Annotated in this window: 44 protein-coding genes, 2 tRNA genes, 1 riboswitch and 3 other annotated features; of the genes, 38 read left to right on the plus strand and 8 right to left on the minus strand. The window is 35.7% G+C overall.

The features are described 5' to 3' along the window. The first annotated feature begins 81 nt into the window (after nt 1–81). From K332_RS0113835 to K332_RS0113870, 8 genes are all read left to right on the plus strand, one after another. Nucleotides 82–158 (plus strand) — tRNA-Met (locus K332_RS0113835). A gap of 122 nt (nt 159–280) precedes the next feature. Next, a tRNA-Asp gene (locus K332_RS0113840) sits at nt 281–357 on the plus strand. Nucleotides 358–481: 124 nt separating this feature from the next. Continuing rightward, nucleotides 482–1,465: a thiamine-phosphate kinase gene (gene thiL / locus K332_RS0113845; RefSeq protein ID WP_342665463.1), complete on the plus strand. Its 984-nt coding sequence runs from the start codon at nt 482–484 to the stop codon at nt 1,463–1,465. A gap of 4 nt (nt 1,466–1,469) precedes the next feature. Continuing rightward, nucleotides 1,470–1,925, plus strand: a complete 456-nt coding sequence (gene tsaE, locus K332_RS0113850; RefSeq protein WP_026907995.1) for a tRNA (adenosine(37)-N6)-threonylcarbamoyltransferase complex ATPase subunit type 1 TsaE — start codon at nt 1,470–1,472, stop codon at nt 1,923–1,925. A gap of 16 nt (nt 1,926–1,941) precedes the next feature. Further along, nucleotides 1,942–2,646, plus strand: coding sequence for a tRNA (adenosine(37)-N6)-threonylcarbamoyltransferase complex dimerization subunit type 1 TsaB (gene tsaB / locus K332_RS0113855; protein WP_026907996.1), 705 nt, complete (start codon nt 1,942–1,944; stop codon nt 2,644–2,646). Next, entirely contained in the window at nt 2,639–3,088 is a 450-nt protein-coding gene (rimI, locus tag K332_RS0113860; protein WP_026907997.1) for a ribosomal protein S18-alanine N-acetyltransferase, read from the plus strand. Before tsaB ends, rimI begins: the two co-directional genes overlap by 8 nt. After that, nucleotides 3,082–4,089: a tRNA (adenosine(37)-N6)-threonylcarbamoyltransferase complex transferase subunit TsaD gene (gene tsaD, locus K332_RS0113865; protein WP_156914212.1), complete on the plus strand. Its 1,008-nt coding sequence runs from the start codon at nt 3,082–3,084 to the stop codon at nt 4,087–4,089. The genes rimI and tsaD overlap by 7 nt, the downstream gene beginning before the upstream one ends. Before the next feature lie 262 nt (nt 4,090–4,351). Then, on the plus strand, nt 4,352–4,786 hold the full coding sequence (locus tag K332_RS0113870; protein WP_026907999.1) for a hypothetical protein: 435 nt from the start codon (nt 4,352–4,354) through the stop codon (nt 4,784–4,786). A 39-nt stretch (nt 4,787–4,825) separates the two neighbouring features. Here K332_RS0113870 and K332_RS0113875 read toward each other — a convergent pair whose 3' ends face one another. Next, nucleotides 4,826–6,748: an ABC-F family ATP-binding cassette domain-containing protein gene (locus tag K332_RS0113875; protein ID WP_026908000.1), complete on the minus strand. Its 1,923-nt coding sequence runs from the start codon at nt 6,746–6,748 to the stop codon at nt 4,826–4,828. Nucleotides 6,749–6,935: 187 nt separating this feature from the next. On the opposite strand from K332_RS0113875, the gene K332_RS0113880 reads away from it, so the two are divergent. After that, nucleotides 6,936–7,583 (plus strand): redox-sensing transcriptional repressor Rex, encoded by a 648-nt coding sequence (locus tag K332_RS0113880; RefSeq protein ID WP_026908001.1) that lies wholly within the window; start codon nt 6,936–6,938, stop codon nt 7,581–7,583. Nucleotides 7,584–7,616: 33 nt separating this feature from the next. Here K332_RS0113880 and K332_RS0113885 read toward each other — a convergent pair whose 3' ends face one another. Both K332_RS0113885 and K332_RS0113890 read right to left on the minus strand, forming a co-directional pair. Next, entirely contained in the window at nt 7,617–7,832 is a 216-nt protein-coding gene (locus K332_RS0113885) for a YdiK family protein (protein ID WP_026908002.1), read from the minus strand. Between the two features lie 6 nt (nt 7,833–7,838). Further along, nucleotides 7,839–8,552, minus strand: a complete 714-nt coding sequence (locus tag K332_RS0113890; protein WP_026908003.1) for a CPBP family intramembrane glutamic endopeptidase — start codon at nt 8,550–8,552, stop codon at nt 7,839–7,841. Between the two features lie 245 nt (nt 8,553–8,797). On the opposite strand from K332_RS0113890, the gene groES reads away from it, so the two are divergent. The 8 genes from groES to K332_RS0113925 all read left to right on the plus strand — a co-directional run bounded on the left by groES (nt 8,798) and on the right by K332_RS0113925 (nt 17,357). Further along, nucleotides 8,798–9,082, plus strand: a complete 285-nt coding sequence (gene groES / locus K332_RS0113895) for a co-chaperone GroES (protein WP_026908004.1) — start codon at nt 8,798–8,800, stop codon at nt 9,080–9,082. Between the two features lie 41 nt (nt 9,083–9,123). After that, nucleotides 9,124–10,752 carry a chaperonin GroEL gene (groL, locus tag K332_RS0113900; RefSeq protein WP_026908005.1) on the plus strand — a complete coding sequence of 543 codons (1,629 nt, stop codon included), beginning with the start codon at nt 9,124–9,126 and terminating at the stop codon, nt 10,750–10,752. Between the two features lie 319 nt (nt 10,753–11,071). After that, nucleotides 11,072–12,301: a beta-ketoacyl-ACP synthase II gene (gene fabF, locus K332_RS0113905; RefSeq protein WP_026908006.1), complete on the plus strand. Its 1,230-nt coding sequence runs from the start codon at nt 11,072–11,074 to the stop codon at nt 12,299–12,301. 39 nt (nt 12,302–12,340) lie between these two features. Next, on the plus strand, nt 12,341–14,089 hold the full coding sequence (locus K332_RS0113910) for a class I adenylate-forming enzyme family protein (protein ID WP_051359471.1): 1,749 nt from the start codon (nt 12,341–12,343) through the stop codon (nt 14,087–14,089). A gap of 28 nt (nt 14,090–14,117) precedes the next feature. Then, nucleotides 14,118–14,585 carry an acyl-CoA thioesterase gene (locus tag K332_RS0113915; protein WP_026908008.1) on the plus strand — a complete coding sequence of 156 codons (468 nt, stop codon included), beginning with the start codon at nt 14,118–14,120 and terminating at the stop codon, nt 14,583–14,585. A 259-nt stretch (nt 14,586–14,844) separates the two neighbouring features. After that, entirely contained in the window at nt 14,845–15,000 is a 156-nt protein-coding gene (locus K332_RS24875; protein ID WP_084288030.1) for a helix-turn-helix domain-containing protein, read from the plus strand. A gap of 683 nt (nt 15,001–15,683) precedes the next feature. Then, entirely contained in the window at nt 15,684–16,472 is a 789-nt protein-coding gene (locus K332_RS0113920; RefSeq protein WP_156914203.1) for a hypothetical protein, read from the plus strand. A 108-nt stretch (nt 16,473–16,580) separates the two neighbouring features. Further along, a complete protein-coding gene (locus tag K332_RS0113925) occupies nt 16,581–17,357 on the plus strand; it encodes an alpha/beta fold hydrolase (RefSeq protein WP_026908010.1) in 777 nt (258 codons plus the stop codon). Nucleotides 17,358–17,581: 224 nt separating this feature from the next. Here the strand turns inward: K332_RS0113925 and K332_RS0113930 are convergent, their stop codons facing one another. Then, nucleotides 17,582–18,127, minus strand: a complete 546-nt coding sequence (locus tag K332_RS0113930) for a TetR/AcrR family transcriptional regulator (RefSeq protein WP_051359472.1) — start codon at nt 18,125–18,127, stop codon at nt 17,582–17,584. Between the two features lie 170 nt (nt 18,128–18,297). On the opposite strand from K332_RS0113930, the gene K332_RS0113935 reads away from it, so the two are divergent. From K332_RS0113935 to K332_RS0113970, 8 genes are all read left to right on the plus strand, one after another. After that, nucleotides 18,298–19,734 carry a DHA2 family efflux MFS transporter permease subunit gene (locus K332_RS0113935; protein ID WP_026908012.1) on the plus strand — a complete coding sequence of 479 codons (1,437 nt, stop codon included), beginning with the start codon at nt 18,298–18,300 and terminating at the stop codon, nt 19,732–19,734. A 246-nt stretch (nt 19,735–19,980) separates the two neighbouring features. Then, a riboswitch (Lysine riboswitch) is annotated at nt 19,981–20,159 on the plus strand. Between the two features lie 148 nt (nt 20,160–20,307). Continuing rightward, nucleotides 20,308–21,510 carry an aspartate kinase gene (locus K332_RS0113940; protein ID WP_026908013.1) on the plus strand — a complete coding sequence of 401 codons (1,203 nt, stop codon included), beginning with the start codon at nt 20,308–20,310 and terminating at the stop codon, nt 21,508–21,510. 129 nt (nt 21,511–21,639) lie between these two features. Beyond that, nucleotides 21,640–21,908: a binding site (T-box leader), on the plus strand. A 60-nt stretch (nt 21,909–21,968) separates the two neighbouring features. Further along, nucleotides 21,969–22,829: an SAM hydrolase/SAM-dependent halogenase family protein gene (locus K332_RS0113945; RefSeq protein WP_026908014.1), complete on the plus strand. Its 861-nt coding sequence runs from the start codon at nt 21,969–21,971 to the stop codon at nt 22,827–22,829. A 47-nt stretch (nt 22,830–22,876) separates the two neighbouring features. After that, nucleotides 22,877–23,425, plus strand: coding sequence for an ECF-type riboflavin transporter substrate-binding protein (locus K332_RS0113950; RefSeq protein ID WP_026908015.1), 549 nt, complete (start codon nt 22,877–22,879; stop codon nt 23,423–23,425). A 24-nt stretch (nt 23,426–23,449) separates the two neighbouring features. Beyond that, nucleotides 23,450–25,171 (plus strand): ABC transporter ATP-binding protein, encoded by a 1,722-nt coding sequence (locus tag K332_RS0113955; RefSeq protein ID WP_026908016.1) that lies wholly within the window; start codon nt 23,450–23,452, stop codon nt 25,169–25,171. Further along, nucleotides 25,153–25,983, plus strand: coding sequence for an energy-coupling factor transporter transmembrane component T family protein (locus K332_RS0113960; protein ID WP_026908017.1), 831 nt, complete (start codon nt 25,153–25,155; stop codon nt 25,981–25,983). The genes K332_RS0113955 and K332_RS0113960 overlap by 19 nt, the downstream gene beginning before the upstream one ends. Before the next feature lie 191 nt (nt 25,984–26,174). After that, nucleotides 26,175–28,223, plus strand: a complete 2,049-nt coding sequence (locus K332_RS0113965) for a catalase (protein ID WP_026908018.1) — start codon at nt 26,175–26,177, stop codon at nt 28,221–28,223. 370 nt (nt 28,224–28,593) lie between these two features. Then, on the plus strand, nt 28,594–29,928 hold the full coding sequence (locus K332_RS0113970) for an FAD-dependent oxidoreductase (RefSeq protein ID WP_026908019.1): 1,335 nt from the start codon (nt 28,594–28,596) through the stop codon (nt 29,926–29,928). A gap of 118 nt (nt 29,929–30,046) precedes the next feature. Here K332_RS0113970 and sstT read toward each other — a convergent pair whose 3' ends face one another. Beyond that, nucleotides 30,047–31,267: a serine/threonine transporter SstT gene (sstT, locus tag K332_RS0113975; protein ID WP_026908020.1), complete on the minus strand. Its 1,221-nt coding sequence runs from the start codon at nt 31,265–31,267 to the stop codon at nt 30,047–30,049. 124 nt (nt 31,268–31,391) lie between these two features. Next, nucleotides 31,392–31,611: a binding site (T-box leader), on the minus strand. A gap of 34 nt (nt 31,612–31,645) precedes the next feature. Continuing rightward, nucleotides 31,646–31,863 (minus strand) — a binding site (T-box leader). Between the two features lie 175 nt (nt 31,864–32,038). Here sstT and K332_RS22555 point away from each other — a divergent pair. The 4 genes from K332_RS22555 to K332_RS22560 all read left to right on the plus strand — a co-directional run bounded on the left by K332_RS22555 (nt 32,039) and on the right by K332_RS22560 (nt 36,582). Then, on the plus strand, nt 32,039–33,595 hold the full coding sequence (locus K332_RS22555) for a spore germination protein (protein ID WP_036689015.1): 1,557 nt from the start codon (nt 32,039–32,041) through the stop codon (nt 33,593–33,595). Further along, nucleotides 33,592–34,710: a GerAB/ArcD/ProY family transporter gene (locus K332_RS0113985; RefSeq protein ID WP_026908021.1), complete on the plus strand. Its 1,119-nt coding sequence runs from the start codon at nt 33,592–33,594 to the stop codon at nt 34,708–34,710. The genes K332_RS22555 and K332_RS0113985 overlap by 4 nt, the downstream gene beginning before the upstream one ends. Then, entirely contained in the window at nt 34,691–35,866 is a 1,176-nt protein-coding gene (locus K332_RS0113990) for a Ger(x)C family spore germination protein (RefSeq protein ID WP_026908022.1), read from the plus strand. The genes K332_RS0113985 and K332_RS0113990 overlap by 20 nt, the downstream gene beginning before the upstream one ends. 452 nt (nt 35,867–36,318) lie before the next feature. Continuing rightward, the gene (locus tag K332_RS22560) at nt 36,319–36,582 is read left to right on the plus strand and encodes a PepSY domain-containing protein (RefSeq protein ID WP_084288008.1); all 264 of its coding nucleotides are present in this window, start codon (nt 36,319–36,321) and stop codon (nt 36,580–36,582) included. Nucleotides 36,583–36,803: 221 nt separating this feature from the next. On the opposite strand, the gene K332_RS0114005 is transcribed toward K332_RS22560, so the two are convergent. Next, nucleotides 36,804–38,312, minus strand: coding sequence for an MDR family MFS transporter (locus K332_RS0114005; RefSeq protein WP_026908023.1), 1,509 nt, complete (start codon nt 38,310–38,312; stop codon nt 36,804–36,806). A 294-nt stretch (nt 38,313–38,606) separates the two neighbouring features. Here K332_RS0114005 and K332_RS0114010 point away from each other — a divergent pair, with 294 nt between their 5' ends. From K332_RS0114010 to K332_RS0114030, 5 genes are all read left to right on the plus strand, one after another. Next, nucleotides 38,607–39,479 carry a TetR/AcrR family transcriptional regulator gene (locus tag K332_RS0114010; protein WP_026908024.1) on the plus strand — a complete coding sequence of 291 codons (873 nt, stop codon included), beginning with the start codon at nt 38,607–38,609 and terminating at the stop codon, nt 39,477–39,479. Between the two features lie 231 nt (nt 39,480–39,710). Then, on the plus strand, nt 39,711–40,373 hold the full coding sequence (locus tag K332_RS0114015) for a PspA/IM30 family protein (protein WP_026908025.1): 663 nt from the start codon (nt 39,711–39,713) through the stop codon (nt 40,371–40,373). A 39-nt stretch (nt 40,374–40,412) separates the two neighbouring features. Next, a complete protein-coding gene (locus K332_RS0114020; RefSeq protein WP_026908026.1) occupies nt 40,413–41,441 on the plus strand; it encodes a TFIIB-type zinc ribbon-containing protein in 1,029 nt (342 codons plus the stop codon). Continuing rightward, a complete protein-coding gene (locus K332_RS0114025) occupies nt 41,438–42,211 on the plus strand; it encodes a TPM domain-containing protein (protein ID WP_026908027.1) in 774 nt (257 codons plus the stop codon). Before K332_RS0114020 ends, K332_RS0114025 begins: the two co-directional genes overlap by 4 nt. Nucleotides 42,212–42,288: 77 nt before the next feature. Further along, on the plus strand, nt 42,289–43,293 hold the full coding sequence (locus K332_RS0114030) for an SPFH domain-containing protein (RefSeq protein ID WP_026908028.1): 1,005 nt from the start codon (nt 42,289–42,291) through the stop codon (nt 43,291–43,293). Between the two features lie 158 nt (nt 43,294–43,451). Here the strand turns inward: K332_RS0114030 and K332_RS23975 are convergent, their stop codons facing one another. Both K332_RS23975 and K332_RS0114040 read right to left on the minus strand, forming a co-directional pair. Next, nucleotides 43,452–43,589 (minus strand): hypothetical protein, encoded by a 138-nt coding sequence (locus tag K332_RS23975; RefSeq protein ID WP_156914204.1) that lies wholly within the window; start codon nt 43,587–43,589, stop codon nt 43,452–43,454. Nucleotides 43,590–43,622: 33 nt separating this feature from the next. Then, on the minus strand, nt 43,623–44,957 hold the full coding sequence (locus K332_RS0114040) for a nucleotide sugar dehydrogenase (RefSeq protein ID WP_245604702.1): 1,335 nt from the start codon (nt 44,955–44,957) through the stop codon (nt 43,623–43,625). Nucleotides 44,958–45,155: 198 nt separating this feature from the next. On the opposite strand from K332_RS0114040, the gene K332_RS0114045 reads away from it, so the two are divergent. The 4 genes from K332_RS0114045 to K332_RS23980 form a co-directional block, all read left to right on the plus strand. Beyond that, a complete protein-coding gene (locus K332_RS0114045; RefSeq protein WP_026908030.1) occupies nt 45,156–46,262 on the plus strand; it encodes a DegT/DnrJ/EryC1/StrS family aminotransferase in 1,107 nt (368 codons plus the stop codon). Then, complete coding sequence (locus K332_RS0114050; RefSeq protein WP_026908031.1) at nt 46,259–47,335, plus strand: Gfo/Idh/MocA family protein; 1,077 nt, start codon at nt 46,259–46,261, stop codon at nt 47,333–47,335. The genes K332_RS0114045 and K332_RS0114050 overlap by 4 nt, the downstream gene beginning before the upstream one ends. Continuing rightward, entirely contained in the window at nt 47,332–48,030 is a 699-nt protein-coding gene (locus K332_RS0114055) for an N-acetyltransferase (RefSeq protein WP_026908032.1), read from the plus strand. The genes K332_RS0114050 and K332_RS0114055 overlap by 4 nt, the downstream gene beginning before the upstream one ends. A gap of 253 nt (nt 48,031–48,283) precedes the next feature. Beyond that, nucleotides 48,284–48,882 (plus strand): NTTRR-F1 domain (locus K332_RS23980; protein WP_036689070.1); only part of this gene is annotated, 599 nt, incomplete at its 3' end.

Here is a 48,882-nt window from a genome sequence, read left to right on the forward strand (position 1 = left end):
AAGCTTTTAGATGCAGGGGTCAGAAACAAAAATATTGCGCTACAAAATAGTGCATGAACCAAATTAAATACTTTTTATTATCGCGGGGTGGAGCAGTCTGGTAGCTCGTCGGGCTCATAACCCGAAGGTCGTAGGTTCAAATCCTGCCCCCGCAACCAATTTACTCCAACTCACTACGTTGATTAATCTTCTTAGCTAGTTGGAAATTAGTAGTACTGTAAAGTGCAAAAAGTAATTAGTTACATAGTAAATAAGAACATAACCCAAAATACTTAATTTTGGTCCGGTAGTTCAGTTGGTTAGAATGCCTGCCTGTCACGCAGGAGGTCGCGGGTTCGAGTCCCGTCCGGACCGCCACTTAATTCAATATTACATAATCAGACATGATTTCTACTGGAAATCATGTTTTTTGTTTTTTAAAGGTGTGTAGAATAGTATCTAATCCTTCTTTTTGCTATCATTAATATACAGTAAAGAAAGCATGGTGATTGAAATAGATGAATTTTCGTTTATAGACTCAATTCAACAATCACATTATAGGCAATCCTCACTTATAAAAGGGATCGGTGACGATGCAGCAGTATTTCGACCTGATTATCAAGATGTTGTAACGGCTAAAGATATGTTTGTTGAAAAGGTTCATTTTGCAAGACATACGATGATGCCATTTCAAATTGGTTACAAGGCACTTGCTGCAAATTTATGTGATATGGCAGCAATGGGGGCGAAGCCAGCTTTTTACTTAGTCGGAATTTCTATTTCAGAAGAATGGTCATTAGATGAAATCAGTGAAATTTTTAACGGGATGAAAAGTATAGCGGATACACATAAAGTAGATCTTATTGGTGGAGACACTGTTTCTGGAAATGAGTTGGTAATTTCTATAACGGTGATAGGATTTACAGATAAGAGTAGTGCTCGATATCGAAGTGAGGCGCGAGAAGGGGATATAGTCTTTGCTACAGGGACTATTGGAGATTCACAAGCAGGTTTTCATATATTAAATAACCCTGGTACGTATGAAGGTGAAGAGTATTTTATTAAAAGACATCAAATGCCCAGTCCAAGAATCGAATTTGCTCAGGATTTGCAGAAATTAACAAGACTTGCCTTGAATGATATTAGTGATGGGATTGCTAGTGAAGCACATGAAATTGCTGATGCCTCACAGGTAACCATTGTGATTAATGAGGAAAGAATACCAATTCACTCCTTATTTAATCAATTTAGTACTGATTTACAATACAGGTGGAAGCTTTTTGGTGGGGAAGACTATGAATTACTTGGTACAGTACCTATTAAGGACTGGAATATGGTGATGGAGGCTGCTAGTCAGCAAAATATATGTGTAACTGAAATTGGCTATGTAACATCAAAGCGGTTGGATGGTCAAGTTTTTCTACAGCGTAAAAATGGTCATATAGAACGATTAGAGAAAAGGGGATATAACCACTTAAGTAGGTGACATTATGAGTAAGTATAAGGTAGAAACACATTCTGCAGAAGATACAATAGAATTAGCAAATAGACTGGCTACCCTCATTTCACCAGGCGATGTAATAACATTAGAAGGTGATTTAGGTGCAGGAAAAACGACATTTACAAAAGGAATTGCCACTGGTCTTGGTATTACTAGGACTTTGAGTAGTCCAACCTTTACAATAGTTAAGGAGTATGAAGGCAAAGTACCTCTTTACCATATGGATGTTTATCGTTTAGAAGGATCGGATGAGGATATTGGTTTTGATGAGTACTTTCATGGTAATGGAGTTGCTGTAGTGGAGTGGGCACAGTTTATTGAGGATTATTTACCTCAGAATCGTTTAAATATCATCATAAAATATTTAAACGAGGATTCAAGAATGATTATGTTTGAACCAGTAGGTGAACATTTTGAAGAAGTTGTAAAGGAAATTTTAGCGTAAAGAAGGAGTTACATAGATGCAGATACTTGCAATTGACACGTCTAATCAATCATTAGGTGTCGCATTAGTAAGGGATAATGAAATAGTAGGAGAAATTGTAACCAATATAGCTAAGAATCACTCTGTAAGGTTAATGCCTGCCATTGATTACCTGATGAAGGAATTAACAATTACACCAGAACAGTTAGATATGATAGCAGTTGCGAAGGGGCCAGGGTCCTACACAGGGGTTAGAATCGGACTTACAACTGCAAAGACATTAGCATGGTCTTTAAATATTCCTATTGTAGGGGTATCAAGTCTTGAAATCTTAGCGTATCGTGCTAGGTTTTCTAATTCGTTAATATGCCCATTCTTTGATGCAAGAAGAGGATTAGTATATACAGGACTATATGAAGCTAAGGAAGATAAATTAATGCTTGTAGAAGAAGAACAAAATACCCTTCTCTCTGATTGGCTTGAACATCTTATAGCTACCAAGAAAAAAGTTATTTTCCTTAGTCCCGATATAGAGAAGCACGCGGAAATTATCAAAGAAAAAATGGGTGAGTATGCTGAAATTCCAGAGATAGCTTATCATATTGCAAAACCTTCTGATTTGGCAATTGCAGCTTTTGATAAAGAGATTGATGATACACATACATTAACACCAAATTACTTGCGATTAGCTGAGGCAGAGGTAAATTGGCTAAAGGCTCAAAAGGAAAAACAGAATGGCTGAATTAACAATTAGAAAAATGGAGTTAGAAGATATAAATCAAGTAATGTTTGTGGAGTTATCTTCATTTACCTCTCCATGGACGGAAGAGATTTTTATACAGGAATTAAAAGAAAACCAACATGCTCATTATTATATAATAACTATTGATGAGAAAGTAATTGGATATGTTGGAATGTGGATTGTTTTAGATGATGCACAGATAACAAATATTGCAATACTCCCCGGGTACAGAGGACAAAAGTTAGGAGAAAAGCTATTTCGCTTTGCAATGCAGAGGGCAATTAGTTTGGGTGTAACTAAATTATCATTAGAAGTAAGGATAACAAATATAGTTGCACAGAAGATGTATCGTAAGTTTGGACTTGTTCCCGGAGGTATTCGGAAAAATTATTATACGGACAATCAGGAAGATGCGATTGTAATGTGGGTGAATTTATTATGAGTGATACTTATATACTTGGAATCGAAACAAGTTGTGATGAAACGGCTGTTGCTATTATAAAAAATGGCAGAGAGATCATCTCCAATGTAGTTGCTTCACAAATTGATAGTCATAAACGTTTTGGAGGGGTTGTTCCAGAGATTGCTTCAAGGCATCATGTGGAACAAATTACGTTAGTGTTAGAAGAGGCTTTCAATGAATCAGGGTTAAATTGGAATGATATCGATGCTATCGCAGTAACAGAGGGCCCAGGTTTAGTTGGAGCCTTATTAATCGGTGTTAATGCGGCTAAGGCACTAGCCTATGCAAAAAACAAGCCACTTGTTGGTGTACATCATATTGCAGGGCACATTTATGCAAATCGTCTGGAAGAGGAATTTCAATTTCCACTACTTGCTTTAATTGTTTCTGGTGGGCATACAGAGCTCGTTTTGATGAGGGAACATGGACATTATGAAGTAATTGGTGAGACACGTGATGATGCGGCTGGTGAAGCATATGACAAGGTTGCTAGAATGTTACATCTTCCTTATCCAGGTGGGCCTCATATTGATCGTCTAGCTGCTCGAGGTGAAGTAAGTATTGATTTTCCTCGTGCATGGTTAGAAGAGGATAGTTTTGATTTTAGTTTTAGTGGATTAAAGTCAGCGGTTATTAACAAAATCCACAATGCTAAACAAAAAGGTGAATCATTAAAAGAGGAAGATATTGCTGCAAGCTTCCAAGCAAGTGTCATTGATGTGCTTGCAACTAAAACCGTAAAAGCAGCAAAACAATACCAAGTAAAGCAAGTAATTGTGGCCGGTGGTGTAGCTGCGAATAAAGGCTTACGAGAAGAGCTAGAAGCTAAGTTTACTGAGACAGATATTCCACTGTTAATACCACCGTTAAAGCTATGTACGGACAATGCAGCAATGATTGCCGCTGCAGGTACAATCAATTATCAACAAGGGAAGCGTTCTGGACTTGAGTTAAATGCAAATCCATCATTGCAATTATAAAAATATCCACACGTGTGTGGATATTTTTTTGTTATCATTGTTATTTAGCAATTCATGCTGTTGACAATAATTGTGTATAACTTTTAATTTGCCTGTGGATATTGTGCATAACTTTGTTGATAACCGGTGTAATAGGTATTGTTCAGTGGATAACTTCTGTGGATATATAGAGTTGATGATTTTGAAAGAATTAATGGTTATAATTACCATTTGTATATATAATATAGTGAGAGGTAAATAGTAATAAAGGAGAGGAGAAAGGATGAAGAAGATATTCATGTCTATATTTCTTTTAAGTATTATATTATTAGTGGCATGTAGTGATAATCAGGAAGCAGATTTAGATGCTACTTTTGAGGGGACCCAGAAGATTGATGTCACTTATCCCCAAAATAATGAGATACTAATAACAATTGCAGATGAAAAAGAAATTGCGGACTTTGTGAAGCAACTTCGCTTAGATAATTGGAAAGTCGAAAAAACTCCTGCTGATGCTGCTGTAGAAAAGGAATTCAAATTATATCAGACTGAGACTGTGAAACTTGATAAATCGAGTTCAGATAAAAAAGAATTAAAAGAGATTGGTCAGTTCATTACTTATAAAGATATTCCATATGTTGACCTTCAAATAAATAAAATAACGTTTAGTTTCAAAGTTCCAGAAGAAGTAAGAAATTATCTTTCGGATTATAAATAAAAAAACTGGCAGGCTGAAAATTTCTCAACCTGCCAGTTCTTATTCCTCCTGAAGTATGGTCCATTCTTCCATTAACTTCTCAATTTCCTGTTTGACTTCATTCGTTTTGTTCGTATATTCCAGTGCTTTTTCATGATTTTCATAAACTTCGGGCTCTGTCATTTTTTCTTCTAGTATTACCAAATCTTCCTCTAATTTCTCAATATCTTCTTCTAATTTAGTGATTTGTCGTTCACGTTTACGATGTTCACTTTGACGTTTCTTTTCTTCCTTGAAATCTAGCTTTTTATCAATTGTTTCATTAGAAGCTTTTTCTACAGCTTCCAATCGTTCCAGTTCAGCTTCTTCTTGCTTTTTTTCCAAATAGTAATCATAGTCCCCTAAATAGACTGTTGCACTATTACGTTGCATTTCCACTACTTTGTCAGCAATCTTATTTATAAAGTAACGGTCATGAGACACAAATACAATCGTTCCAGGAAAATCGATTAGTGCAGCTTCTAGAATTTCTTTACTGTCAATATCTAGGTGGTTAGTTGGTTCATCAAGAATTAATAAGTTTGCTTTTTGCATTCTAAGTTTGGCAAGTGCCACACGAGCCTTTTCCCCACCACTAAGGGATTGGACAGGCTTTAATACATCGTCTCCAGAAAATAAAAAGTTACCAAGAACGGTGCGAATATCTTTTTCATTCACATGAGGGTATTCATCCCAGAGTTCATTTAACACTGTTTTGTGAGAACTTAGATTGGCTTGCTCTTGGTCATAGTAACCAATTTGAACATTGGTACCAAGTTGGATTGTTCCTTCAGTCGATTTTAGTCTTCCTAAAATATTTTTAAGTAAGGTAGTTTTTCCAACACCATTAGGACCAACTAAAGCAATACTTTCCCCACGAGAAACATGAATGGATATGTCTTTAAAAATCGGTTCTGCTTCATCTTCATAGCGGAAAGAGAGATCATCAATCTTTAACACATCATTACCAGTGCGTTTTGTAATTTCAAATGTAATGGATGCGGAAGATTCGTCACCTAATGGTTTATCTATCCGGTCCATCTTCTCCAGTTGTTTTCTCCTACTTTGTGCCCGTTTTGTTGTGGAAGCTCGTACAATATTTTTCTGAACAAATTCTTCTAATTTTTTAATCTCTGTTTGTTGTTTTTCAAATTCCTTCATTTCTTGTTCAAAGTTAAGAGCTTTTTGTTCAAGAAAATTACTATAAGAACCATGGTATTTCTTTGTCCGATGTCTGGAAACCTCATAAACAATGGATACTGTCTTATCAAGAAAGTATCGATCATGTGAAACGATTACCACTGCACCTGGATAACTAGATAAATATTTTTCTAGCCAAGATAACGTTTCGATATCTAAGTGGTTTGTAGGTTCATCTAAAATTAGTAAATTTGGCTTCTTAAGTAATAGTTTACCTAATGCAAGGCGAGTCTTTTGACCACCACTTAATTCGTTAATGGGAGTTTGGCTGTCAAAGTCTAAAAAGTTTAATCCAGATAGAACGGCTTTTATTTCGGACTCATAGCTGTATCCTCCATGTAAATCAAATTCTTGTTGCAAACGATCGTAATCCGTTAAGAGCTTCGTTTGTTCTAAGGGTTCTAATTGATTAACTTTCGCCATTTGTGCTTCCATTATTCGGAGTTTTTTCTCTTGCTGTATTAATTCATCAAAGACTTCTAACATTTCATTCCAAATCGTGTTATTAGATTCTAAGCCTGTATGTTGTGAAAGATAGCCTAAAGTAAGATCTTTAGGTTTTATTAATTCTCCAGAATCATAAGTCATTTCACCAGCCATAATCTTTAGTAATGTAGATTTTCCTGCACCATTACGACCAACAATAGCAACTCTATCTTTATTTTTAATTTCTATTTTAATATTCGCCAGTATCTCTTCTGCACCGAATGATTTCGAAATATCATTTAATTGCATGATTATCATAATTGTCACCTCTAGTAGTTTCAGTTTATCCAAACTTTAGGATTCGGGCAATATAATTGTGAATATGTGAAAAATATCACGACTTATCTTGAAAAATTTGTTAATATAGAATTAATGAAGAAAATGTACCGTACATGAGATGTTTCTTCTTAGACATACTAGGACTGATAGTAAGGAGGAAAATCAGTTGGAACAAAATAAAATTCCACAAGCTACTGCAAAAAGACTCCCGTTATATTATCGATTTTTAAACAACTTACAAATACAGGGAAAAACACGTGTTTCTTCAAAGGAATTAAGTGAGGCTGTTAAAGTAGATTCAGCTACTATACGAAGAGATTTCTCTTATTTCGGTGCCCTTGGTAAGAAGGGTTATGGGTACAATGTCGAATATTTACTAGGATTTTTCAGAAAAACATTAGATCAGGATGAACTTACCGATGTGGCATTAATTGGTGTAGGTAATCTAGGAACAGCATTTTTAAACTATAACTTTACTAAAAACAATAATACGAAGATCGTATGTGCATTTGATGCAGATCCAAATAAGTCTGGTACAGAAATTGGTGGAGTACCGATTTACCATATTGATGAACTAGAAGAAAGATTAGGAAATGTAAAGGTTGCGATTCTAACTATTCCTGCGATGGAAGCGGATCGTATAACGGAACGATTAGTTTCAAAAGGGGTAAAAGGAATTCTAAACTTTACTCCAGCACGTATATCGGTTCCTGATGATGTTCGGGTGCATCATATTGATTTAGCAATAGAATTACAAGCCTTAGTTTATTTCCTGAAACATTATCCTTTAGAAATGAAAGAAGAAATTCTTTAAACCAAAAAAATAAGAAGGAAAGCACTTTACGTGCTATTCCTTCTTATTTTTTTGGTTCTTAATTTTTTTTACCTTGTAATGTAATCGCATGTATCGAATTCCAGCTCCGAAGTCTAAAGTTGCAATTAGGGCTAGGAGAACCGTAATAAAGTTCCAAACGGTTTCATCGGCACTCTGAATAGCTGCGTATATAAATAGAATTCCCATGGCAAAATAGATGAGGGCCATGGTTCTAGCGGTAATTCTCATAAAATGTTAACCTCCGATTAGAATCATTTGTACTTGATTCAATTGCTCTTGGATTTTTTCTATTTTTTCGGGAGTTAAGAAAAACTGGACAATGACAGATATAGAGTTTAATGTCATGTGCACAATGATCGGAACAATGATTTTTTTCGTTTTTACGTATAAAAAGGCAAAGACAAATCCCATTGATGCATAGATTAAAATGTGCTCAGGTTCACCATGAATAATCCCGAATATTAAAGCGGATAGTAATGCTGCAATAAAGAAATTGGTTCGCTTATATAAAGAACCAAAAATAATCTTCCGGAAAATAACTTCTTCTAAAATTGGTGCAACGATTGCTGGAATGATTGCAAATAATGGTATAGTACGTGTTATGTTCATGATACCTTCCGTATTCTCAGAACCTATTTCAATACCAAATACTTCAGTTTCAAGAATAGATGCAATGGCTTGTGCAAAGTAAGCCATGAATACTCCTAGTATAGACCATATCACGATATCACTCGTAAACCAACTGCTTCTAGTTTGTTCCATTTTCATATCTGGTTTCATAATAAGTAGGACAATGACTAAACCAACAATAAAGCTAAAGATGGAATAATAAATTAAAGATTCGGCTTTATGGTTTGGGAAAATTTGAAATAGAATTGGACGTAAAGCAGGTCCAGAAAGTTGCATGATTACATAGGTCAGGATTACCCACCAATATCGTTTTGGCAAGAATTTTCAGCTCCTTAAAGGCGATGTGGTTTGTAATAATATAGAAAAAAACAATTCCTGTGTATTTTATCATATTCAAGCCGTACATTATAATAGAATCAACTTGGACAAGAAAAATAAAAAAACATAACACTATACTTGCAAAACGCAGAAAAATTATTTATTATAATAATTGGAATTAGCACTCAGGGAAAGAGAGTGCTAACAAATAAAAATTATGGAAAAGAATTAAGGAGGTTTTCTTCATGATTAAACCACTAGGAGATCGTGTAGTTATCGAGCTTGTTGAACTAGAAGAAAAAACAGCAAGCGGAATTGTACTTCCAGACTCTGCAAAAGAAAAGCCACAAGAAGGACGAATTGTTGCGGTTGGTACTGGCCGTGTAACAGATAGTGGAGAAAGAGTTGCACTTGAGGTTTCAGAAGGAGATCGTATTATCTTCTCAAAATTTGCTGGAACTGAAGTAAAGTATGACGGAAATGAATACTTAATTCTACGTGAAAGTGATATTTTAGCTGTAGTTCAATAATAAATTTTTCGAATAAAAATCTTTAGAGGAGGGCATTTCAAATGGCTAAAGAAATTAAATTTAGTGAAGACGCTCGTAGCGCTATGCTTCGTGGAGTAGATACATTAGCAAATGCTGTAAAAGTTACATTAGGACCAAAGGGACGTAATGTTGTATTAGATAAGAAATTTGGTTCACCTTTAATTACTAACGATGGTGTTACCATTGCTAAAGAAATTGAATTAGAAGATCAATTCGAAAATATGGGTGCTAAACTGGTATCTGAAGTTGCTTCTAAGACCAATGATGTTGCTGGGGACGGTACAACAACTGCTACTGTTCTTGCACAAGCAATGATTCGTGAAGGATTAAAAAACGTTACTGCTGGTGCAAATCCAGTTGGTATCCGTCGTGGAATTGAAAAAGCTGTAGCAACTGCTGTGGAAGAGTTACACGCTATTTCAAAACCAATTGAAAATAAAGAATCAATTGCACAAGTTGCTGCTATTTCTGCTGGTGATGACGAGGTTGGTAAATTAATCGCAGAAGCAATGGAGCGTGTAGGTAACGATGGTGTTATCACAATCGAAGAATCAAAAGGATTCACAACAGAACTTGAAGTGGTTGAAGGTATGCAATTTGACCGTGGATATGCTTCTCCATATATGGTTACAGACCAAGACAAGATGGAAGCTGTTCTAGATAATCCATACATTCTAATTACGGATAAGAAGATCGCAAGCATTCAAGAAATCTTACCAGTTTTAGAACAAGTTGTTCAACAAGGTAAGTCTCTTCTATTAATCGCTGAGGATGTGGAAGGTGAAGCACTTGCTACACTAGTACTTAACAAACTTCGTGGTTCATTCAATGCAGTAGCTGTTAAAGCTCCAGGATTTGGTGACCGTCGTAAAGCAATGCTTGAAGACATCGCAGTATTAACTGGTGGTCAAGTAATTACAGAAGATCTTGGTTTAGAGCTTAAGAGTACTACGATTGAACAATTAGGTACTGCATCTAAAGTAGTTGTTACAAAAGAACATACTACAGTTGTTGAAGGTGCAGGTAATCCGGAAGCTATATCTAGCCGTGTATCTCAAATTCGTGCACAAGCAGAAGAAACTACTTCTGAATTCGATAAAGAAAAATTACAAGAACGTCTTGCTAAATTAGCTGGCGGTGTAGCAGTAATTAAAGTTGGTGCTGCAACTGAAACAGAGTTAAAAGAACGTAAACTACGTATTGAAGACGCACTAAACTCTACTCGTGCTGCAGTGGAAGAAGGTATCGTTGCTGGTGGTGGTACAGCATTAGTTAACGTATACAGTAAAGTTTCTGGCCTTGCACTTGAAGGTGACGAAGCAACTGGTGCAAGAATTGTTCTTCGTGCACTAGAAGAGCCAGTACGTCAAATTGCTGAAAATGCTGGTTTAGAAGGCTCTGTAGTAGTTGAACGTCTAAAAGGCGAAGCGGCAGGACTTGGCTTTAACGCTGCAACTGGAGAATGGGTAAACATGGTTGAATCTGGTATTACAGATCCAGTTAAAGTTACTCGTTCTGCATTACAAAACGCTGCATCTGTAGCGGCTATGTTCCTAACTACTGAAGCAGTAGTTGCTGACATTCCTGAAGAGGGTGGCGGCGGAATGCCTGACATGGGCGGTATGGGTGGAATGGGCGGCATGATGTAATAAGCCGTCTGAACCCTTGAAGGATAAGGGTTTTGATGTAAGATGAGAGTGAAATGCTAACATTGAGTTTTTAGCGGAGGCTTCTCAAAAGTTTAAGTAAACTTTTGAGAAGCCTCTTTTTTATACTTCGATAATAAAGGATGCAATAATCATTTGGGGACATTTTGACAAAATCCAAGCTTAAATGCAGCGACACTTTATGGGAAATTTTAAATCGAAAATATACACATTAATACACCAACCCGATAAACTAATCGAATTCTATGATAAAATCAAGTTATTATGATAATTTAAAAACCTACAGAGAGGAAGCATTGCATTGAACCGTAGAGTAGTGGTGACTGGAATGGGTTCGATAACTTCACTTGGTGAGGACGTTCTTACATTATGGAAAAATATAAAAGCAGGAGAGTCCGGTATTAAAGTATTGGAATCAGAAGCGTTTACTGGAATTCAAACACAAATTGCCGGAAAGATTAATAATTTTAATGAAGAGAAATATTTAGACCGGAAAGAAATAAAACGTTATGACCCTTATATTCAATATGGTTATGTAGCGGCAATGGAAGCGTTAGAGCAAGCCAAACTAGATCTTGATTTAGTGGATAAAGATCGTATGGGAGTTTATGTTGGCTCGGGTGCAGGTGGTATTCAAACACTTTTACAAAATTATGATACTTTACATGAAAAAGGAGCAAGACGTGTCTCGCCTTTTGCTATTCCCTATTCAATTAATAATATGGGAACTGGAATTATTTCGATTAAGACTGGTTTTCGTGGACCAAGTTTAGCGACCGTTTCAGCTTGTGCAACGAGTAACCATGCAATTGGTGAAGCCTACTTAAAAATTAAGCACGGTTACGCAGATGGTATTTTAGCAGGTGGTGCAGAAGCGACGATTACACCACTTTATTTTGCAGGCTTTTCAAAAATGCGGGCAATGTCTGTACGTAATGAGGCTCCAAAAGAAGCTTCAAGACCATTTGATCAGGAGCGTGATGGCTTTGTCATGTCAGAGGGTGCCGGAGTATTATTTTTAGAAGAATATGAGCATGCAAAAAATCGCAATGCAACCATTCTTGGAGAAATTGTTGGGTATGGTAGCACAACCGACGCACATCACATAACAGACCCAAATCCAAAAGGGGCAGTAAAAGCTATGCAACTAGCACTCGAACAGGGCGGATTACATCCAGAAGAAGTCGACTATATTAATGCACACGGAACAAGCACTCTGGCGGGCGATGTTTCTGAAACGAATGCAATTAAAGATGTGTTTGATACCTATTCTCAAAAATTAAAAGTAAGTTCCACAAAATCAATGACAGGACATCTATTCGGAGCGGCAGGAGCAGTAGAATCAATTATTACATTAAAGGCAATGGAAGAAAGTCTTTTCCCACCAACGATTAACTTGCATAACCCAGACCCGGAATGTGATTTAGACTACGTGCCAAACGAAGCGGTAAGTGGAAACATAAACATCGCACTATCCAATGGATTTGGATTTGGTGGTCATAATGCAGTTATTGCGTTTAAAAAAGTATGATGATAAGTAACTATAATTAATGGTTGACAGTACTACATTATGGAAGGGGTAATCATCATAACTACAAAAGAAATAGCATTTAAAGTAAGTATAGAAGCAAGAAGAGAAGCATTGGAAGCAAGGTACCCAATTTGGCGAAGAGATACGGTAGCCGAGCATTTTGAAAAAGCATGTAAAGAATACGTTAATCGTCCTTACATGTATATTCATAATAAAAGTTATACATATGAAGCAATCTGGGATATGGCGGTGACCTATGCTAAAGCATTAATGAATTTAGGTGTGAAGCGAAGAGAACATATCGCGACATATATGGAAAATGACGCTTCATTCCCGGCCCTCATGATTGCCTCTTCTATGGTTGGAGCCGTCTTTATCCCAATTAATTCGATGCTTAAAAAAGATGAATTGAAATATATTATTTCGCAATCAGATACCAACTATTTATTCGTGAAGCAATCAGAAAAAAATAAGAAGCAGTTAGATATCGTGTCCGACTTACTTGATGATAGTGAAATACAAGAATATAGTCGTTTGGAAAAGGTTATTTGTTTACTAAATGAAAAAGAAACAATTACTGACGCACGTTTCTTAGATGGAAATACGTTTCTTACTGATGGGGGCGCTATTTCAATGAGTGAGTTAGATGCCCGTTTTGAAGAATCGCGCTATCCAGACGAAGTAGCAATTATTATGTATACATCTGGTTCAACTGGGAGTCCCAAAGGTGTGATGTTGACCCATGATAATTTATTACGAGCAGGTTATGGTACGACATTAAGCCGTGCGATAGAAGATGCCCGCGTTACCTTTGCACCGCTTCCGTTCTATCATTGTTACGCCATTATCGAAGCAATTTTCTCGTTATCCTTTGTAGGGGGTTCGTTTATTTCTGCACAGGGAATGGCGCCGCTTGAATCCATGCAATTAATGGAAAAGTTTAAAGTGAATGATTACTTATGTGTACCAACCACATTACTCCCAGTGCTTAACCATCCAAAAGTAAAAGAATTTGATTTTTCCAATCTTTTCGCTATGTGGATTGGTGGTGCGGCTGCGCCAATACAGGTTTGGAAACAGGCTGTTGAAATTTTTAAGCTAACGGAGATAATTACTGGCTATGGTCAAACTGAAGTTGCATCTTCCGGAGTAACAACAGAGCTTGGCGATTCCTTGGAAACGATAACAACACGTGTTGGCAGACCCAAAATCCATGGCGTATCAGCGCTATCAGAATTTAATGACAGTGCCGTTCAATATGTAACAGTAGATCCTGAGACAGGTGAAAGTCTTCCAAAAGGGGCTATTGGTGAATTAGTCGTTCGTGGTGCAACTGTGACATGTGGTTATTATAATAAACCAAAAGAGACGGCAAAAACAATTGATAAAGATGGTTGGTTACGAACAGGTGATGTCGGACGAATTGATGAAAAGGGGTATTTACAAATACTTGGGAGAAGTAAAGAAATGTATAAAGTGTCTGGAGAGCTCGTATCACCTCGAGAAATAGAAATTGTCATATCTGAACATCCGGCCGTAAGTCAAGTGAACGTCATCGGTGTACCTGACCTTCGTACTTCAGAAATTGGAGCTGCTTTTATTGAATTAAAAGATGGGCAGACCTTAACAAGAAAAGAAATTATCGATTGGTGCGCACCGAAATTAGCAAAATTTAAAATGCCTCGTCATGTTTGGTTTGTAAAATCTGCAGAATGGCCGATGACAGGAACAGGTAAGGTTCAAAAGTTCCGTTTACAAGAACTTGCCAAGGAAAAATTAACGAGGTAACTAAGAATTTAGAAGTGGAGCGTTTTTAATGAGTGAATCTTGGCAGCAATATCAAATGCGCGTACCTTATAAAGATACAGATCAAATGGGTGTGGTGCATCATGGCAATTATATTTTTTGGTTTGAAGCTGCACGTATTGAATTCATGAGACATTATGGATTTTCTTATTTTGACTTAGAAGAGAGAGGATTTTATCTTCCAGTCATTGATGTCAATATAAATTATAAAAAATCAGCACATTTTGATGATGCGGTTGGGATATTTACGAAAATAAACAGTTTCTCACCAATCCGATTAACATTTTATTATGAAGCACGACGGATAAATAAAGAAGTTTCTAATCAAATAGATAACAATATATCCATTGAAACAAAGGGTGAATTGCTTGCTTATGGAACGACAGAGCATACGTGGATGAATGCGGACTGGAAGCCAGCTCGTATACATAAAACATTACCAGAGGTTTACCAAATATTAAAAAGTTTAACTTCATAAAAAAATGTAAAAGGAACTTAGGTTTGATATGCTCCCCCTACAGTAGACACTTTAAAAATAAAACTACTTTAGGGGGAGATTTTTTGTTACGCAGACGAGGTATGAAGCCGAATACCAAACGATCAAAAAATTCGAAAAAAAAGGTTCAAAATTAGCTTATTGTGTGAAGCTTTAGATGTGAGTCGCTCGGGTTATTATTAAGTGGTTAAATCGCAAACCAACGAAAACAGAGAAGCGTTTAGGACGCTTGATCAACTGAATTCAAAGAGTTTATGAAGAACAAAAAGGGATTTATAGTTATCGCCGAATCACGATTTATCTCAATCATTTCCTTAACGCTCAAGTGAACCATAAATGTGTTCATCGCTTGATGGAAGCCTCTTTTTTCATGTTGTTAATTCATTCAACAAGTTGACAACCTTTAGAGGAAAGTTGGAAAGTTTTTTGGGTTTTATTAGTACTTTTCTACTGCTATTTTCCCAAGTTTTTACAACGTTGTATAAGATAGAATGAAATATGAGGTGGAAAGCTTATATTGCATATTTGCTCCAATAGTAATGAGCCGGTACTAACAACAAAATAGTGTTATTAATTTTTGTCAGTATGTATGCCTAGTTTCTAAAGATTGTTAGCCCTATTTACACTTAATATAGTATATTACAAGCATACTAGTAATTTAGTTGATGTGAGGTTGATTGCAAATGATGGAGAAACATCAAGTTATTTCAGACACGTATCATTTTATTAGCGATATGTTACTGATTTTTATCCTAGGGATCCCAGTAATGCATTTTTTTTTATGGAACAGTTCCGTTTTTTAGTCATTTATTAATCATTCTATTGTCTTGTATTATTTTTACTTTAGTAGAAAGAGTAAATAATAATTATACTACTTTTATTTTTATGTTCCCAATCCTCCATTTACTCTTTTGGACTTTTAATTATCCATTGCTATTGAATCTTGTTTTTTCTGTTCTATTTATATGGAGATATTTAAACATTAGAAACGATTTAGTAACAAATAAAGGATTATCATACATAATATTAACAGGATTTTCTTCCGTATGTATGTATTTAATTACTAAAGAGATTGCAGTTATGATTTATTTAGTATTACAGTTTATAATTCTTGTATTTGGTTTCTTACTTAGCCAAATCGCTGTTGTAGATAAGCAAATTAGATCAAAATTAAATTATTATTTAGGCTTTTATTATATCGCTTTATTATCGTTAGTAGGTTTTGTGTGTTATTGGGTTATATCACAATTTTATCTATTTCAATTTTTGGACAAAATCGTTTATGTGATTTTGTCCTTCGTTGGACGGATAGTATATATCTTTCCATTTACAGAGGAATTTGAGTTTAAGAGAGCCCAAAATATTGCAGGTATGGGTACTGGTGAGGAAGGGGTGGAACATTCGAATTCCGCTCTTACCACGATTGCAAGTATTTTCGGGGTGAATGTTGTGATTGGTTTTTTTATTTCTTTGTTTGGAGTATTGATGTTGATGATGATATTTAGAAAGGATTATAGTCCTCTCGATGTAGCAAACAGTGGGAAAGTAGCAAATATAATAAGTACATCCTATAATTCATTAACCATGAAATCTCTTTTAAAACTTAACGTGAAGAATTTTTCAGTATATAAAAGGCATCCTGTTAGAAAATTGATTTATGATTTTGAGTGTAAAGCAAATAAGGGAAATTACGGGAGAAAGCCATTTGAAACTCTGGAGGATTGGTTACCGAGAATTGGCATACAAGAAAAGAACTTAGAGAGTTATCAAAGAATAAGATATGGCAACATGGATGTGAGTGAAAGAGAAGTTGAAGATTTAAAAAGAGAATTGGATATGATATATCTGTCTATTAAAGAAAAAAGATAATTAAGGGTTGTACGATTTCAGTGCAAACAAAAAATTAGTTAGGTACTCACCTATATTTATAAAAATGAATATCTTATAGTTAAAACTCTTTAATTAGGAGGAAACTTCATGGGATATTTCGTGACGGTAGATTCAGGTGTCAATTTATACGTAGAAGATGTTAACCCTGGAGGAAATAAGACGATTATATTTCTACATGGTTGGCCATTAAATCATAAACAGTTTGAGTATCAGTTCAATGTTCTTCCTGCGAAGGGCTACCGATGTATTGGAGTTGACTGGAGGGGGTTTGGGAAATCAGATAAACCGATGGGCGGCTACACGTTTGATAGGCTTGCAGATGATATCCGCTCCTTAGTTGTTACACTCCAATTAAACAATGTTACACTTCTAGGGCATTCAACTGGTGGGGCTATCGCAATACGATATGTATCTCGTCACAATAGTTTTGGAGTATCCAAACTTGTTCTTGTTGATGCGGCTGCTCCAACAGGATTCACCACAGAAACTGCTAATAACTTTCTTAAGGAAGTCCTAAATGATCGGCCAAAAATGATGCAGGATGTAACAGATGGTTTTTTCTTTCAGTATATAACTAAACCTTTCTCGGACTGGTTTATGCAAATGGGACTACAAGCAGCAAGTTGGTCAACTGCTGCTATTATCGTTACCTTAAGAGATGAAAAATTGTATGAAGATTTGCCGAAAATCAATGTTCCTACTTTAATCATTCATGGCATTCATGATAAAGTGATTCCATTTGAACAAGGACAAGAATTAAATAAAAAAATAACAAACTCTCAACTAGTCCCGTTTCATTATAGTGGTCATGGCGCTTTCTGGGAAGAACGTGATAAGTTTAATCGGCTATTAACTGAGTTTTAATATGGTATAAGTCAACTAATTTTAATTTAAAGTGTTTTTAAGCTATTAATTGAATACAGGAATTGGATGGGCATGATGTAATATTATCCCTTCAGTAAAAGAGCCCCTCTCAATAGTCAATTGACTTTTGAGAGGGGCTTCTTTTATTAATCAAACGTTTGATTAAATATATATAATTGTAAATCGTACATCTCGTAACATGTTTAAAAAGAACCTTGCCACTCTTAATGCCTCCGTGTTATCCATATCGACATTTGCGCGGCTATATATTCAGAACTATACTGTTTTCCATCACGAATCCACCACATTAATATCCCTAGAATAGAGGAGGCGATTATATCTTTTGAAACGGCATCTTCTGTAACTATCTTTTGTAGGTCACGTCTTGTCTGAACAAATTCTACAATAAAGTTATGGAGCTTATTTTGGAAGTCTTTCTCTTCAAATAACACAGACAGGTGCTTTCGATTTTGATAGAAATAATCTAAAAAGGCAAGCAGTTGTTCATCTAATACTATAGGTTCTAGCTGTAAAAAAGATGACAATTTATTAGACAAGTCGTCTAATATATCATAAACCACATGCCTTAATAAATCTTGCATGTCTACATAGTGTAAGTAGAATGTAGCACGATTTAGTTCTGCTTTTGTTGTTACTCCTTTAACGGTTAATTCCTGCAAATTTTGAGATTCATTTAATGATGCTATTACTGCTTCTTTCAATAATTTCCGGGAGCGAATAGCACGTGGATCTTCTTTCCTTGCAGACATCAAATCCCTCCATTATCTATTAAATCAACATATTAACAACGAAAAATATAAAAGTGTTGTATAGTTGACGGTTTACTAAAAATTGTTGGTGGTTTCTTAATATAAAACTTGTTACAATTCATTTTATCGTCATTGTGTTGATAAAGTAAAGAGGAGGATTATTAGTTCCCATGGATCAAAGAATAAATAAGAAAGTATTAGTGTTTGTGTTACTACTTGGAGGTTTTTTGTCAATTTTAAACCAAACACTATTAAACGTTGCACTAAGTAAATTTATGGAAGTGTTTGAAGTTGGTGCGACAACTGTACAATGGTTAGCAACAGGATTCATGCTCGTTAACGGTGTATTAATTCCCGTAACGGCTTTTTTAATGAAGCGTTTTTCAACACGTCAATTATTTATTAGTTCCATGCTATTATTATTAATTGGTTCTGTTTTTTGTGCGATTGCGCCAAATTTCTCCATTCTATTAATAGGGCGTATGATTCAAGCAGCGGGTGCAGGTATTATTATGCCACTTATGATGAGTGTCGTTATGTTTATCTTCCCACCTGAAAAGCGAGGGAGTGCTATGGGCTTATTAGGGTTAGCTATGATTTTTGCCCCGGCGATAGCACCAACATTATCTGGCTTCGTCATTGAATATGTATCATGGCGTTGGTTGTTTATTGGTTTAATCCCACTTGTAGGAATTGTTATATTATTAGCATTCAAATATTTAATTAATATTTCAGAAGGGTCAAAAGCAGAATTGGATGTATTGAGTGTTATCCTATCTACAGCTGGTTTCGGGTTAGTGTTATATGGATTTAGTAATGCTGGAAGTCATGGTTGGGATGATACGATAGTGTTAACATCCATTATTGTAGGTGTATTAGTGTTGGTATTATTTACAACACGTCAATTACGGGCAAGTGATCCTTTCTTAAATGTACGTGTATTCCAAAATAAAATATTTACAATGACATCTCTCATAAACATTATCGTAACAATGATGTTATATGCTGATATGATTTTATTACCAATCTATTTACAAGATGGCAGAGGCTTTACAGCATTTGACGCCGGATTGTTGTTATTACCAGGGGCTATTATTAATGCGATACTGTCTCCAGTTACCGGAAAATGGTATGATCGTTTCGGTGCGAAGCCATTATTCGTTATTGGTCTAATTTTTGTCATTCCATCGATGTGGGTTGTAACGGACTTAACAGAAATGACGTCATTTACTTACTTAATGATTCGTACAATATTTTTACGTATCGGTTTAAGTTTTATAACAATGCCACTGAACACAGCAGGATTAAATGCATTACCAAACAATCTTGTTACACATGGTACTGCCGTAAACAATACAGTTCGTCAAATTGCAGGTGCAATTGGTACAGCGGTAGTTGTAACTATTTATACTTCTAAAGCAACAGACTATGCAGGAGACCTAGCTACTCAAGGTGTGACAGAAGGAATTAAGGAATTAACATCTATTTTTGCCTCAGGTGACGCGTACTACTTTATGATGATTTTAGCGGTTATTGCCCTAGTAATTACAATTATGACACCGCTCAAAGGGCCTATACCACCAAAAAGTGTAGAAGAGGCAAAGTAAATGTATATCATATTCAAACAATATGACTTTAGATGTTTTCGAAACTACTGCTAAACATAGGATTATTTCAATTAGATAAATTGTAGAAGGAATAAATAATTCAGCTCCTCATAAGTAAGATTAACTTTTGGGGGAGCTATTTTATTTTGCTCATTCTCTAGTTTATTAAGTAGTTTGAAGAAATTTCTAGTTGCTTAGGTTTACAATTCTAAGAAAGTTTCGTATACTTACAATATTAATTGAATAATTAATGGATGAGGAGCAAAGGTCATCAGTAACTTATTACGTAAAGCTGCAAATTGTAATAAGCGAAAGGGGACTTTGCCGAAATGGAGTTCTGTATGCAGGCGGTACTCTGTTGGATTGTATATTAAGAGTATACAGTCTGTCATTATTCTTCGTGATAATGGAGTGCTTCCACTTGTATATAGGGCAGATTAAAAAAACAAGTCGGAATTTCCGGCTTGTTTTTTGTTTTATTCGGGGATATCCCTCGACAAAATCTAACAAAATTCGGGAAGTGACAGGCACCCAGAAAAACAGGGACCCAGACACAATGAAAGAGGGAAGTTTATGAAAAGAAATGTGCTTAAGTTTGGTGGAACGAGTGTTAGTAGTTTGGGGAGGATTAAGGATATTGCGGATTATTTGAAGGTCCGTGTGAATGAGGGGGAGCAGTTGATAGTTGTCGTTAGTGCGATGGGGAAAACGACAGATGCACTATTGGCCAATGTGCGTTCAATAACGAATTCGCCAAATGAGCAGGATTTGGCTGTACTGTTAACAACTGGTGAGCAACAAACCATTTCCTATTTATCTATTATCCTGAATGATCTTGGAGTAAGTTCGAAGCCTCTTACGGGTTATCAGGCTGGCATTGAAACGGTAGGACATCATTTGAAAAGTAAAATTTCGAAAATCAATACAAAGCTTTTTGAACAACTCTTTGATACATACGATGTGCTTATTGTTGCAGGCTTTCAAGGTTTTAATACAGAAAATGAAATTACTACACTAGGGCGTGGCGGCTCTGATACAACGGCTGTCGCACTTGCTGCCGCACACAGTTGCCCATGTGAAATTTATACTGACGTTGCTGGGGTTTATAGTACGGATCCTCGAATCTTTCCACAAGCAAAGCGTCTCCAAGTTGTTTCTTATGAGGAAATGATGGAAATGAGTGCACTCGGTTCAGGAGTCCTTGTGTCTCGAAGTGTAGAAATTGCAAAGAACTATAACATTCCAATTTATATAGGTAAAACACTATCGGAGGAGAAAGGAACATGGGTTATGTCAACTATAGAAATGCTAGAAAAAAAGGCGGTTACAGGTGTTGCGATTGATAAAGATATGATTCACGTGACATTGAATTATCCTGTATTCGATACACATCTGCTGGATGAATTATTTATCCAGTTAGAACAAGAAGAAGTCAATGTCGATATGATTTCGCAGATTACGAACAACGAAGGACTGCAACTGTCATTTACGATGAAAGACACGGAGGAACATCAAATTCAGAAAATCTTCTCTCATTTACAACAATATTACCCGGAACTCTATTTCAAAATTGAAAACCAATTTGTTAAAGTATCGGTAATTGGTTCAGGAATGCGTGATATGCCAGGTGTTGCTTCAAAAGTATTTCGTACTCTAATTGAATCAAATATTCCATTTCATCAAGTTACGACTTCGGAAATCAGTATTTCCTATGTAGTAGATGTTAAAAACGGTGAAAAAGCTGTACAACTTTTGTGTAGTCGATTTGAATTATAATTAAATTGATGCAAATATAGAAAAAAACTGCTCAGAGATTTTTTGAAAAATAAATTTACTAAAAACTCTTGCTTATTTTAAATTTATTAACTATAATAAATTCAATATTTAAATTGAATTATTTTACTTTTAAAGACGATGAAAAGGAAAAGTAGGATTTAGTTATTTTACACAGAGAGCTTCGGTAGCTGAAAAGAAGCGAAAATACAAATCTGAACAATGGCCTTGGAGTTTTGTGCTGAACGTATCGATTGATATTAGTAGGTTACAACGAGATTTGGTGCTCGTTATCAACACCACAGTATAAAGAGTTATTACAATTCGAGTACTTGATGAGGCTGTGTGTGTGAGCATGCAGTGAAGTAAGGTGGAACCACGTATCAAACCACGTCCTTACCGATTTTTCGGTAATGGCGTGGTTTTTTTATTTTTATTTACAACTATTGGAGGGGTAATTTATGAGTAAACAACATTTAGTATTACAAACAGATTTTGGACTTAGTGATGGTGCCGTTAGTGCCATGTATGGTGTAGCCCTGAGCGTTAACTCCGATTTAGGGGTTTATAATTTAACACACGAAATCCCGCAACATAATATCTGGGAAGGATCCTATCGACTTTTCCAAACGGTCAATTACTGGCCAAAAGGAACCGTATTTGTATCGGTTGTCGACCCTGGAGTAGGAACAGATCGCCTAAGTGTAGTAGTGAGAACGGCGAACAATCAATATATAGTTACTCCTGATAATGGAACGTTAACACATATTAAAGAAAGCGTTGGTATTGTTGAGGCGAGAATTATTGATGAGGAAGTAAACCGTCTACCAAATTCAGGTGAATCATATACTTTCCATGGTCGCGATGTATATGCCTATACTGGAGCTAGACTTGCTTCGGGGGTAATTACATATGAACAAGTAGGTCCATCATATGATGTAGATAAGCTTATTGAGTTACTACTAACAGAAGCCAGCTATACAGAAGAAGTAGTGACAGGAAATATTGATATACTAGATGTCCGGTTTGGAAACATATGGACGAATATTGGCCGTGATATTTTCAAAGAAATAGGAATTAGATATGGTGATGCCCTAGAGGTAACCATTGAGAATAATCGACGTCATATTTATAAGAATATTATTAAATTTGGTCGGTCCTTTGCCGATAGTAGGTTAGGGGAACCAATCTTGTTCGTCAATTCATTAGATAAAATTGGAGTAGCAATCAACCAGGGGTCATTTGCGAAGGCCTATCACATTGAGACAGGTGCTAACTGGAAAATAAGTATACGTAAAGCACAGGGAATTAATTATAATTAATTTTCATAAATAAATACTATATAAAAAAATAAAAAGGGGAATATAAAATGAAAAGACTTTCTATTAAAACTATTGTGGCAATTGGTATTGGAGCAGCTGTGTTTTTCGTTTTAGCGAAGTTTGTCGCTATACCTACTGGAATACCAAATACAACGATTCAAACATCTTATGCATTTTTAGCTTTAATGGCAGTTGTTTTTGGACCAATTGCTGGGGCACTTATTGGATTTATTGGGCATACGTTAAATGATGCGTTATCTTACGGGTCCGTATGGTGGAGCTGGGTTATTGTTTCATTATTTATTGGACTCTTTATTGGTCTTTTGGCAAGACGAATTGACGTAGGAAATGGAGAATTTGGTAAGAAACAAATTATCTCTTTTAATGTCATTCAAGCAGTTATTCAAGCAATTGGCTGGGGTGTTCTTGCCCCAATATTGGATGTAATTATTTACGCAGAACCTGCTAACAAGGTGTTTGCACAAGGAATTTTCGCAGGTATTTCAAACATTATTACAGTTGGAATTATCGGTACAATATTATTAGCTGCCTATGCAAAAACCCGTACAAAAAGTAATAGTTTAACGAAAGAATAAGCGATTGACCTGAAGGAGTCTACCATGAGAAAACCGATTATTGAGTTTAAGAATTTTTCATTCAAATATAAAAGTCAAATGGAACCAACATTACATCAAGTTAATTTAACGATATATGAAGGTGAAAAGGTAGTCATTGTTGGCCCATCAGGTTCTGGAAAGAGTACACTAGCCCATTGTATTAATGGGCTAGTTCCATTCTCGTACCAAGGTGAAATAGAAGGGAACTTAACCATTAAAGGACAAGTTACGAAATCACTAGATTTATTTTCACTATCAAAAATAGTGGGGACCGTTCTCCAGGATCCTGATGGACAATTTATAGGATTATCTGTTGGCGAGGATATCGCTTTTTCATTAGAGAATGAAGCTGTTCCACAAGAAAAGATGATTAGCCAAGTTGTTGATGTTTCGAAACTAGTGAACATGGAAGACAAGATTCAATCCTCTATTCATGAACTTTCAGGTGGCCAGAAACAACGTGTTTCATTAGCAGGAGTTATCGTTGAAGAAGTGGATATTTTGTTGTTTGATGAACCACTTGCTAATCTAGATCCTGCAACAGGTGAACAAGCAATGGCTCTGATAGATCAAATACAAAAAGAAACGAATACAACCGTTATTATAATTGAGCACCGGTTAGAGGATGTTTTAACACAGGATATTGATAGAGTAATAGTTGTAAACGACGGACGTATAGTTAGTGATAGGAATCCAAATGAATTACTAGCCTCCAATGTCTTGGAATCTTGTAGTCTTAGAGAACCACTATATGTCAAAGCATTGAAATATGCTGGTTGTAAAGTGACACCAGAGATGCATTCAGCAAGTATTGAAACATTGGTGTTGGATGAAAGTAAGGACAAGCTTTTCGAATGGTATGAAGCAACCATTCCAGCAACATATGAGAAAAAGGATTCTCCTATTCTCGAACTGCAAGATATAAATTTTTCCTATCATAAAGGTTTCCCCACTATTCAAAACGTTTCCTTAACTATTCATAAAGGAGAAATGGTTAGTATTGTTGGAACAAATGGTGCTGGAAAATCCACTTTGTCCAAACTAATTTGCGGCTTTGAAAAAATCCAATCGGGAAAAATCCTTTATAAGGGAGAAGACATTACTGAGGATACGATTTATGAGCGTTCCAATCGAATTGGTATGGTTATGCAGAACCCGAACCATATGATTTCTAAGCATATGATTTATGATGAAGTGGCACTAGGCTTGGTGATGCGCGGTGTACCAGAAGATGAGATTAAAAAGCGGGTAGAAGAAACACTTAAGGTCTGTGGGCTATATGGTTTTCGAAACTGGCCAATTTCCGCACTTAGCTTTGGACAAAAGAAGCGGGTAACCATTGCCTCTATATTAGTGCTTCAAACAGAAGTTCTGATTCTCGATGAACCAACGGCAGGTCAAGATTTACGTCACTATACGGAAATTATGGAATTTTTAACAGAACTAAATAGCCAAGGTGTAACTATTTTAATGATTACCCATGATATGCACTTGATGCTAGAGTATACATCGCGGGCTATTGCAATTGCTGATGGACAAGTTATTGCGGATAATTCTGCTGTCAATATTTTGACCAATTCAGAAGTAGTAGAAAAGACAAATTTAAAAGTAACATCCCTTTTTGAGTTAGCTGTGAAAGCTGGAATTAATAAACCAATAGATTTTGTATCAAGATTCATTGATTATGATAAGGAGGCACGGGTAACATGGCGCAAGAAATACTAAGCTTTATCGAACGAAAATCGCCTGTTCATTCCTTATCAGGGGCTACTAAATTAATTATTTTCATCTTATACTCAACAGCTGCAATGCTAACGTATGATACGAGGGTTCTTCTAGGGCTCTTAGTAATTAGTATTGCTATATTCATTGTTTCTAAGATTCGTATTCGAGAAATTGGGTTTATAATGGCATTTATTTTAGCTTTTTTGTTATTGAATAACATTGCAATCTATATTTTTTCTCCGCAAGAAGGAGTGAAAATATATGGTTCAAGTCATGTATTATTTGAAATTGTGGGACGATACAATGTTACCTTGGAACAACTATTTTATCATTTGAATATAACGTTAAAATACTTTGTTGTGATTCCAGCAGCTTTATTGTTTATAGTCACGACCCATCCAAGTGAATTCGCAGCATCACTAAATAAAATTGGCGTGAACTATAAGATTGCCTACTCTGTTTCACTGGCACTACGCTACATCCCTGATATACAGCGCGATTTTCGTACAATTGCACAGGCGCAGCAAGCGAGAGGGATAGATATTTCGAGAAAAGAAAAGCTTTTGAAGAGGCTTAAGAATGCCTCATCCATTATATTTCCACTGATATTTTCAACACTCAATCGGATTGAGGTAATTAGTAATGCGATGGAACTAAGAAGGTTTGGAAAGAAGAAAAACCGAACTTGGTATAATGAAAAGCCATTTCGAAAAGCAGATTATATTGTTTTGGTTGCCGGAAGTTTAATATTAGTATTATCACTAGTTATTACTTTTTATGATGGAAGTCGTTTTTATAATCCATTTTTATAATTAGGGCAAATGGGAAATCCATATGCCTCTTTCTATTCCTATAGCAAAAGAGCTAAAGTAGTCTAGTCTAAGACAGTAAATTTTTGGAACTTTTAGAACCCAAATTTAATATTCTTTCCCCATTAATCAGTATAGAAATTCCCCTTTTGGAAAAATTACCAAGTAGTATATAAATGAAAGGGAAATGTTCTATGCATGAAAAAGATGAAGTGAATGAAAAGAGTAAACAACAGCAATTAGAGAATTTCAAAGTTAATGATTCAAGCCAAGATATGACAACCAATCAAGGGTTAAAATTATCTGAGGATGAATTTTCCTTAAAGGCTGGAGAACGGGGTCCCACTCTGATGGAGGACTTCCATTTTCGTGAAAAAATAACACATTTTGACCATGAACGTATTCCGGAAAGAGTTGTACATGCACGTGGATTCGCTGTCCATGGGGAGTTTGAAGCATATGAATCGATGGAAAAATATACAAAGGCGAAATTCTTATCTGAAGCAGGGAAAAAGACCCCTGTATTTGTCCGTTTTTCCACAGTGGTTGGGTCTCGAGGATCCGCTGATACAGTACGGGATGTACGTGGGTTTGCCACGAAGTTTTACACAGAAGAGGGAAATTATGATTTAGTGAACAATATTCACCCTGTATTTTTTATTCAGGATGGTATTAAATTTCCTGATATTGTACATGCCATAAAACCTGAACCACATAATGAGATTCCTCAAGCAACAGCGGCTCATGATACATTATGGGATTTTGTAGCGAATAATCAGGAGACAGCCAATCAAGTAATGTTCCTCATGTCTCCAAGAGGAGTGCCAAGAAGTTATCGAATGGTGGAAGGTTTCAGTATTAATACCTTTCGATTTGTGAATAAAGAAGGGGTTTCCCACTTTATAAGGCTCCATTGGAAGCCAAAACTTGGTGTACACTCTCTTGTTTGGGATGAAGCACAGAAAATTAGTGGCAAGGATCCAGATTTCCATCGTAGAGATATCTATGATGCAATTGAAATGGGAAATTTTGTTGAGTATGAATTAGGTGTACAAATGATTGAGGAAAAAGATGAATTTGCCTTTGATTTTGATATATTAGACGCAACAAAGTTTTGGCCAGAAGAGGAAATACCGGTAAAAATTATAGGGAAGATGACATTAAATCAAAATGTTGATAACTTCTTTGCGGAAACGGAGCAAGTAGCTTTTCATCCCGGGCACGTGGTACCAGGAATTGACTTTACAAATGATCCACTATTACAAGGAAGATTATTTTCTTATACTGATACACAGTTAATTCGCCTTGGCGGACCTAACTTCCATGAGATTCCAATTAATAAGCCCGTTGTACAATTTTATAATAATCAGCGTGATGGATACCATCGCCAAACCATTAATAAAGGGCAAGTATCTTATCATCGTAATTCTTTGGCGAATGATACCCCAACTCCTATAAGTGAGAGTAACGGTGGTTATGCCCATTATCAAGAAAAGATAGAAGGGAAGAAGGTACGTCAAAGGAGTGCAAGCTTCAATGATCATTTCTCTCAAGCAAAAATCTTTTGGAATAGTATGAGTGATCCAGAAAAAAAGCACACGATTGATGCTTTTAGCTTTGAAGTGGGACATGTGAAGGATATGAAGGTACGTCAACAAGTAGTGGATATGTTTGCTAATGTGGATGTAGGTTTAGCTACTCAAATCGCTCAAAACATTGGTGTAGAACCTCCTAAGGATGAACAAGTTACTAAAGAAACAAAGAGTTTTCCATCATTGAGTCAGCTGAATACGGTTAAGACTGCGGCAACCCGTAAAGTTGGTGTCATTCTAAATAAGGCCTTTAATGATAAAGAGGTAGTCGATATTTTGCATGGTCTCCATGCAGAGGGTGTAATTTATGAAATTATTAGTGAAAAGCAAGGGAAGGTAGTGGGAACAAGTGGTCAAGACTTAATGGTGAATCATACGTTTACAACTACTGATCCTGTATTATATGATGCGATATATGTTGCTTCAGGAGCGGAACAACATACTGAATTTCATAAGCATACAACCTATTACATAAAAGAGGCATATAAACATTACAAGCCTATTGCTGCTTCAAATGATGGAGTAATGTTCCTAGAGGAGAATAACTTTATTGGAAATCTAGGTGTAGTAGAAGGGTTAGGTGTTCCATTTGTAAAAGACTTTATTCAAGCAATTGCGGAACATCGTCATTGGAATCGTAAAACAGTTTAGTACGTTTAAGCCATTCATTCCTTCAAAGTCTGTGATTTTGTGGTGAATGAATGGCGTTTTATATTTCAAAATAAAATGGAAAATAGCAAATTAATGAATATTTTTATGAGATTGGAACGTATTGCTGATTATGAGTATGAAAATTAACTATCCGATTAATTAGAGAAATATACTTTTAGAAGTGATTGCACGTAGTTAGTTTTAATAATGAATCAATACTTATAAAAACATTTTGTGATTTATTTCACAAAAAAACATTGTATTTTAAATTAATTTAGTTTATAGTTTAATCATAATAGTAATTGTGATGTATATCACATACTTGTATTTGTGAAGTATATCACAAATAAATTTAAAGGAGTTTTTTAATATGAAAGTTATCGTAGTTGGTTGTACGCATGCTGGAACAGCTGCAGTTAAAAATATGGCAAATAAATATGAAGACTTATCCATTACAGTTTACGAAAAAAACGATAATATCTCCTTCTTATCTTGTGGAATCGCATTGTATGTTGGTGGAGTAGCACAAAATCCAAATGAATTATTCTACTCATCACCTGAAGAACTTGAATCCCTTGGAGTTGAAATGAAAGTAAAACATGAGGTTCTTGAAATAGATACAGAAAGTAAAAAAGTAATCGTCAAAGATATGGTAACGGGAGAAGTAATAACGGATAGTTACGACAAACTTGTTATGACTACTGGTTCTTGGCCAGTAATTCCACCGATTAGCGGAATAGACTTAGAAAATATATTGTTATGTAAAAACTTCCATCAAGCAAATGAAATAATTGAAAAAGCTAAACATGTTGAGCGTATAACAGTTATTGGTGCGGGATATATTGGGGTAGAGCTTGTTGAAGCATTTCAACTAGCAGGCAAAAAGGTTACCTTGGTTGATGGGGAGGATAGATTATTAAATAAGTATCTTGATAAAGAATTTACCGATATTGTAGAAGACGAATTTAGACGAAGAGATATCCAGCTTGCTTTTGATCAAACAGTAACCAAGTTTGAAGGCAAAGATGGCAAAGTATCAAAAGTAATCACAACAAAAGCTGAAATAGAAACGGAGCTAGTGATACTCTGTGTTGGATTCAAACCAAATACTGGATTGTTAAAAGGAAAAATAGATATGCTAGAAAATGGTGCAATTGTTGTGAATGAATATTTACAAACAAGTGATAAGGACATCTATGCTGCTGGTGACAGTTGTGCAGTAAACTATAACCCAACTGGTAAGAATATGTATATCCCTTTAGCAACCAATGCTGTCAGAATGGGAACGATTGTTGGTCTTAATATTATCGAACCTAAAGTGAAATATATGGGAACACAAGGTACCTCTGGACTTCACATTTACGGCTTTAATATGGCATCAACAGGTTTAACAGAAGTTACTGCAAAACAAGCTGGAGTCACTTATAAAGCAGTACAAGTTATTGAGAATAATCGACCTGAATTTATGCCAACTTATGAAGAAGTTAAATTAAAACTGATTTTTGAGGAATCAACTAGAAGAATATTAGGAGCACAAGTTATTTCAAGAGCGGATATGACGCAAACAATCAATACCTTATCCATATGTATCCAAAAAGAGATGACCATAGATGAATTAGGTTTTGTTGGTTTCTTCTTCCAACCGCATTTTAATAAACCATGGAACATCTTAAATCAAGCTGGCCTTTCTGCATTACAACACTAGATAACGGATAGTTACTTTTTTGAGAACGCTCATAGTTTAACTATTTGAGCGTTCTCTTTTTTAATTTGAGATTTTTAATACATTACTTGTAATTTCTACATTGCTTTACCAGAATCAGTCAATGATTTACTTTTAATTTACGCTTTTCAGCATACTCTGCTGTTGCAGTAAATAATACATCAGTAGATGAATTGAGGGCAGTTTCACAAGAGTCTTGTAAAACACCTATGATGAAACCGATAGCAACTACTTGCATCGCAACGTCATTCGAAATTCCAAAAAGACTACAAGCTAGAGGGATAAGTAGTAGTGATCCACCTGCGACCCCTGAAGCACCAGCAGCAGAGATAGCAGCGAGAACGATAAGGATAACCGCTGTAAAAATATCTATTTCAATATTAAGTGTATGAACGGCAGCTAGAGTTAAGACAGATATTGTTATAGCTGCACCAGCCATATTAATGGTCCCACCTAAAGGAATAGAGATAGAATAGGTGTTTTTATCCAAATTTAACTTCTCGCATAATCGCATATTCACCGGGATATTTGCAGCTGAACTTCGAGTGAAAAATGCTGTAATACCACTTTCCCTTAGACAAGTGAAGACTAATGGATAAGGATTTTCACGAATGTTTATAAAGACAATTAATGGGTTAACAACTAAAGCGACAAAAATCATACATCCTAGTAATACTAAAAGTAACTTGCCGTAGCCTAACAGTGCTGTAAGTCCACTAGTTACAATAGCATCAAAGACTAGCCCCATGATTCCTATAGGTGCAAAATTGATTACCCATTTTACTATGATGGATATTGCATTAGAGAAATTTTCTAACATATTTTTGGTTGTTCCTGTCGCACTTCTTAATGCAATCCCAAAAAGTATGGCCCAGGTTAAAATACCGATATAGTTTGCACTTAATAAGGCATTTACAGGATTATCAACAATATTAAATAAAAGCTTTTCTAAAACCTCCATGATCCCACTTGGAGGAGTTAAATCCTCAGCTCCAGAAGTAAGAGTTAATGAAACTGGAAAAATAAAACTTGCAACAACCCCAACTAAACCAGCTAGAAAGGTTCCAACAGCATATAGAATAATGACAGATTTCATATTTGTTTTATTGCCTTTTTTATGATTAGAAATTGCGTGAATGACTAGGACAAATACTAGTACTGGTGCTATAGCTTTTAATGCTCCTACGAATAAATCGCCAAAAATTGCAATCCAATTTGCTCCTTTAGGAACTGTTAATGCTAATACTACACCAAGAACTAAACCGATAAGGATTCGTTTTACTAGACTTACTTCATTCCATTTAATCATGATTTTTTTCATTTAAGTGACCTCCATCTCTATTTGTCTTTCAAACAACTAGACTAATTTTTTAGTAATTAGCTAAGCTTTGAAACACCATCCCTCACTTTCTTTCATTTATATAAAAAAACACACTCATCCCTCAAAAAGGGACGAGCATGTTTAACTCGTGGTTCCACCCAGCTTCCCATAAGCAGTTCTTATGGCTCTAGTGCTTTAACGCAGCAGTACGGTATTGGATACTGAATTCCCCAATACAGCTTCAAGGTGGTAAATTATTACCCATAGTATAGGAAGCTCTCAGCATTGCCTTCCCTCTCTGTTAAACTGGTAGAAATAATTTATGTCCTTTTCATAGCTATTATTCTTTGATAAATATAAAAAAACACACTTATCCCACAAAAGGACGAGTGTGTTTACCCGTGGTTCCACCTTAATTCCCATAGGTATTAACTATGGCTTTAGTGCTTTAACGCAGCAATACGGTATTGGTTAGTAAAATATCCCAAACAGCTCCAAGGTGGTAAGTTACTATTCTACGTTAGGAAGGTTCCAGCAAATCCTTCCCTCTCTGTAAACTAAAGTAAAGTAACCCATATCCTTTTCGTTGCCTTTAAAAAGTTTAACTTAAATTTATAGACCATATTATACCGTTTATAAACTTTTTGCAATACCTTTTTAGAATTTCTTTTAATGAAGTACGAACAGGACGAACTTGTTCACCTTCTGCATAAAAGAAAACAAAAATGGGAAATAAAAGGAGAGCAACCATTTAAGACTAGAGGGGATTATATGATACGCCGGTATATGAAAAAGAAGCACCAAGAAGAAAAACAGGAGAAGTGCGGTCAAAACATCTCTGTGAAACTAGAAAGTAAATTAGATGATAATATCCAGCAATTAAAGAAACTGTTAGATGAACCAAATGATCTAGTAATAAGACAGTTTACAATCGGAGCGGCAAATATTAATAGTGCAATTATATATATTGATGGGTTGATTGATAGGCAGTTGGTTCAGGATAGTATATTGGGAAATTTGCAAGTTAAATCAGTAAGTATGGAATTACCCAAGGAAAGTACAGCAATATTCAATGAAATATATCAAACATTCATTTCTATTACCTCGATAGAGAAAGGGAACTCCCTTGCTGACGTACTAAATGGTATTCTTTCAGGGAAAACGGTCTTTTTCTTAGATAATGAGGATTCGGTATTAGTGATGGATACAAAAGGTGGGGAGAGTCGTTCAATAGAACCATCTACTGCTGAAACAGTCGTAAGAGGACCAAAGGCAGCATTTGTCGAAAGCCTTGGAACCAATTTATCGCTTCTCAGAAGATCACTTCAGACGCCAGATTTACGTTTTAAGTCATATCAAATTGGTAAACGAAGCAAAAAAGGTCTAGTTGTAGCATATGTTGATGGTGTTATTAATTCGACTATAGTTAAAGAAGTAAATAGACGGCTAGAGTCGATTGATATTGATAATGCTCCTGAGTCTGGGTTCATAGAACAATGGATTGAAGATAGTTTCTTATCCCCCTTTCCTCAAATGAACAATACGGAAAGGCCTGATAGGGCAGTTTCTGCACTACTACAGGGAAAAGTGGTAATCCTGCTGGATGGGACTCCATTTGTGCTTATCGCACCTGTTGTTTTGGGGGATATCTTAAAATCACCAGAAGATTATTATGAAAGGTGGTTAATCGGTTCATTACTGCGCATGTTACGTTATTTGGGTGCTTTTATCGCACTCCTTCTGCCAGGACTATACATAGCATTAGTAACCATTCATCCAGGATTGTTGCCCTCTGACTTGGCATTGTCCATTGCTGCATCGAGGGAAGGAGTTCCATTTCCGCCTGTTGTGGAAGCATTTTTAATGGTAATCACGATGGAGTTATTACAAGAGGCTGGGATTAGACTGCCTACACCAGTTGGGCAGACGATTGGAATCGTTGGTGGGCTAGTAATTGGGGATGCTGCGGTATCAGCGGGGATTGTTAGTCCAATAATGGTAATTATCATAGGTCTGACTGCAATTGCGGCATTTGCAAATCCATCATTCACTATTGGGATAACCTTTCGTATTCTTCGTTTTGGATTTATGATAGCAGCCTCAGTATTAGGTTTATATGGCATTATTCTTGTTTACATCATGATTAATATCCACGTGGTAAATTTGAAGAGTTTTGGCATCCCTTATTCGACACCTTTTGCTCCAACTATGGTAAGTGATTGGAAAGATCTTGTAATACGTGCACCGATGACAATGTTAACCAAAAGGCCAAAATTTTTAGCTACGGAGGATTCAAAATCTGCAAATAAAGGGGTAAAAGACTCATGAAATTTTTCGAATATGGTAATGAGAAAATTGGTGGGAAAGAAATACTGATTGCTATTCCATCCATGTTGATTGGGGTCGGTGTTCTCTCATTACCTAGAAATATTTCTAGTAATATGATCGGATCCGATGGTTGGATAGTTTTACTATTAACGGGTGTTATTAGCATGTTAATGGTTTGGTTGATGGCTAGATTAGCTGCAAGCTTCCCAAACCAGCATTTCCTTTCCTATGCATCAATCATTGTGTCTAAGCCTATAGCTATCGTCCTAACCTTTCTATTTGCAATTTCCTTTATCACATTTGCGGCGTACGATATACGAGTACTTGGGCATATATCTCAGCAGTATTTATTTGATCATACCCCAGTAGAGATTGTAACCGTATCGTTTTTACTTGTTGTAGTATATGCCGTTGCGGGGTCAAGGGCTGCCTTGTTTCGCCTTAATATCATATTTTTTCCAATTATTACTATTATTTTGCTGTTAGTATTGCTTATTAATATAAAGTGGATGGATTGGACCAATATGTTACCTGTTTTTCAAACGGACTTTAACGGATATATAAAAGGAATGCATACTAGTTTGCTCTCATACATGGGTTTTAGTATTGTATTATTTTATATCGCAATTGTTGAACGTCCAGAAAGAGCGCCAAAATTAGTTATGATCGGAATGACTATTCCTATCGTATTCTATGTAATGGTGTATTTTGCATGCATTTTAGTATTTGGTTATACTGCGACATCTAACTTGCTATTTCCAACGATTGATTTAGCGAAAAGAATAGAAATCCCGGGTGGTATTTTTGAAAGAGTAGAATCTTTTTTCTTTGTTGTCTGGACAATGGGAGTATTTAATACAACTGCAATGGCGTTTGATGTTGCTGTTTTAGCTTTGCATTCCATTTTCAAACGAATTAAAAAGATGCAGCTTATATTAATTCTAAGTCCGCTAATTTACTATCTTGCATTATTACCCAGAGATACAAGCCAAATTGTTATGTTTGGTGAATTCATAGGTTCTTATCTTGTTTCATTTACTTTTCTTACTACGATGCTATTAATCATTGTCGCTAAAATAAGAAGGGTGAAACACAATGATAAAACGACTATATAAATTTGTGAATTGTTTACTTGTTGTTATCTTTCTTTCGGGATGCTGGGATGTCATTAACATTGAGGAACGTGGTTTTATTATGGGGATGGCAATTGATTTAGCAGAAGAAGGGAAAATTAATGGTAATTATCAATTAACATTAACAAATCAGTTTGTTGCTCCACCAAGATTAGGTACTCCTAGCGGGGGAGGCGAGGCTGGTGGGAAGGCGTATATGAATTTATCAGCAAGTGGAGAAAGTATATATGATATTTCTCAAGATCTCGCTAACCAAACAAGTAAAATACCATACTTTGAACATATAAAAGTTGTTATTGTTTCGGAAGAGGTTGCAGCTATACCCTCGCTTTTTGCAGACGTTCTGGATGTTTTTATCCGTAATAGAGATACGCGTAGGGGAATTAAGGTAATTATTGCAAAAGGAAAGGCGAAAGATATCTTAAATATACAACCTGAAATTGAAAAGCTGCCTAGCAAGTATATAGATAGAATTCTTGATAATAGTCTTACTAAGACTGGTGAAATGAAACCAGTTAGAGTTGGTGATATACATGAATATTTGCTTGCTGAGAGTAGTTTTGTATTATCTGAAGTGACGTCTGATGGAACAAGGATATTTTTTGAAGGTGGGGCAGTCTATAAAGGTGATGTTCATAGATTAATCGGAAAACTGAATCTGAAAGAAATGCTTGGTTTTGAATTAATAACGGATCAAAGGGTGCAAGGACCAATTTTGGTGAATTTCAATGATCATTTAACAACTTATTCCATTAGAGAAGCGAATAGCAAGATTAATATAGATACCCAGAATCCAGAAAATATAAAAATAGACGTAATAATAAAATTGGAAGGTGAAATACAGGAAACCTTTGGGACAGTCCTTTTACAAAAAGAGGGGGTAATTAATGCACTAGAAAAGAAAATCTCTGAAAAAGTAAAGGAAATTGCCAATCAGACTGTAGAGAAGGCACAAAAAGAGCTAGAAGCGGATGTATTTGGTTTTGCGGATAACTTAGAGAAATTCCATTATGATACCTGGGAGAAAATAAAAGGAGATTGGGACAAAGGTGAAAAATACTTTTCTAAAAGCACTATAAATATAAAGGTAAGGGCAGAAGTCCGATCCGATGGGGTTGTAGAAAAATCGAAAAAGTAGAAGAGACGGGTGATTACTATTTGGGATTATTTGTTTGGGTTTTTACCAAAAAACTTGGTGCTAATTTGTACTGTGCTAGCTTTTGTTATACCATATTTTGTTTATAAAATTAATAAGAAGTTACATGAAAATGGTGATCCCCCGTGGAAGAAGGAGGAGTATGATAAAGGCTGATTAGGACGAGGGTAGAAATGACACCGTTAAGCATAAGCCATATATTTGATATATTGAACGGATAGATTTGATGTGACCTAATAAGATGGAGTGGATGTTTGCAAAATAAAGAGGGTCTACATTAATGCTTATTAAGGTAAATTGATTTAACAATAATAACTATTTAAAATAACTCCTAAATAATAGGTCAATAGCCAATTAATCGAAAATAAATCACTCATTGTAGGCACTAGCGTATGATGAGATTGAGAAAAAATTTTCAAAAGGGGAATCAGTATATGTACTATCCTACAGGAGGATATTGGCCGGAACATAACTATGGATATGGAAGAAATAATGGAGCATTTTATCGTGAAATAACGATTGTGGAAGCAATGAATATAGCTTTGCAGCAAGTACCTGGACAAGTGGTTAAAATTGAGCTTGATACAGAAAAAGGTATTAGAGTATATGAAGTCGATATTATCACCGCGCAAGGGATAAAGTATGAAGTTTCCGTCGATGTAAATACTGGTGCAATTGTAGAAGTAGAAATGGACTAATCCAAATATCTAAATGTATTTAAATACAGTATAAGAATCAAGGCAACCAGCTGTTCATAGTTCGCTACACTTAACTGAAGTTTCACTTATATCTAATAAAAAGAGTCTCTCCATAATTTAGTTCAATATTATTATGGAGAGACTTTTTTATTGGATTTAAGAAAGAATGAAGAGATAGAATTATCTATTCCCTTTAAAATCGAAGTATATATAATTTATTCTTAATTAGTCACTGGACATTCTTTTTCATTTAGTTTTTCTAGTTTTTCAATCGCTTCATCACTCACATCTACTCGTTTAATGAAGAATACTAAAATTAAAGCAATTAAATTAATGATTACACAAATAAAGAATGAATACTGGATTCCAGAAAGTAAAGCTTGATGACCTATCATTTCAGTTGATTCTGCTGTTAGTGTTTCAGGGTTAGTCGTAGCCATTAAATTCTTACCTTCCGATGTTGCTACGTTATTCATAATGGTAACAAAAATAGCAGTACCAAGAGAACCAGCTACCTGTTGGGCAGTGTTGTTGATTGCTGTTCCATGTGGATTTAAACGGTTTGGTAATTGATTCAAACCATTTGTCATAATTGGCATCATAACCATGGACATACCAAGCATTCTCAGTGTATAAACCAAAATAATATAAGCATAGGATGAATCGATTTGTAATTCGGATAATAAATAGGTTGATACAGCTGTGATAGCAAGTCCTATAACACCCAAACTACGTGGTCCGAATTTGTCAAAGAGTTTACCAGTAATTGGTGACATGATTCCCATGACAATTGCCCCAGGTAACATCATTAGTCCAGAATCAAGCGGAGAAATTCCCCGAACATCTTGAACATAGGCAGGTGTTAAAATCATTCCCGAGAACATAGCCATCGCATTAACAACGGAAATAATGAAAGCTAACGTAAACATTGGATATTTATAAACCTTTAAATCTAATAATGGTTTTTCCAGTTTAGATTGACGAACAATAAATAAGATTAATGAAATTCCGCCAACTATTAAAGTAGTTAATACAGTAGAATCGGTCCAACCATTGGAGCTTACAGTACTTACACCATATAATAATCCACCAAATCCAATGGTTGATAGTATTACTGATAAGTAATCGATGGTTGCATTCTTAAATGTTTCCATTACATTTTCTGCCTTCCAAATGGCCAATAATAGCGATATGATGGCAAGTGGTAAAATCATTTCAAAGAGAAAACGCCAATCATAATACTGCACAATGTAACCAGAAAGGGTTGGTCCAATAGCTGGTGCTGTGATCATTACTAGTCCGAATACGCCCATTGCAGTTCCACGTTTTTCACGCGGAAAACTGACCAACATAATATTCATTAATAATGGTCCCATGACAGAAGAACCTGCAGCCTGAACCATACGACCAGTTAATAATAATCCGAAGTTAGGTGCAAAAGCAGCTAGAGCAGTTCCCAATGTGAAAATTGACATAGCTGTAATAAATAATTGCCTATTTGTAAAACGGACAATTAGAAACGCGGAAGCAGGAATCAATACCCCACTTACTAACATATAACCAGTAGCAAGCCATTGAACGGTTGGATAGTCAACTCCTAAATCATTCATGATAGTTGGCAAAGCCACATTTAATAATGAGTTATTTAAAAATGATACAAATGCGCCAATAAACAAAACTACCAACATAATATATGGAGGTTTTGTTTGTTGATTTAACGTTGAATTCATGTGATCCCCTCTTTTGTTTTTATTTTGCCTTTACGGGAAGTTAAGCCCCCCACTTTTTTAAAAAACAAGAAATGTTAGTGGGGGGTAGGCCATCCGGAAAGGTCCTATTCGTTAAACAACAATCAGCGGGAGTCACTATAACCCCCACTGATTGTTGCTACAATTTATAATCACTTTGAAGATTTTATACCATTGGTTCAATAAAATCAATACTTTTGTACATAAAGTTCAAAATTGATATTTCCCTGTAACAAATCTATACTTTTCCTATAGGGAAAATTCAAGGAGGATATTATGAATAAGCGGAAAAGACATGTAGCAGATGTTGCATTTGAACTATTCGTTGAAAAGGGCATCGGTCAAACATCTATTCAAGAAATTATTGAACAAGCTAAAATATCAAAGGGTACTTTTTATAATTATTTTTCGACGAAGAATGACTGTATTGCAGAAATTCTGGAGGATATACGATATGATAGAAGTCAGTTACGGATAGAAGTGCAAATAGGTAAAGACAAAACCGATCGTCAAGTATTAATTGAACAAATTTCCATTGTAAATCGTATAAATGAAGAACGGAAAATCAGCGAATTGTTTGAGGCTATTTTAAGTTCAAATGAACCAGACCTTAAAAATTATGTGTTACAACATCGTATATATGAAACCGAATGGGTATCTGAACGGATGGTTGAAGTTTATGGTGAACATATAAGGCCATATTCCTTCGAACTTTCTATATTATTCCTCGGAATGTTACATTCCCTCACTTTACTTATGCGAGTATCAAATAACTTTAGTTCCATTGATAAAGTTGTTGATGTATTGCTTTCTTATGTTGAGAGTATTATTCCAACGATGCTTGATAAAAGAAGTAATCTATTAAACTTTTCCGAAATTGATTTTCTTCGTTCTAAAATTGAGCAAAAAGTGGTTACATTAGAAGAAATCTTGCATTATGCAAAAGAAATTGAAAAGGAATCAGTATTTACAATAGAACAAAAAGACCTATTCGATGCGATTGTGTCAGAACTTAAGAGAGAACGAATTCGTAAAAACGTAGTCCAAGCATTATTGAAGCCATTCAAGGAATCTTATGGACAGTCTCCGATGAAATCACAATTAAGTACTATGACTTATTTAGTTTGGTATTATTTAAAATTGATTTAAAGTAATGGAGACTTACTCTATTCAGTCTGATATTGGGAACTTAAAAGAAAGGTTTCCCATAAGTTACTAATACTTATGGGAAACCTTTTCTAGTCTTTGTTATGGCAGGGCATACATTTCAGTGAATACAAAGGATGTGTTTCTCAGTCCTTCTCTTAAACTTTCTGAAACTTTCTATTCCAAAATTCCGTATAAATAGATACTATTAATATAGATGGAGGCGGGAGTAAAATGAGCATGCTAAAACGAGTACGAGATATCTTAGCGAGCAATATTAACGCGAAAATCGAAAGTACAAAAAATCCGGAAGTGGAAATTAACAATTATATAAGGGAAATGGAACGAGACTATAGAGAAATGAAGGGGGAGGTTGAAGCTTCTATTTCTTTAATGAATCGGACAAAACGTAACCTCAATGATTGTAGGGCAGAAATGAAGAAACTGGAACGATATGCGGTGAAGTCATTAGAGAATGATGACGAGGACAAAGCACGTCACTTTTTGGAAGAAAAATCTAGTTTAAAACCAAAAGAGCAAGAATATGAAAAGCACTACGAGTTAGCTACAATTAAAGCAGAGCAAATGTCATTAGCGGTGGAAAAACTTTCGCAAGACTTATCCGTACTTTCTAGTCAACGTGATCGTATTATTGGGAAATTAGCTACTGCCAAGAGTAAACAACAAGTAAATGAGACTGGTTTTTCTCAATCAAACGTTCGTTTAACTACTTTTGACCAATTAGAGGAGAAAGCAAATAGGGCATTGGCGGAAGCGGAGGCATTAGAACAGTTAAGAAAAGGATTAGATTATGACATAGATAAGCTAGGTCCACAGTATGATAACAGAGTGGATGTGGAAACAGAAATGGAAAAGCTAAAGGACAAACTAAAATAACTAGTTGAATAGAAATAAATGTGGACAGGGGGAAGTGTAATGGTCATTCAATATAAATGCCCTAACTGTGGGGATGATATGGCGTTTGACAGTGAATCTGGCAAGCTTTCTTGTGGAAGTTGTGGACGTACAGATAGGATAGAGGATTTTTCTGATGAATTTATTTCCACAAAGTTTTCGGAAGACGAGGCAAAAGAATATGTATGTAATAATTGTGGTGGGTCAGTTATTACTGATGCCGATACCTCAGCTACATCCTGTAGCTTTTGTGGGGCTGCAGTTGTATTAGCTGATCGCATTTCTGGTATTCATGCACCGGATAAGGTTATACCTTTTCAGATTAGCAAGGAAGAAGCTATTCAAGCATTCAAAAAATGGTGTAAAAATGGTAGGCTTACACCAAAGGGATTTATGTCAGCTAATCGTATTAAAGGGATTACAGGAATATATGTCCCATTCTGGCTCTATGATTTACATAGTCTTGCAGAGGTCAATGCAAGAGCTACCAAAGTAAGGAATTATACGCAAGGGGATTATATTTACACGGAGACCAAGCACTATGATGTATATCGTAAAATAGACCTAACCTTTAATAAAGTACCGGTTGATGCTTCTGAGAAGATGGATGACGACTTAATGGATAGACTGGAACCATATGACTATGGAAGTTTAAAAGATTTTAAAACTCCTTATTTAGCAGGCTATTTAGCAGAGAAGTATAATTATAACAATAAAGACTTGTTTCCTCGAGTGAAGTCAAAAGTAAGTAGCTATATTGATAAATATATTCGTTCTACGATAAGTGGATATTCTTCCGTACAATATAAGCAAAAACATGTGAATACGAATGAAACAAAAGCATACTATGTTCTTCTTCCGGTATGGATGGTTTATTATGATTATGACAAGCAAGAACACACTTTTGCAATGAATGGTGTCAATGGAAAAGTGGTCGGAAAGCCTCCACTAAGCTTGGCGAAAGTATCTGCTTGGTTTGGAAGTATTGCTGCAGCTACTTTCATTGCTGCTAAGATCGTCACTATTATTGTTGGGGGTGATGTCTGGTGAGGAAGCGGGTCTTATTTCTAACTAGTATTTTTTCAGTGGTTCTTATCTTTGGGTTCTTAACTTCTGTTTTCGCGGATGAGTCTAAACAACGAGTATATGATTATGCTAATCTATTAACTGATGATGAAATAGCAAAGTTAGAGAATTTAGCCCTTAAGCATGGTAAAGAACATGAAATGGATTTTATTATTGTTACCACACCGGATGCTGATGGGAAATCTACTAAGAAGTATGTTCAAGATTTTTATGATGATATGGCATTTGGTTTTGATAAGCCACATGGTAATACGGTACTCTTGGGTATGGATATGAATGAGAGATATGTTTATATAGCTGGTTTTTATAAAGGTGAAAAATACATTGATGATCAAAGAATAGATTTAATTGTTGATAAAATTACACCTAACTTATCGAACGAAAATTACTATGATGCATTCGTCCAATACATTGAAACAGGTTCAGAATATATGGGATATATGCCTGGGATTAACCCAGAGAGCTTTCTATTAAAGACTTGGTTCCATCTGTTATTAGCAATAGGGGTAGCTGGTGTAATAGTAGGATCCATGGCTTACAACTCTGGCGGAAAGGTTACTGTAAATGAACGAACATATACAGGGAACTTTCAAGTGGTTGGACGTAAGGATACGTATTTAACAACCAATGTAACTAAGCGTAGAAGGCCTCAAAACAATAGCAGTGGAGGCGGCGGTGGAGGTGGAACCACAAGTGGTGGACACTCTCATAGCGGTGGAGGGGGAAGGTTCTAAATGACCCCGTCATTATAAATGGAAGAGTATAGAAGTTTAGAACACACATCGATATAACAAAGGAGAGGAAGTTTTATATGTCTTTTTTTAGAAATCAATTTGCTGATGTCATTGAATGGGAAGAGTTTCGCGATGATATGATATTTTGGAAGTGGAGTAATAAAGAAATTAAAAAGGGAAGTAGACTAATTATTCGTCAGGGGCAAGATGCCCTGTTCCTTTATAATGGAAAAGTTGAAGGTGTTTTTAAGGATGAAGGTGATTATAATATTGAATCTGAAATCATTCCTTTCTTATCTACACTAAAAGGGTTTAAGTTCGGATTTAATAGTGGACTTCGAGTAGAAGTGATTTTTATTAATACGAAGAAATTTAATGTGAAATGGGGTACTAGAAATTCCATTAATATACCAACGCCAACACTACCTGGTGGTCTGCCAATAAGGGCGAATGGTACCTTTGATTTTCAAGTAAATGATTATATTGCACTAATAGATAATATTGCGGGTGTCAGAGACCGTTACCTAGTGGATGATGTTAAAATCCGCATCACCTCAATATTAGACCAACTATTAATGAAGTGGATTACTAGAGAAGGAAAAGATATTTTTAATTTACAAATGAATAGTTTAGAAATATCCAGAGGGATCAGGGAAGACCTGGATATGGAAATTCATGACACGGGAATGACGATCACTGGATTTAGTGTGGGAAGCTTTAATTATCCGAAACAAGTTCAAGATATGATAGATAAAAGTGCTTCCCATGGAATGGTTGGAGATGTTTCTAAGTACCAGCAAATTTCCGTTACAGACGCAATGGCTTCTGGTAAGCTACAAGGATCTGGTACAGCGAGTGATATGGCTGGGATGATGATGGGAATGACAATGGCTAATAAGATGATGGACAATATGAATCAGTCAGGTTCCCAAAATCAGAATCAGCAGCAAAACCAGAATCAGGTACCACAATCTAATCAACCATCAAATGGTTCTAGTAATGTTCCGAATTTCTGTCCAAATTGTGGTCAAAAGACTGCTGGAGCAAATTTCTGCTCAAATTGTGGGCAGAAATTAGTCTGAGAAATATAAGAAAACTATATTTTAGTGTATGGGTATCTTCATTATTTGGTTGTAAACATTACGTGGTATCTTTGGAGTACTTTAATTCTAAAGTACTTTCCAAATATGTGAAAAAGGCGCTTCTGGAAGCGCCTTTTTGGTGTAATATAGTAAGGAAATTAGTTAGCTTGACGGGAATATTGATTATGAGTACCTTTAATTCTATTTTTCCCACAACCACACCCAGCAGTTGCTCTTTTCGCCACGATTTTTCTTGTTTGAGAATTAACTTTGACGATCGGTCTCGCTTTCAACATCAAACACTCCTTTAGAAATAAATATAATAATCTCTACAGATTAATCACTTGGATATTCTTCGAAAACTTATGTTTCCATACTAGCCCTTTAATATCTATAATCATTCCTTCTTCTTTTCTCAAGAGCTTTTGAAAATCAACTTCCTTCTTGCTTCGATATTCTTGATGAGGAACTGCAAGAATTACAATGTCTAAATCCTTTAATTGGTCCCATTCAACATGCTTAAGATTATCTTGTTCGGGTATTACTTTTTGATTTAGATACGGATCATGAGTGTAAACATCAAAACCATACTCTGCTAATTTGAAGGCGACTTCCATTGACTTTGAGTTCCGTATATCTGGGACATTTTCTTTAAAAGTTAGCCCTAGTACGCCAACTTTAATCTGGCTAGGCTTTAGTTGTTGTTCTTTCACATGCTCAAGTGCAATATCGGTTACAACATCAGTCATACTTTCATTTATCTGTCGTGCTAATTCAAGAAACTTTGGTTTATACCCTTTGAGCGCCGATTGATATATAAAATAATAGGGGTCAACTCCTATACAATGTCCGCCCACTAAGCCTGGATTGAATGGTATAAAGTTCCACTTAGTCTTAGCTGCATCAAGGACTTCTTGCGTGTTAATACCCATTTGTCTAAATATCAAGGACAATTCATTCATATAAGCTATATTAATGTCCCTTTGCGTATTTTCAACTAGTTTAGTAGCCTCTGCAACTTTAATAGAACTAGCTTGATATACCTCTGCATCGATAACGTTTTGATAAAGAAGATATATTTTTTCAAGAGTAACATTATCTTGGGCAGCTACAATTTTAGCTGTATTGGAAAATGTATGAGTTCTGTCACCAGGATTAATTCTCTCCGGTGAATACCCAATAAAGAATTCTTGCCCACATTTTAGGTTAGAACTTTTTTCAAGTATTGGGATACAGACTTCTTCTGTTGCCCCAGGATAAACAGTGGATTCATAGATAACAATTGTTCCTGATTTCATATACTTACCAATGGTAGTAGAGGCATTGGTAAGAAAAGAAAGGTCAGGATCTTTGCATGTATTTAATGGAGTTGGAACAGTTACGATAATTACATCACATGAACTTAGTTGTTCTTCATTTATGGTAAAATCTATGGAAGATTCCACTAATGCCTCGCTAGGTACTTCCCTAGTTTCATCTATATGATTTTGGAGGGAGTATACTCTATCCTGATTTACATCATAACCGATTACTGTATATTTTTGAGAGAATGCTAAAGCAACTGGCAGTCCAACGTAACCCAAACCAACTACCCCAATAATTGGTAGATCCTTCTTGGAGATACCATCCATTTCTTCGTAAGTTCTTGCTATCCTAGTTTTCATATTAACTATCCCTTCTAATAATTGAGAGCTAATATTTTATATGAAATCAGTTCATAGATTGTTCCGACCTAGTGTTAAAAAAGGCAATATTACTAGGACATATGTTGAAATCGCATATTTTGGACATTGTGCCGTTCCTCTAGATTTATCGTATCAATACATATATAAGGATATAAATCTTGTTAAAGGAGAGAAAACATGATTCCATTAATTGATCTTACAAAGCAATACGGGGGAATCCAGAAGGAAATAATAGAAGCAATTCAAGACGTACTAACGGGTGGTCAATATATACTAGGTCCAAAAGTAAAAGAATTGGAAGAAAAAATCTCAGAGCGGCTGGGAGTTAGACATGCCATTGCTGTTGGAAATGGTACGGATGCTCTCGTACTTACCTTGGATGCTTATGGTATTGGAAGTGGTGATGAGGTTATCACCACACCCTTTACATTCTTTGCAACAGCCGAAGCTATTTCAAAAGTTGGGGCGACCCCAGTCTTCGTAGATATTGACCCTGATACATTTCATATGGATCCAAGTAAGCTAGCTGATAAGCTTTCTACACGAACGAAAGCAATTCTACCAGTTCATATTTTTGGGCAACCTGCTAGTATGGATACGATCCTAGCATTTGCCGCAGAACATGATTTGCTGGTGATTGAAGATGCATGTCAAGCATTTGGAGCTACTTTTATGGAAACAGAAGTTGGGAGTATTGGAGACGCTGCCTGTTTTTCTTTTTTTCCAACTAAAAATCTTGGCACTATTGGTGATGGAGGGTTAATTACCACATCAGATGATAGATTAGCAGAATCACTTCGCAAATTACGGGTCCATGGTAGCCAAGAGAAGTATTTCCATCAACAAATAGGGTACAATAGCAGACTTGATGAAATACATGCTGCGATTTTATTAATTTGTTTAAGAGAAATTGATACATGGAATGAACAGAGAATTTCAATTGCTAATTATTACTTTGCTAAATTAAATCATGTTAAACATATTGAACTACCGGTAGTTATGTCTAATCGTTCCCATGTATTCCACTTATTTTGTATAAAGTCTTCTAGAAGGAAAGAAATAATTTCTGCACTTAAACAAGCAGATATCCAAACAGGAATTTATTATCCACAATGCTTACACCTTCAGGAAGTATACCGAGAATTAGGATATGATGACGGTGATTTTCCTGTCGCAGAGATGGCAGCCAGTCAATTGTTTGCAATTCCGATGCATCCTTTTTTATCAAGGGAAGATCAAGACAGGGTCATTGATGTTATTCAAAAAGTAAGTGAAAGGTTATGACAATTTCAATTGGTCTTATCGGATGTGGATATATAGCAAATAAGCATTTGAAAACTATTTCCCAGCTTGATGAATTGGAATTGACAGCTGTTAGTGATATTGATTCGGGAAAAATGGATGAAGCAATTCTGACTTATCAGCAATTATCTAACAAGGAAAATAGTATAAAAATGCATTCAAATTTTCATGATATATTAACAGACAAGGAAATAGACATTGTAGTGATTGCAACGATTTCAAGTCTTCATGCCAATATGGCTGTTGAAGCATTATTACACAATAAACATGTTATTTTGGAGAAACCACTTGCTCTTTCCATTTCTGATGCTCAGAAAATACTGCAAGTAGCAAGGGAACAAGAAAAATACATTTTAGTTTGCCATCAGCTACGCTACCGACCGGTCTTTAGGAAAATAAAGAATATAATTGAGGACGGTTCTTTAGGCGAGCTTTATCTTGGTGTTGCGTCTATGCGCATTCATCGCCCAAATAGCTATTATAAGGAATCTAATTGGAAAGGCTCTTGGGAAAAAGATGGAGGAATGTTATTAAATCAAGGGATTCATTTAATTGATTTGTTGGTTTGGTTAATGGGAGACGTACAAATGGTCTTTGGTGATATTGTTAATAAGTCTAAAGTAAAAGAGACGGAGGATATAGCTTCGGGTATCCTGATATTTAGTAATCAAGCAAGAGGCATTATTGAGGCCAATACCATGACACAACCTGAGAACCTTGGTTACTATTTATCTATTTTTGGGGAGAAAGGAACGATTTCTATTGGTGGGTCAAACTTTAATAAGATAGAACGTTGTTACACTGCAAGCCCATCTAATAAAAATGAAGTCTTAACTGTGTTGGATGACCATAATGAACATATGTATATGTACCAAAATTTTATTAACGTAGTAAATAATAAGGAAAAATTGTTATTAATAGACATGAATGACGCACTTCAGTCCTTAATGACTATATTTGGAATATATGAATCTTCTATATTAAATGAACCAGTTAATCTCCCCTTAGACTCTTTCACGACGAAAGACATGAATGGGAAAGGGGGAAGGATATGATTCATCATACAGTAATATTCGGTGAAAATGTTGAAATGGGTGATTATGTAAAAATAGAGAAGAATGTCACGATTGGAGATAATGTGGTAATAGGGGAATTTGTCGTCATAAAGGAAGGTACAGAAATAGGAAGTAATGTAATAATTGGGGATCTTTCTATAGTTGGCAAGAAACCTGTATCTAATAATAATATGTCAAGAAAACCAAATATATCTTCTGCTGCTCTATCCATTGGGGATGGTGTAATAATTGGGTGTAATACGGTACTCTTTACTGGAACTGCTATCCAAAAAGATGCATTTATTGGTGACTTAGCTAGCATAAGAGAAAAAGTAGTTATAGGAGAAGCTAGTATTATAGGGCGAAATGCAATAATTGAGATGAATACGATGATTGGTAGATACGTTACGATTCAAACGGGGGCATATATAACTGCTGATATGATAATAGAAGATAATGTATTTATTGGACCATGCTGTTCGACTTCAAATGATAAATACATGGGGATAGGTAACTATAAACATCAAGGACCAATTATTCGGCAAGGGGCAAAAATAGGAAATAATGCAACGCTTCTTCCGGGAATAACAATCGGTAAGCAAGCTATCGTTGGAGCAGGATCTGTAGTAACCAAAAGTGTGCCTGATAAGCATACAGTTGTTGGTAATCCAGCTATATCAATATATATGAAATAGTATAAAAAGTAGCGGAGCCGTTTGAGGTAGGTAATATCTTGAACGGTTTTTTTTATGTGAGGATATATCTATTGGTTGTTATTTTCTAGTAATAGTTCAATCATCTAAAAAATGCCTTTAGAATAGCACAATTGAAGCTACCAAGGGTTAACGGCCTGAACAAGCAATTGAAGAATTACATACTATAATTTGAGTTTTGGTATTAGATAAGTTCTAGTAGAAAACTAAATAAATAGTAAAGGAGGATACTAGTTTGTCGATAAATAATTTAATTGTTAATGGTAGCTTTGAGACGGGTGACTTTACAGGTTGGCAAGCAATAAATGCTGATATTACTAATCAATTTGCGCATTCAGGAGATTATTCAGCAAGACTTGCTAATAGTTCAGTCGTTGCTTCGTTATCACAAGTAGTTCCCGCAGAGCCAGGGAGAGGATATGTATTTTTAGTCTCTCTATCTAAAAGTAATCTTCAACAAAGTCCAAGAATCGATCTTGAAGTCCTATTTCTAGATGCTGCTGACAATATAATAGGAGTAGGTCTAGAAGTGGAAATTGAATATGGTAATATCCCTGTAGTGGTAGATGATACCTGGTTAGAGATATACCAGACAACAGGAATTGCACCAGTGGGAACAACACAAGCACAAGTTATGATAAGTAAACAAATCAGTGCCTTAAGTGCTCCTTTTGTGTATGTTGATGATGTAGATTTACTTGAAAGTGAAGGGGATGGCCCAACAGGTCCAACCGGAGCAACTGGAGTAACAGGCCCAACTGGAGCAACCGGAGCGACCGGAGCAACTGGGGTAGCCGGAGCGACCGGAGCGACCGGAGCAACTGGAGCAACTGG

Origin of the sequence: Paucisalibacillus globulus DSM 18846 (genome assembly GCF_000482485.1) — a bacterium.
GTDB lineage: Bacteria > Bacillota > Bacilli > Bacillales > Amphibacillaceae > Ornithinibacillus > Ornithinibacillus globulus.

Bases quoted from the DNA above. Each gene is read 5' to 3' on its own strand.
- K332_RS0113985 (WP_026908021.1), top strand. From the start codon at position 33,592: ATGAAATTTTTCGAATATGGTAATGAGAAAATTGGTGGGAAAGAAATA.
- K332_RS23975 (WP_156914204.1), bottom strand. From the start codon at position 43,589: ATGTTGAAAGCGAGACCGATCGTCAAAGTTAATTCTCAAACAAGAAAA.
- K332_RS0114040 (WP_245604702.1), bottom strand. From the start codon at position 44,957: ATGAAAACTAGGATAGCAAGAACTTACGAAGAAATGGATGGTATCTCC.
- K332_RS0113965 (WP_026908018.1), top strand. From the start codon at position 26,175: ATGCATGAAAAAGATGAAGTGAATGAAAAGAGTAAACAACAGCAATTA.
- groES (WP_026908004.1), top strand. From the start codon at position 8,798: ATGATTAAACCACTAGGAGATCGTGTAGTTATCGAGCTTGTTGAACTA.
- K332_RS0113970 (WP_026908019.1), top strand. From the start codon at position 28,594: ATGAAAGTTATCGTAGTTGGTTGTACGCATGCTGGAACAGCTGCAGTT.
- K332_RS0114020 (WP_026908026.1), top strand. From the start codon at position 40,413: ATGGTCATTCAATATAAATGCCCTAACTGTGGGGATGATATGGCGTTT.
- groL (WP_026908005.1), top strand. From the start codon at position 9,124: ATGGCTAAAGAAATTAAATTTAGTGAAGACGCTCGTAGCGCTATGCTT.
- K332_RS0113930 (WP_051359472.1), bottom strand. From the start codon at position 18,127: ATGTCTGCAAGGAAAGAAGATCCACGTGCTATTCGCTCCCGGAAATTA.
- K332_RS0113950 (WP_026908015.1), top strand. From the start codon at position 22,877: ATGAAAAGACTTTCTATTAAAACTATTGTGGCAATTGGTATTGGAGCA.
- tsaB (WP_026907996.1), top strand. From the start codon at position 1,942: ATGCAGATACTTGCAATTGACACGTCTAATCAATCATTAGGTGTCGCA.
- rimI (WP_026907997.1), top strand. From the start codon at position 2,639: ATGGCTGAATTAACAATTAGAAAAATGGAGTTAGAAGATATAAATCAA.
- K332_RS22555 (WP_036689015.1), top strand. From the start codon at position 32,039: ATGATACGCCGGTATATGAAAAAGAAGCACCAAGAAGAAAAACAGGAG.
- tsaE (WP_026907995.1), top strand. From the start codon at position 1,470: ATGAGTAAGTATAAGGTAGAAACACATTCTGCAGAAGATACAATAGAA.
- K332_RS0113945 (WP_026908014.1), top strand. From the start codon at position 21,969: ATGAGTAAACAACATTTAGTATTACAAACAGATTTTGGACTTAGTGAT.
- K332_RS0113870 (WP_026907999.1), top strand. From the start codon at position 4,352: ATGAAGAAGATATTCATGTCTATATTTCTTTTAAGTATTATATTATTA.
- K332_RS0113915 (WP_026908008.1), top strand. From the start codon at position 14,118: ATGAGTGAATCTTGGCAGCAATATCAAATGCGCGTACCTTATAAAGAT.
- K332_RS0113990 (WP_026908022.1), top strand. From the start codon at position 34,691: ATGATAAAACGACTATATAAATTTGTGAATTGTTTACTTGTTGTTATC.
- K332_RS0114055 (WP_026908032.1), top strand. From the start codon at position 47,332: ATGATTCATCATACAGTAATATTCGGTGAAAATGTTGAAATGGGTGAT.
- K332_RS0114050 (WP_026908031.1), top strand. From the start codon at position 46,259: ATGACAATTTCAATTGGTCTTATCGGATGTGGATATATAGCAAATAAG.
- K332_RS0114005 (WP_026908023.1), bottom strand. From the start codon at position 38,312: ATGAATTCAACGTTAAATCAACAAACAAAACCTCCATATATTATGTTG.
- K332_RS0113955 (WP_026908016.1), top strand. From the start codon at position 23,450: ATGAGAAAACCGATTATTGAGTTTAAGAATTTTTCATTCAAATATAAA.
- K332_RS0113910 (WP_051359471.1), top strand. From the start codon at position 12,341: ATGGAAGGGGTAATCATCATAACTACAAAAGAAATAGCATTTAAAGTA.
- K332_RS0113960 (WP_026908017.1), top strand. From the start codon at position 25,153: ATGGCGCAAGAAATACTAAGCTTTATCGAACGAAAATCGCCTGTTCAT.
- K332_RS0113940 (WP_026908013.1), top strand. From the start codon at position 20,308: ATGAAAAGAAATGTGCTTAAGTTTGGTGGAACGAGTGTTAGTAGTTTG.
- K332_RS0114045 (WP_026908030.1), top strand. From the start codon at position 45,156: ATGATTCCATTAATTGATCTTACAAAGCAATACGGGGGAATCCAGAAG.
- K332_RS22560 (WP_084288008.1), top strand. From the start codon at position 36,319: ATGTACTATCCTACAGGAGGATATTGGCCGGAACATAACTATGGATAT.
- K332_RS0114010 (WP_026908024.1), top strand. From the start codon at position 38,607: ATGAATAAGCGGAAAAGACATGTAGCAGATGTTGCATTTGAACTATTC.
- K332_RS0113885 (WP_026908002.1), bottom strand. From the start codon at position 7,832: ATGAGAATTACCGCTAGAACCATGGCCCTCATCTATTTTGCCATGGGA.
- sstT (WP_026908020.1), bottom strand. From the start codon at position 31,267: ATGAAAAAAATCATGATTAAATGGAATGAAGTAAGTCTAGTAAAACGA.
- K332_RS0114015 (WP_026908025.1), top strand. From the start codon at position 39,711: ATGAGCATGCTAAAACGAGTACGAGATATCTTAGCGAGCAATATTAAC.
- K332_RS0113925 (WP_026908010.1), top strand. From the start codon at position 16,581: ATGGGATATTTCGTGACGGTAGATTCAGGTGTCAATTTATACGTAGAA.
- K332_RS0114030 (WP_026908028.1), top strand. From the start codon at position 42,289: ATGTCTTTTTTTAGAAATCAATTTGCTGATGTCATTGAATGGGAAGAG.
- thiL (WP_342665463.1), top strand. From the start codon at position 482: ATGGTGATTGAAATAGATGAATTTTCGTTTATAGACTCAATTCAACAA.
- K332_RS0113935 (WP_026908012.1), top strand. From the start codon at position 18,298: ATGGATCAAAGAATAAATAAGAAAGTATTAGTGTTTGTGTTACTACTT.
- K332_RS0113920 (WP_156914203.1), top strand. From the start codon at position 15,684: ATGATTTATTTAGTATTACAGTTTATAATTCTTGTATTTGGTTTCTTA.
- K332_RS0113875 (WP_026908000.1), bottom strand. From the start codon at position 6,748: ATGATAATCATGCAATTAAATGATATTTCGAAATCATTCGGTGCAGAA.